Raw genomic sequence first — 57,671 nt, 5'->3', positions numbered from 1 at the left:
CCGCGCTCGGCACGCCGGTCGCGGTGATCGGCACCGGTGGCAGCGGGCTGACCGCGGCTTACGAACTGTTGCGCGTCGGTTGCCGTCCGATCCTGTACGAGGCCGAGACCTCGCCGGACGGACCGGGCGGACGGCGGCTCGGCGGGCGCATGTTCTCCGTCCGGCTGGACCCGCGGGACAGCGCCGTGGTGGAGCTGGGATGCATGCGCGTGCCGGACTCGGCGACCCTGCTGCACCACTACGGCGACCGGTTCGGCCTGCGCTGGCAACCGTTCCGGGACGACTACGCCGCCGGAACCACACCGCGCACGGTGCTCGACGTCGACGGGATCACCCGCACGGTGCGGGAAATCACCGACCTGTACCCGCACGACGAACTGTTCCACCGCGCACATCTCCGGTGGGAAGCCGCGCTGAACCGGGTCGGGCTACCCGAGCTGCGGAGCGCGGTGGCCGAGCGGGACCTGGCCGAAGTGCGCCGGCTGTGGAGCGGGGTGGTGGACCGCTACGAGCGGTGGAGCTTCTACCGGTTCCTGCGCGACCCCGGTGGCGCCGGCCTGACTTGGGAGCAGGCTCGGGTGCTGGGCACCGCCGGCGTCGGCACCGCCGCCTGGGACTGCTTCTTCGACCTTGGTGTGCTGGAGACGTTCCGATTGCTGCTGGCCACCGAAGGCGGAGGCACCCGCCACCCACGGGAGGGCTTCGGTGCGCTGGCCGAAGCGTACTGGGCACACCGCACCACCGGACCGGACGGACAGCTCACGAGCCTGGCCGAGGTCAACGAGGGCGCGCCCCGGCCGGGGGTCACCGAGCTGGAGGTCGGTGAGGATCTCGGCACCGGCGTGGTGGTGCACGATGAGGACGGCCGCGCCGAGCGGTTCCCCGTCGTGGTGTTCACCCCGCAACTGCACGTCCTCGAGACCTCCGTGGTCGTGCGACCGTCCCGTCCCGGGGGCAGCCCGCCGTTCGGGCCGCGGCTGCTGCGTGCGATCCGCAGGCTGAGCTACTGGCAGTCGGCCAAGACCGCGGTGGTGACCGACCCGTTCTGGGAGGGCACCAGCCTGGACGGCGTCACCCTCACCGACCGCCTTCCCCGCGCCACCTACACCCTCGACTACGGCGAACCGCGGGAACCGGGCGGTCGCCGCGGTGTGCTCGTCCTCAGCTTCACCTGGGCCGGTGACGCCATGAAAATCGGGCCTTCCACGCTGCGGGAACGGCTGGACGCGTGCATCCGCGAACTGGCCGCGATCCATCCCCGGCTGGCTGACGAGCTGAGCCAACGTGCCGACCCGGCCTTCGCCCGCACCATCTCCTGGGAGTTGCAACGCAACTTCAGGGGGCTGTGCCGGTTCTCCCGCCCCGGCGACTACGCCTACCAGTGGGACCTGTTCGCCCACTTCATGAAGAACTTCACCGGCACGCCCGCGGTCATGGGCGAGCCGCCCAACCCGCTGTTCCTCGCCGGTGACGACACCTCATGGTCGCCCGGCTGGCTCGACCACGCCCTGGCCTCCGGCCTCAACGCCGCCTGGGGCGTGCTGCGCTACCTCGGCGGCACCACCACACCTGACAATCCAGGCCCCGGCGACCGATGGGCCGATCCGCGCCATCGCCCACTTCGACCGCCCGGCCCCTGAGCCTGTGTCACCTGAGGTTGATGATGGCCCCGAGCCCAAACATCCGCGAGCACCACGGACCCGGGGCACCGCCTCCCGCGTGAGCTGACTACGCCGATGCTTCAGAGCCTCATCGAGGTACTGCGCTCCGACGGCAACGCGCGACGATGTCGTGGTCCGACAGTACGGGTGCGTCGGCGGACCTGCGGGGCGAGGCTGGCATGAACACTGCCTTGGCCACCCCACCGCGAGGGGACGCGGTCGCGATCGGACGATCCGGCGCGCCTCGGGGGATCGCCAAGCTCTTCTTCAAGGCCGAGAATTTCGCCGCACTCTCCGGCCACAGCGCTGATGCGCTGCCCGAGCTTCCCCGCCACGGCAACGGTCTCACCCGAATCGCGTCATCCAGGCCTGCCCCGTCGCAGCCGCCGACACCGCGGCGGCACGGTGAAGGTCCACCCAGCCCACACCAGCACGTCTGTGTCCCGCGCGACATCCGGCTCGGCACGCTCGGACCCGACTCTCCGGGCTGGACCATGAAACCGAGACCCGTCGACGTCAAGCCCACTGCCTGAAATCCGGCTTAAAGCCCGCCATTACCGCCTCATCCGCCGCTACGGCACCAAGGCCACGAGGTCGGCGGTGAGTTGAGCCGCCGGAACCTGGGAACGCTCCGACAACAGCAGCGGGCTCGCCCATCGACAGCGCCTGATATCTGCTCCAGCAAACGACATCCCCTGACCGGCTGGGCCGTCGACCGGCATCCGGAAGCCGTACCCAATCTTCGTCGGCCGCGCACGGGCTCGTCCTGGATGAGTCCCCAGGATGCAGTCCGGTGAGCCGACGTGAATTCTGTCAAAAGAATGGTTGCCCCGACGATTTCACTTGTTCGGATGATGATTTCGGTCGAGGTGAGGGGAGCCCCTCGATATCAGATGGCCCAAAATTATCTCGGACAGGTATGTTGGTCATGACCGACAGTAACATCGGTGCTTGAGCTGCTGCGACGCGAGGCGTACGCCGTTAGTTCGTCTGTTCTCGCTTCTTTCCGGAAAGTGTCGATCTTGAGAAGTTGTGGGACTTCCGACTTGTTTAGACCGAATGATTCCGGCTTTGCTTGTGGCATCGATGTGTGCTCAGATATGACCATCGGAGGGGGGCTAGTTGGATTTCCGTGAATCGACGGTCGGTGAACGTATAGAAGCCTTGCGTCGAAGACGTGGCCTGTCTCGCAAGACTCTCGCCGGGCTCGTCGGCCGAAGTCAGGAGTGGCTCCGGCAGGTGGAGAAGGGCTCACGGCGGATGGACAGCATCGAAGTCCTCGTCCGGATGTCCGAGGTCCTCCGAGTAAGCGATTCGTCCCTGTTGCTGCCGGGATTCGCGTTTTCTGGCGGCCGCTCGGGTGAACGGGTCGGGGGGTCCCTGACAGACCACCTGCGGCGTTCCCTGTTCCTGCTGGACGTCTACCCCGAGAACCTGGCGGAACAGCGGCCGGACGCGCAGTCGGTGTCGACCCTGGCGACGGAAGCCGATTGGCTGTGGGGGGATTGGGTGGCGTCCGGTCGTCGGTTCGATCCGGTCGGGCGCAAGACTTCAGAACTGCTATCGCGGTCGTGGCAGGTGTGCGAAGTGCTGCCCTGCCAGTGCGGTGACGGGCTCAGCCCGGCCTGCCGGGCCCACGTGCGGATGCTCCTGCTCATGGCGTCATTGTTCTCGCGCCTCGCGGAACACGAACTCGCCTACTTCGCGGTCCATCAGGCGGCGCGCCGCGCAGGGCACCACTCGGTCACGTCTCCGGACATCGAATGCGGACCCGCGCTGGCGCACGCGTTGTCGCGGCTGGGTTATTCCACCGAGGCGTTGCCGATCGCCGTGGAGGCGGTCCGCCGTCATCGCGACGGCCCGGCCGGTGTCCTGACCGCATTGCATTTGTCCGTGGCCGAGGTGGCCGCGATGGGCGGTGACCATCGGACGTGTGAAAGATATCTCGCTTCGGCCGAGGAACTGGCCTTGGACCAGGCCGGGCGGTCGGGAGAAGAACGCGTGATCGGGTCCGCGTCGGTATCCGCCCGGAAAGCGTTGTGCATGCTTCGGCTCGGCCAGGCCGATCTCGCCCTTCATGTCGCGGAAGAGGTCCGCGCGGAAGAGGTCCGCGCGGAAGAGGACCATCCGGCGGATGAAGTGGTGGACTTGTACCTGGCACTCGCCCAGGTGTGGGTGGCGCGGCGCGAGGATGTGACAGCACTGCTCACTTTGCTGCGGGTCGAGCGGGTGTCGCCGGACGATCTGTACTACAGCCGATCGGCGGCGAGACTGCTGGACACCCTTCAGCAGTCCGCGCTCCCGACTGTCCGGGCAGAGGCGACCAGTCTGGTGGACCGGATCGTGCCGTCTTCCTGGAAGCCGTCGTGAGGAGCCGTTGACGCACACGGTGCCGGACGTCGTGGCACCACGCCGGTCAGGTGAGCACCACCGCCGCGTTCACCCGGTCGGCCCCAGTTCTTCGAACAGCCAGGAGTTCTGCAGCAATACTGTGTCGTGGCGGAGGATCGCCGTCATCCACCGCCGCAGAGCGGGAGTCGGCTCGACGCCCAGTTCTTCGGCCAGCCGCGAGCGGGCGTGGTGATAGGTTTCCAGCGCGTCCGCCTGCCGCCCCGCGCGGTACAGCGCCACCATGATTTTGGCTTGGAGCCGCTCCCGGAACGGAAACGACAGGGCGAGCTTCCGGGCGTCGGCGATGATCTCCGAGCAGCGGTCGGCGGCCAGCGCGCTTTCGATCAGGATTTCCCACAGGGAAAGCCGCGTCTCTTGCAGGCGAAGCCTGGCCGCCTGCCCCTCCAGGCCCACGTCCAGTCCGGTGAACGGCTCGTCGCGCCACAGTTCGAGAGCTTCCTGCGCCGTTTCCATGATCGCGTGCGGGTTGCCGCGGGGAAGGCGGCCGGTGACCTTCGCCAGCCGTTCGAAGCGAGCCGAATCGACTTCGACCCGGTCGTCCAGCTCGAGACGGTATCCCGGGTACCGCGGCTGGAGAGTGACCAACTCTTTGCCGCACCAGCGGTCGAGATCCCGCCGGAGCCTGCTCACATGGGCGTGGATGGCGCCGATGGCGTCCTCGGGGGGTAGTGGCCACAGCTCACGGATCAACAGGTCCTTGGACACTGTGCTGCCCAGGTTGACCAACAGGGCGACGAGCAGTCTCGATCGCAGTGAACGGTGCGCGACGACATCGCCGGACAAGGTGCGCAACACCAACGGACCGAGGCACAGGATTTGCACGGGCATGTCCTCCTGACGCACGGATAGTGATTCTTCGGATACTCATTGTGCTCGGCGGGGCGACTGGCGTCTCCAACCCGAATTGCGTGCGAAGACACCCGTTTCGCGGGATCTTGGCTGCCAGTCCAGAGGAGTCTCGCGGTCATTCAGGACAACCGGAAGTGCTCGCGCCGGTCCAGCCGCGGTGTCAGCCCGGGTGTCCGCGTCGTTGTCAGCCAAGGTGTCAGCGACGGTGGTTAGCGTCGGAGAAGTCAGCTCGACAGCGCCGAAGTTCGGGGAGAACGTCGTGTCTTCGATGTCCAGCCGTTTACCACCGAGTCCGCTTCACACTGGAGGGCAAGGAAAGTCCCTTCTGCTGCTGCACGGGCTCGGCTCGGCTTGGCGAACCTGGGAGCCCATCCTCCCGATGCTGGAACGAGATTTTTTCGTTGTCGCGCCGACGGTGCCCGGTCACTGGGGAGCGCTTCCGCTTCGTCCGGCGTACCAGGCGACTCCCCAATCCGACGCCGACGAAGTCGAAAACTGGCTGGACCACTTCGGCCTCGACCGGGTGGCGGTGGTCGGCCATTCGCTCGGCGCGTGGACCGCGCTGGAACTGGCCCGCCGTGGACGGTGCGAGACCGTGGTCCTCTTGACGCCGGCCGGTGCGTGGCGCTCACGGGCGGACCTGGTGAAAGTGCTGGTGCGCTCGGCGGCCGGGCATGCCGTGGCCCGCCTCATGGCGCCGTTCGCGCCACAGTTGATGCGGCTGCTTCCCGTCCGCCGGGCCTACTTCGACTTCCTGGTCCGAGACGGACGGCACATCGATGTCCCGGACGCGGTGCTGGAACTGAGAGCTGCCGCCTACTGCTCGGCGATGATCGCCGCCCTGTACGCCTTGGCCAGAGCCGAACTGATGCGGCCGTGGCACGAACACGAGAATCCCGTACACGTCGTGTTGGCACAAAAGGACCGCGTGCTGCCCTTCGAGCAGTTCGAAGCCCCCTTGCTCGAACTCGTCGAACCCGTGGAGTGGTTGATGCTGCCGGATACGGGTCACCTCGTGCATCGGGACGCGCCGCGGCAGGTCGCCGAGATCATCCGCGGCGCCGTGCTCGACGGCCGGATGCCCAAGGTGGATGTGCGGCAAGACGGCCGAGGCCGTCAGCTTCGGTCGGTGTCCGCGGCGGATCTGGGATGAGCCGGGAGGTCGGGCTGGTGTCTGTCCGCGACGAAACGGTGAGGAAGCGGTCCCGGTCGGGCCGGAAGGCCACGGTGTCGGCGGTCCTGGCGCCCATCCTGGCCCGGGAAGCGGTGGCGGCGCTGGCGAAGTCGCTCGACCGGACGGAGCGAGAGGTGCACGGGGAAGTGGCTGCTCACCTCGGCGAGCTCGTGGTGGCGGAACGCCCGTGGGCCGCCGGGGCCCTCCGGCCCCTGCTGTGGCTGCTGGGCTCGCGACCCTGGCTCATCCGCACCGGGTCCGCTGTCCCGCACGGGCCGGAGACCTTGGCCTGCCCGGAGCCGGCGGTGTTCGTCGTGGCCCACCGATCCTATGTGGACGCATTGGTGGTGAACCGGGTCCTGAACCGGTCGGGACTCGCGCCGAGCTACATCTTCACCGGTGACAACCTGCGGTTCTGGCCACTGGGCCCGCTCGGCCGGCGGAGCAACCTCGTGTTCATGCGCCGCCACTTCCCGGACGACGCCTGCTACAAGGTGGCTCTGCGCCTCTACATCTCCCACCTCCTCCGGGAGGGCAAGAACCTGATGTTCGCCATCGAAGGCGGTCGCTCCCGCGACGGCAGCTTGCAACCGCCGCGATTGGGCTTGCTGCGTTACGTCCTGGACGCGATCGATGAGGAAACCGTTCCAGGGGTGTCCCTGGTTCCAGTGGCTCTGACTTACGAGTACTTGTTCGAAGCCACCGCCTTGGTGGGCGAGCAGGCGGGTACGGTGAAACCGGCTGAGGATCTCGGCGCGCTCCTGAGGCTGGCGTGGGCGCACCGGCGCCGGCGAGGCGCCGTCGACGTGCGGTTCGGTGAGCCGCTGCGGCCGGCCCGCCGCCCGGCGCCCGGCTCCCCGGAAGACGACGCCATGGCGACTGCGCTGCGGCTGTGCGCAGGTGTCAACGACGTGACGCCGATCACGCCGATGGCGTTGGTCGCGATGGTTCTGCTGGGGTCGCCCGGCCGGTCATGGACGGTGCCACGGCTGCGCGAACGACTCGCCGGGGTACTGGAATTCGTCCGTCACCGAAAACTGCCCGTGGCGGTGCCGGTGGAGCACGTTCCGACCAACGTCGTACGCGAGTGGCTGGAGCACTTGATCGCGGCGGGCGTGATCGAGCGGGACGGGGCAGGGGCCGCCTACCGGCTGCCTGCCGGGCGCCGTCGACTCGCCGCCTACTACCGGAACATGTCCTGCCACTGGTTCCTGCCGCGGGCGCTCGCCGAAATCGCGTTGCTGCGAGCGGCGGCCGCCGAACCCGAAGACCGTGATTCCTCGGTGGCCCAGGAGATAGAGAGCTTGGCGAAGATCTTCGCGTGCGCTGTGACCGGGTTGTCCCCGGAACACCTCGGTGGTCTCGCCGAGAAGGAGACGGACCTCGTCGTGACGGAATGGCGGGAACTGTCGGCGATGGAGCTTTCGCGACGTCTGCGCGCGGTCCCATGCCTGTTCGCTCCGCTCGTGCTGCGGCACGTGGCGGAGGGGTTTTCCATCGTGGCGGCACGGCTCGCCCTGCAAGCGCCTGCCGTGCCGGTCGACGAGGCGATGCTGATCCGCTACTGCTTGCTCGACAACGACAAACCGCCGGATGGCGACCACCGCGTACTCCCGGAATCCGTTTCACTGCCGTTGTTCTCCCGCGCCGCGACCTTCTTGCGAGCCGAAGGGCTGTTCGCCCGGGACGTGGATCCGGCGTCGCTGCGCGAGCAGCGGCGTGACGCCGAGACCGCACTGACGGCGCTTCGAGACGAGATCGCCGCGTTGACCGTCCGGTCCGATGAGGAAGGGAAGCGATGAACGACGTCGACCAGCGGCTCGAAGAAATCGAACAGGGCGCGAGTGGCCCGCGAACAGCCGCCATGTTCGACTTCGACGGCACGGTGATCCGGGGTTACTCCGTCGAAGCGTTCCTCCGCCGCCGGCTGCGCGCTCTTCCGGTGGATCCGCACCTGCTCGCCGGAGTGGTTTTGTCGAGGCTCCGGACGGACTGGTCCGAGACAGACGTGTCGAAATTCGTGCGTACAGTCGCCAAAGCGCTGGCCGGAATGCCGGAACAGACCGCCGAGAAGATCGCGGGACAAGTGCTCGAACGCGACATCGCCGCTCGGTTGTTCCCCGACGCGTGGCGGCTCATCCTGGCGCACCGGCGCAAGGGACACCTTGTCGCACTGGTCTCCGCCGCGACGAGGTTCCAGGTGGCGCCGATGGCGGCGGAACTCGGTGTCGACCACGTGCTGTGCACGAAATTGGTCACCCGCAACGGTGTGCTCACCGGGACGGTGGATGGCGAGGTGGTCACCGGCTGGGCGAAGGAAGAGGCTCTGCGGAAGTTCGCGGCACGGCACGACGTGGATCTCGCGGCGAGCTACGCCTACGCCGATGACGCCGCTGATGTGCCGTTCCTGGACGCGGTGGGACACCCGTGCGCGGTGAATCCCCAGCCGAGGCTTCATCAGGTCGCCAAGGAACGGCAGTGGTCGATCTGCCGCTTCCGTGTCGCGTCCGGCCCCGGGTTGCCCGGTCTCGCGCGGACGGTGAGCGCCTACGGCGCGACCGGGGCCGCGATGGCTTCCGCCTTGGCCGTCGGCATGGGGGTCAACCGTGACCGGCGGCAGGCCGTCGATCTCGCCCAGGGGACGGTGGCCGACCTCGCGCTGGCCCTGACGGGGGTGACGGTCACCGTGCGCGGTGAACACCACCTGTGGGCCCGCCGGCCCGCGGTTTTCCTGTTCAACCACCGCAGTTCGCTGGACCTGCTGGTGGTACTCAAGGTGCTTCGCCGACATCTCACCTCGCTGGCGAAGAAGGAACTCAAGTGGTTTCCCGGGTTCGGCCAGTTCCTTTGGCTCAGTGACGCCGTCTTCATCGATCGCAGCGGCCCTGGTACGGCGGGGAAGGTGATCACCGAGGCGGTGGAACGGCTTCAGCGAGGAGTGTCGCTGGCCATCGCCCCCGAGGGCAGCCGGTCACTCACGCCCCGGCTCGGCCGGTTCCACCGGGGCCCGTTCGTCATCGCGATGGCCGCCGGGGTGCCCGTGATCCCGCTCGTCATCCGCGACACGGGGACCCTGCTGCCCAAAGGAGCGCACGTTCCTCGTCGTGGGCACGTCGAGGTCGTGGTCGGTGCGCCGGTGGAGACCACGGGCTGGCAGCAGGACGGCCTGGAACGCGGCGCCGCGAGGGTGCGTGACTTCTACCTCGAAGTGCTGGGACAGCAGCCCGCGCCGTGCCCGATCCCGAGAGAGACCGGCTCCGGGCAGGCGCGGGACCTCGACACACCGACGTCGTAGGCAGGAGCAGTCATGTCCAACGGACGACACGATGGTTTCGTCGGCAGTGACGCGTGGGGCGCGGCACGGCGGATGAACGGACTCGACACGGTGATGTGGCGTGCGGAGGTCGATCCTCTGCTGCGTTCCACGGTCATGGCCGTGTACACGTTGGACCGGGTGCCACCGTGGGCGGACGTCGTCGCCGAGCACGAACGGATCGTCGGGCTCGTCCCGCGGCTGGCTCAGCGAGTCAGCGAGACCCGGCTCGGCGTGGGAAACCCGGGCTGGCGACACGATACGAAGCTGGATCTCGATTACCACGTGCGCCGGGTGCGCCTGCCCGAACCCGCCGACCACGGCGCACTCCTGATGCTGGCGCAGACGATGGCCTGCACGCCGTTCGATCGGCGCCGTCCGCTGTGGGAGGCCGTGCTCGCCGAAGGGCTCAACGGGGATCAAGCGGGTTACGTGCTGAAGCTGCACCACAGCAGCATGGACGGCGCCGCGTTGATGTGCCTGGACGCGTTGATGCACCCACCGTACGGAAGCGACCGTCCGCAGCCCGGGCTGTCCCTGGTGAGGAAAGAGGACGACGAAACGGAACGCCGGGCCCGACCGGCCGGTTCGATCGGCGCCCTGGCTGCCGTGGGTGGGAAGCTGCTCGGCCACGCGACCGGCGCGTTGCGGCACCCGTCGCGTGCTGTGCGCGAGGGCAGCAGACTGGCGGAGTCTCTCGTGCACGTGTTTTCCCGGCCCGCGGTGGCGCCGTCCCCGTTGCTCCGGGGAAGGGCTGGTAGTTGGCGGTTCGTCACCGTCGACGCCCCGCTGTCGAGCGTGCGGTCCGCCGCCAAGGCGGCGGGTGTGTCCCTCAACGACGCGGTGGTGTCGGCCGTCCTCGGTGGACTCCGGCGCTATCACGAACACTTCGGCGTGCCGCTGTCCACAGTGGCCGCCGCGATACCGATCGCGGGCGGCCGCCCAGGGCAGATCCGCGGCGGCAACGGGTTTTCCGTTGCGCGGATGGCGATGCCGATGGGCGAGGCAGACCCGGTCCGGCGCATGCGGATGGTGCGGGAACTGATCACCGGAGTGCGTTCAGAGCGTGCGGGCAAGGCCCCGGCGCTGCTGGCTCATTCGATGGGTGTGCTGCCGTCGTTCGTCATCGCCCCCGTGCTCAAACACACCACCCAGGCCCACGACGTGCAGATCAGCACCCTGCGAGGTGCCGAGGCGCCACTGAGCTTGGCCGGGGCGCGCATCCTGCGGCTCTACCCCTTCGGCCCGCTGCCCGCCATCGCGCTGTCGGTCACCATGCACACCTACGACGGAAATTGCTGCTTCGGCGTCAATTTCGACGCCGCCGCGGTCCGTGATCCCGATGTGCTGGTTCGTTGTCTCCAGGACGGAATCGACGAAACCACCACCACCGGCTCCTGACCCGTTCCCGCGCCCCTTTCTCCCGGAAAGCAGGTCGATTGTGCACGCCCACGCTCCGAGCACTTCCGCGCGACAGGACAACCCGGCGGGCGAAGCCCCCGCCTTCGACCCGGTGGGCATCGCCGACTGTGTACGACGGCCCCGCACGGCCCTGCACGTGGTCGACGGCGGCCCTGACCGAGGACACGGCGTGCTCGTCGGCGACCACACCCCGGCGGGCCTGCCGGTGGTGGGCACGTTGCCGCCGCTGTATCCGGAATGGCTGGGCGACCGTTCCTTCTGCACCGACCATGGGGTGCGGTTCCCTTATGTAGCCGGGGAAATGGCCAACGGCATCGCCACGGTGCGGATGGTGACCGCCCTCGCCGAGGCCGATCTGCTCGCCGTGTTCGGTGCCGGCGGGCTCGGTCTGGGCTCGATCGAGCGTGCGGTGGGCGAACTGGGCACCGCACTGGGTGGGCGGGCCAACTGGGGCGTCAACCTGATCCACGCGCCGGGCGAACCGCTGCTGGAGGAGCGCACCGCCGACCTGCTGATCGGGCGGGGCGTGCCGTTGATTTCCGCGTCGGCCTATCTGACGCTGACCCCCGCTGTCGTTCGTTGTGCCGTGGCGGGCTTGCACCGTGATCACACCGGCCGGATCGTGCGAGCGCGGCGGATCCTGGTCAAGCTCTCCCGCCCGGAAGTCGCCAGGCAGTTCCTGTCTCCCGCGCCGAGGGAAGTGCTGCGCGAGCTGATCGGACGCGGCCAGATCACGCAGGAGGAGGCGGAGCTCGCCGCGAGCGTGCCACTGGCCGACGATGTCACGGCCGAGGCGGACAGCGGGGGGCACACGGACAACCGGCCGCTGACGGCGCTGCTGCCGGCCGTGCTCGGCCTGCGCGACGAGCTCACCCGGCAGCACGGCTATCGCCGGGCCATCCGGGTGGGAGCCGCGGGTGGGCTCGGCACCCCGGCCGCGGTCGCCGCGGCCTTCGCCGCGGGCGCCGCCTACGTGGTGACCGGATCGGTCAACCAGGCCTCCGTCGAGGCGGGCTTGTCGGATCAAGCCAAGGCGTTGCTGGCCGAGGCCGATCTCGCCGACGTGGTGATGGCTCCCGCGGCCGACATGTTCGAGATGGGCGTGAAGCTACAAGTCCTGCGCCGGGGAACGATGTTCGCCTCGCGTGCGGGCAAGCTTTACGACGCCTATCGCGACTACCCCTCGCTCGAGGCACTGCCCGCGGAGTTGCGTGCCAAGTTCGAACGCGACGTCTTCCGGCTGCCGGTGGACGAAGTCTGGCGGCAGACCCGGCGGTTCTGGCAAGACCGAGATCCCGCCCAGCTCTCCCGGGCCGAAAACGATCCGCGGCACCGGATGGCCCTGGTCTTCCGCTGGTATCTGGGCCAGTCCAGCCGGTGGGCGATCAGCGGTGAACCGAGCCGGACCGCCGACTACCAGATCTGGTGCGGCCCCGCGATGGGTGCCTTCAACCGGTGGGTCGCGGGCAGCTTCCTCGCCGCGCCGCGCAATCGGACGGTCGCGCAGATCGCCCTCAACCTGCTCGAAGGCGCCACCGTGCTCACCCGCGCACACCAACTGCGCACCTTCGGCGTGCCGGTTCCGCCGGAAGCGTCGGTGTTCGTGCCCCAACCGCTCTCCTGACCGCCACGAGAGCCAACGGACCACAGTGAAGGAGAAGGCCATGACCGAGTTCTCCCGGGAGCGGCAGGTGCCCGTCGCGATCGTCGGCGTCGGCGCCCTGCTGCCCGGAGCGACCGACACCGGCCGGTTCTGGCGGGTGGTGGTGTCCGGCCGCGACACCATCACCGACGTACCGCCCAGTCGCTGGCTGACCGAAGACTTCTACGACCCCGACCCGTCCCTGCCCGACAAGACCTACGCGCGGCGCGGCGCGTTCTTGCCCAAGGTCCCCTTCGACCCGGTGGCCTACGGTGTCCCGCCCACCAACCTGGCCGCCACCGACAGCGCACAGCTACTCGCCCTCATGGTGGCCGAGCAGACCCTCGGCGACCTCGCGGGAACGCTGGACGCCGAGGCGCGGGAACGGGTCAGCGTGGTGCTGGGAGCGTCCGTCCTGCCGCTGTACGGCCAGATGGCCCACCGGCTCGAACGTCCGGTGTGGCTCAAGGCCCTGCGCGAAGAGGGAATCGAGGAGCCGAGGGCGCAAGCGATCTGTGACACGCTGTCGCGGCACTACGTGCCCTGGCAGGAGGCGACCTTCCCAGGTGTCCTGACGAACGTGGTCGCCGGGCGGATCGCGAACCGGTTCGACCTGCACGGCATGAACTACACCACCGACGCGGCGTGCGCGAGTTCGCTGTCGGCGGTCTCCGCCGGGGTTGCGGACCTCGCCCTGGGGCGGTCGGATCTGGTGCTCGCCGGCGGGGCCGACACCCAGAACGGCGTCGAGATGTTCATGTGCTTCAGCAAGACGCCGGCGCTGTCGCCCACCGGTGACTGCCGCCCCTTCTCGGCCGACGCCGACGGCACGATGCTGGGCGAAGGCGTGGTGATGCTCGCCCTGAAGCGGTTGAGCGACGCGGAGCGGGACGGGGACAACATCTACGCGGTGATCCGCGGGATCGGCTCGTCGTCGGACGGGCGCAGCACCGCGGTCTACGCACCGTTGCCCGAAGGACAGGCACGTGCCCTGCGCCGCGCCTACGAGGAGGCCGGGTACGGACCGGAGACCGTGGAGCTGGTCGAAGCCCATGGCACCGGTACGAAGGCAGGAGACCGCGCCGAGTTCACCGCCCTGCGCTCGGTGTTCGACGACTCCGGCCGGCCGGACCGGCAGTGGTGCGCCTTGGGCTCGGTGAAGTCGCAGCTGGGCCACACCAAGTGCACCGCGGGCGCGACCGGTCTGCTCAAAGCCGCGCTGGCCCTGCACCACAAGGTGCTGCCGCCGACGATCAAGGTAGACCGGCCCAACCCCGCGCTCGAACTGCCCGCCAGTCCGTTCTACCTCAACACCCGCGCGCGGCCCTGGATCAGCGCGGACGACAAGCCCCGTCGCGCCTCGGTTTCGAGTTTCGGCTTCGGCGGCAGCAACTTCCACGTGGCTCTCGAGGAGTACGTGCCCCCGCCTGGCACAGCCACCCGGCGGCCCCGGAACCACTCCGCCGCCGCCACCGAACTCCTGCTGCTCGGGGCAGGCACGGCGGAGGCGCTGATCGCCCGGACCCGGGAACTGGCGGCGGCCGCGCGCGAGAGCGGCGAGGAACTCGCCACGTTGGCCCGGCGTACCCAATGCGAGTTCTCGGCGGCGGACGAGGCCCGGCTCGCGGTGATCGCCGCCGACCCGGGCGATCTGGCGACCAGGCTCGACCAGGCCGCCGAGTCGATCGCGCGAAATCCGGCCGAACCGATCTCGCTGCCGACCGGTACGTACTACCGCCTCGGCGAGGCGACGCAAGGCCGCGTCGGTTTCCTGTTCCCCGGCCAAGGTTCCCAGTACGTCGACATGGGTGCGGACGTTGCGGTGCACGTCCTGGCGGCCCGCGCCGCGTGGGACCGAGCCGCCGCCACCGACCTGGACGGACCGCCGGTGCACCGCGTCGTGTTCCCCCCGCCCGCCTTCGGCGAGGAGGAGAGCGCCGAGCAGACCCGGCTGCTGAACGCCACCGAGTGGGCGCAGCCCGCCCTGGCCGCGCACAGCGTCGCCCTGCTCGCGGTGCTGCGGGAGCTCGGGCTCACCGCCGACTGCGCGGCGGGCCACAGCTTCGGCGAACTGATCGCCTTGCACCACGCGGGTGCCTTCGACGCGGAGACGCTCTTGCGGCTGGGACGGCGGCGTGGCCTGCTCATGCGGGAGGCGGCGCAGCACACCCCCGGCGCCATGCTCGCCGTCGCCGCGACGGCCGAAGACGTCCAGCGCGCGATCGACGAACTGGGTGATCCGGGCGTCCTGGTGATCGCCAACCACAACGCTCCCCAGCAGGTCACTGTCTCGGGCGACCGCGCTTCCGTCGAGAAACTCGCGCGAATGCTGGGCGAGCGCAAGGTGACCAGCCAGGAATTGGCCACTTCCGGGGCTTTTCACAGCCCGCTGGTGGCCGATGCGGTGCCGAAGCTGACCGCGTTCCTCGACGACCTGGACGTCTCCGCACCCCGGATTCCGGTCTACGGGAAGGCCGGGGGAGCGATCTACCCCGCGCAACCCGGCGCGGTCCGCCGCGGCATCGCCGAACACGTGGTGTCGCCGGTGCACTTCACCGACACCGTGGAGGCGATGTACGCCGACGGCGTGCGCACGTTCGTGGAGGTCGGCGCGGGCGCCACGCTCACCCGCCTGGTCGGCCGGATCCTGGACGGCCGACCGCACTCGGCCGTGGCGCTCGATCGCCCGCGCCGCAACGGACTCACCTGCCTGCAGGACGGACTCGCCCGGCTGGCCGTCGACGGCGTCGACCTCACGTTCGAGGCTCTCTGGGAACCATACGGTCCCGCACACCAGGAAACCCCCGATTCGGAGGCGCGGCCCAGCCGCCCCGCGATGGCGGTACCGATCGACGGCGGCAACCACGGGCGGCGCTATCCGCCGCCGGGCGGGCATCGGGAACTGCCGCCGCCCAACTCGTCCCGGCCGCCCGGTCCTTCCGTCACCTCGTCCACCACCCCGGTGCCCGCCGCGCCGCAAGCCGCCGATCCCGAGCAGAACGGAAACCGCCTCGTGCCGACGACCACCCCGCCGAATGAACCGAATGACCTCCCGCCCGCGTTGAAGCCCCTGCCCGACCTGGCGGGCCTTCTCGATGACGACTGGCTCACGGTGCTCCAAACCACCCAGCAGCAGACCGCCGACGCCCACGCGGCCTACCAGAAGATGGTGACCGACGCCCACCTCGCGTTCCTGCGCCTCTCCGAGACCTCCCTCAACGGTCTGCTGGGACAACGGGAAGGGGCGAGCGGCGAGTACGCCACCACGCCGGTCAACGGCCATGGCGACAGCGGCGCGGGTCTGCGGTGGTCGACGACGCGGCAGGCCGTTACCGCTGAACCCACGGCGCCCGCTGAAACTCACGAGCACACCCAGCCGGTCGCCGAGCCTCCGGCGCGGCCCGCGGCGCCCGAACCGGTTCCCGCTCCGCGGGTGCCGATGCGTGAACCGATGCGCGAACCGGCCCCGGCCCTCGAGCCCGCCGCCGCGGCGGCGGGGCACCGGAACGCCGCGACGGCCGTCATCGAAGCCCCTGTTTCCGAGCCCGGCTCCGAGCCGGGTGTGGATTTGACGGATTCGTTGTTGTCGGTGGTGTCGGAGTTGACGGGTTATCCGGTGGAGATTTTGGGTTTGGATATGGAGTTGGAGGGTGATCTGGGGGTTGATTCGATCAAGCGGGTGCAGATTTTGGCGGCTTTGCGTGAGCGGGTGGGGGGTTTGCCGGAGCAGGATGTCGCGGGGCTGGCGGAATTGCGGACGTTACGCGAAGTCGTCGAAAGCGCCGGTGGTCGTGTCACCGCTTCGCCGCGGGAATCCGAAACCCGCGCGGCCGAGCCCGTCTCGGTCGACGAACCCACGCCCAGGCCCGAACCGGAGCCACCACCGGTGTGGCGCCGGGTGGTGCGGGCCGTACCGGCGCCGCCCCGAGGGATGGCTATTCCCGGCCTGGGCGATCACCCGGTGGTGGTGACCCAGGACGGGACGGGGGTGGCCGAGGCCGTGGCCGACCTGCTCGCCGGACGGGGGATCCAGGCCGAGGTCGCCGACTCGGTGCCACCGGGGGCCCGCGCGGTGCTCTTCCTCGGCGGCCTGCGGCCCGCTCCGACCCGCGCCGAGGGGATGGCGGTGCTCCGCGAAGGGTTCGAGGCCGCTCAGGCACTGGCGCCGGTCCGTTCCGCGGACGGTGGCCTTTTCGTCACCGTGCAGGACACCGGGGGTGACTTCGGGCTCGGCGGCCGCCACGAGGGCCGTGCCTGGCTCGGGGGCCTCGCCGGACTGGCCAGGACCGCCGCGCTGGAGTGGCCGGGCGCCGCGGTCAAGGTTATCGACTGCGAACGCGGCGACCGGTCCGCCGGGGCGGTGGCCGAAGCGGTGGTGGCCGAACTGGTCGCCGGTGGTCCCGCCAGGGACGTCGGGTTGCGGGCGGACGGGACCCGGCTGGTGCCGCGGGCCGAGCCCGCCGCACTCCCGCCCTCCAGCGGAGGGCCGCGCATCGGTCCCGGTTCGGTCGTCGTGGTCAGCGGCGGCGCGCGGGGGGTCACCGCCGCCGCCGTGCGCGCGCTCGCCCGCGAGCACCGGCCCCGGTTCGTCCTGCTCGGCCGCACCCCGCTGACCGAAGAACCCGCCGGGTGGGCAGGCCTGACCGACGAGGCCGGGCTGACCAGGGCGATCGCGGCTGAGGGCACGTCCACCCCGGCGGAGATCACCGCCCTGGCGCGGCAGGTGCTGGCCACTCGCGAGATCCGGGCGACCCTCGACGCGCTGGCCGGGTACGGGAGCGAGGCCGAATACCTGCCGATCGACGTCCGTGACGGGACCGCGCTCACCGACGCGCTGACCCGGATCCGGCGGGAATGGGGCCTGATCACCGGTCTCGTCCACGGGGCGGGTGTGCTCGCCGACCACCGCATCGAGGACAAGACCGCCGAACAGTGGGACCGGGTCGTCGGCGTCAAGGTCGACGGTCTCGGCGAACTGCTCGAGGCAACCGCGGACGATCCACTGGAGATGATCGTCGTGTTCTCGTCGGTGGCCGGGGTCTTCGGCAACGCCGGCCAGGCCGATTACTCGGCGGCCAACGCGGTGCTCGACCTGGTGGCCTCCGAGCAGCGGGTCCGGCGGCCGGAGTGCCTCGTCCGGGCACTGGCCTGGGGACCGTGGCGGGGCGGGATGGTGTCGGCCGGACTCGCCGAGCACTTCGATCGGGCGGGGGTGTCCCTGCTCGACCCCGGCAGCGCGGCCGACGCGTTCGTCGCGGAGCTCTCGGACGCCCCCGGCGGCGACACCCGTGTGGTGCTCACCGCGGGCGAAGACGGTCCGGGTGACCGGCTCAACGCCGCTTCGATCCGGGTCGACGCGGCCAGCCACCCGTATCTGCTCGATCACCAGCCCGCGGACGTGCCGGTCCTGCCGATGGCCTCGGCTCTGGACTGGCTCGCGGGCGCGGCCCGTGACTGGCGGCCGCGACCGGGCACGCTGGTCCTGCGCGACGTCCGCGTCCTGCGCACAGCCGACTTGTCCAGGTTGGAGAACGACGGTCACCGGTTCGTGGTCGAAGGACGGCAGGCGGAATCCGGCGGAAAGGCCGTGGCGCTCGAACTCCGCGATGGCGACCGGGCCACCACGTTCTACCGGGCCACGCTGGTGCCGGACCGGCCGCCCTGTGCGGAGTGGACGGTGCCCGCCGAGCTGGTTCCCCCGGTGATCGACGTGTTCTACGGCGGTCCCCGACACTTCCACGGTCCGGCCTTCCAGGTCCTGCTGTCGACGGAAAGCCTGTCCCGGGAAGGCGCCTTGGGCGTGGTGGAAGGCCTGTCGGCACGCGGATGGCCCGGTAGCGGCTGGACCACCGATGTGGCGGCCGTGGACGGTGCGTTCCAGTTGGCCGTGCTGTGGGCGGAGTTCGTGCTGGACGCCGGTGCGCTGCCGATGGGCGTCGGTGAGTTCCGGCTGCACCGCGACGGCCTGCTGCCCGGCGAAGGCCGGTGTGTGGTCCGGGCCGGATCCGTGCGGGACACCAGGGTCACCTGTGACGTGGCCCTGCTCGATCCCGACGGGGAACCGCGGTTCGAGCTGCTCGCCGTGGAACTCGTCCGACGCCCGGACTGACCCGCCGATCCCGACCGAACAGGACCCGTCATGCCCGCTGAACCGATCGCCGTCGTCGGCCGGGGGTGTGTCCTCCCGGACGCGCTCACCCCGGCCTCCCTCTGGACCAACATCCGTGTCGGGCTGTCGAGCCTGGACACGGTCCCGCCCGGACGCTGGGCCCTGCCGCCGGAAGAGGAACCGGCGCGGGGAACGGGAGGATTCGTCACCGGGTTCGAAGCGGTGTTCGACAACGGCGGATTCCGGGTACCGCCGACGGACATCGAGCCGCTGGACCCGGTTTTCCGCTGGCTGTTGCACGCCGGACGGGAGGCGCTGCGCGAAAGCGGGGCGGGCGAGTCCTTTTTGGACCGGGCGGCCCTGGTCGTCGGCAACCTTTCCTATCCGACCCCCGAGGCGGTGCGCTGGGCAGCGGACGTCTGGAAGATCCCGATCGGGTCCGCCCACCCCGCCCGGCCCGACCCCCGGAACAGGTTCTTCTCCGGACTTCCCGCGCAGTTCGCCGCCAAGGCGCTCGGTCTCGGCCTCGGTGGCTTCGCGCTCGACGCCGCCTGCGCTTCGTCGCTGTACGCGATCAAACTGGCCTGTGACCGGCTGCGGCGAGGAGAGGCCGATCTGATGCTCGCCGGCGGCGTCAACCACGCCGACAGCATGTTCGTCCACCACGGTTTCCGGGCACTGTCCGCACTCAGCCCGACCGGCCGCAGCCGCCCCTTCCACCGCGACGCCGACGGGCTGGTGCCTGCCGAGGGAGCGGGGACCGTCGCACTGACGCGCCTGGCGGACGCCCGCTCGGCGGGGATGCCGGTGCTGGGCGTGATCCGGGGGATCGGCCTGTCCAACGACGGCGCCGAGGGCGGCTTGCTCGGGCCCGCGAGGAGCGGTCAGGAGCGGGCGATGGAACAGGCGTACGAGGACGCGGGGGTCGCGCCGGACACGGTGTCGCTGGTGGAGTGCCACGCGACAGGCACGCCGGTCGGGGACGCGGTGGAGGCGCGCGCGATGGCACAGGTCTTCCGTGACCGGTCCGATCTTCCCATCGGCTCGGTCAAGTCGAACCTGGGCCACACCCTGACAACCGCGGGGATCGCCGGGCTGCTCAAAATCCTCGGGGCGTTCGAGGCGGGCACGCGGCCCCCCACCCTGCACGCCGACCGGCACATCGACGCCCTGGACGGCACGGTGCTGCGGCTCCTGCACGAGGCCGAGGAATGGCCCTCGCCCCGGCGGGCGGCCGTCAGCGGGTTCGGGTTCGGCGGTGCCAACGCGCATCTGGTCGTCGACGAAGGAGACGTGGCCGGTGATGCCGGGTGGGCACCCCTGCCCACGGCCACGGGTTTCCGGCGGGACGACGAGGCCAGCCGGGTGGAGATCGCTGTAGTGGGGCTGGCCGTGCGGGTGGGTGACCGCCCGGACACCGAGGCGTTCCGCCGGGCGGTGATCGAGGGCGAACCGGCGGACGGCCCGTGCGCCGCCGTCGCGGTCGACCTGCCGGGCCTGCGGTTCCCCCCGGCGGATCTGGAGCACGCCCTCGGACAGCAGGTGCTGATGCTGGAGACGGCCCGGGAAGCAGTGGTGGGGCAGGACCTGCCGGAGGAACGGACCGCTGTGGTGGTCGGCCTGAGCGGTGACCTGGAAACGGCAAGGCACAGCGTGCGCTGGCGGATGAGCGAGCGGCGGCAGGGCCCGGCCGAGGGGATCGGCGCCCCCGGTGTGGCAGGTGGAACGCTCACCAAGGCGCAGACGACCGGCGCGATGCCCAACCTGATCGCCAGCCGGCTCAACGTCCAGCTCGACCTGCGCGGCCCCGGTTACACCGTCTCCGCCGAGGAAGCCTCCGGGCTGGTGGCCCTCGACCTGGCCGCGGCCGCACTGCGGAACGGCGAGGTGGACGCGGCCGTCGTCGGGGCGGCGGACCTCGCCCACGAGCCCGGTCACCGTGCCGCGGACGTCAGACTGGGCCGCCCGGACCGGCCCGGTGACGCGGCGGTCGTCGTGGTGCTCAAGCGACTGGCCGACGCCCGTCGTGACGGGTCCGTGGTGCTCGCCGTGCTGGGAAACGACGGCGACCGCCCGGACCTTGTGGTGGGCGACTTGCCCGAACCCGGCGCGCCCCATTTCGATCCGGTGGAGCTGTTCGGCAGGGCGCACGCGGCCACTGGACTGCTGGCTCTGGCGGCCGCCGTCACCGCCTTGCGTCACCGGGTGATCCCCGGCCGCGGCCGCCGGGGGCTTCCGCGCCCGGACCTGCGGACCGCGCGGATCACCGTCGCCCCGCTGGGCGCGCCGCCCCGGACGGTCACGGTGCGAGCGGGCTCACCCGGTGCGTGGTCGGCCCTGGCCGCGCCCCGGTTGCTGGTGTTCTCCGGCCGGGACCGCGCCGACGTGTCGGCGGCGGCCCGGGCCGGGATCGAATCGGACAGCGGACCGGCCCGGCTTGCCGTGGTGGTCCACGACGACACCCGCGAAGCCGTCCTCCGACGCGCTTGCGACTGGCTCGACAACGGCGGTCTGCGGCCCCCGGCGACCGCTTATCGCGACGCGCCTTTGGGGGGCGAAGTCGGTTTCGTCTACACCAACGGTTCCGCGGCCTATGACGGTATGGGCCGGGAGCTGGCCTTGGCGCTGCCCGGCGAGGTGGACCGGATCTTCCGGCGGAAGGGGGTCTTCCCGGTCAGCGAGTCCGCGCCCGGACCGACACGCGCCATCGACCAGATCGTCACGGTCTCCCGGCTGGCGCTGCTGCACACCGAAGTCAGCACCGGGCTGCTGGGACTCACGCCGGACGTAGTGCTCGGCTACTCGTCCGGCGAATCCACCGCGCTGATCGCCCAGGGAGTGTGGCCGGACGCCGCCCGCGTGCACCGGGACGTGCTGGCGGCCGACCTGTTCACCCGCGAGGTTTCGGGTGAATTCCGCGGTGTGCGGCGGTTCTGGGCCCGTCATGGCATCACGGGGACGCGTTGGGTCAACCACCTCGTGCACGCCCCCGCCGGAGCGGTCCGGGCGGCACTGACCGGTGAACGGGCTGTGCACCTGATGGCCGTGAACGCGCCCGACGTCTGCGTCGTGGGCGGTGAAGAAGACGCTTGCGAGGCATGGCTGTCGCGCTTCGGCGCGAGAGTGGCCGTGCGCATCGGTTACGACCTCGCCGCTCACGCCCCGGAAGTGGCCGAGGTGGCGCAGCAGTGGTGGGACTTCCACCACCGCCCGGCCGGACCGGTGTCCGGCGTGCGGTTCTACAACGGTGTCACCACCGAGCCGTACACGCCGACTACCGAGCACGCGGCCAAGGCGATGATGGATCAGGCCACCCAGCTGGTGGACTTCGCCGGAACCGTGGAGCGGGCGTACGCGGACGGCGTCCGGGTCTTCGTCGAACACGGCCCGCGCGGACTGTGCACCGGGTGGATCCGGCGCACCCTCGGTGAACTCGATCACCTGGCGGTCGCGCTCGACGCCCCGAACGGCTCCGCCCTGCGGCAGCTGTGCTCCGCGGTGGCGGAACTGGCCGCGGCCGGTGTCTCCGTCGAGCACGATGCGCTCTTCTCCGCCCTCGCGGACGCGGCACCGGTGGCCCGGAGTGCGGGGCCCGCCGTGACGTTGCCCGCGCACCCTCCGCCGGTCCACCCGCCTCGAAACCCTGAGCCCATGGTCCTGAGCCGCGCCCCCCAGCTGCCCCCGGTCCCCGTCCCGGCGCCGGAAGCACTTCCGCGCACCACACCGGCGCGGCCGGCGGAAGTGCCGGTTCCGGCACGGGGGCGTGCCCTGGTCGCCGCCGCGCACCGCAACCGGGTGAGCGTCGGCCACCGGCACTTCCTGGAGCAGCTGGGCGCGGCGCACACGGCGTTCCTGCTGACCCGGCAGCGCATCCAGACACTGATCACTTCACCGCCGTCCGCGGCCTTGCCTGCCCGATCCGTGCCCGCGCCGACGGCCCCCGAGCCCCGCTCCCAGCCGCACTTCGGGCGGGACGAGCTGGAGTACCTGGCCACCGGCCGGGTTTCGGAGCTGTTCGGGCCACGGTTCGCGGCGCAGGACGGCAAACGGAGACAGACCAGGCTGCCCGCGCCGCCCATGCTGCTGGTGGACCGGGTCACCGCGATCGACGCCCAGCAGGCGGTGCTGGGCTGCGGCGTCATCCACACCGAGACCGACGTCACCCTCGGCAGCTGGTATCTCGACCCGGCCGGCCGGATGCCTGCCGGTGTACTGGTCGAAGCCGGGCAGGCGGACCTGCTGCTGATCAGCTGGATGGGTGTCGACCTCGAGGTCGGGGAGGACCGGGTCTACCGGTTGCTCGGCTGCGAACTGACCTACCACGGCGAACCACCTCGACCGGGTGAGACGCTGCGTTACGAAATCCACGTCGACGGGCACGCCGAACACAACGGCGTCCGTCTCATGTTCTTCCACTACGACTGCCATGTCGGCGACGAGCTCCGGCTGACCGTGCGCGGAGGGCAAGCAGGCTTCTTCACCGACCGCGAACTCGCGGCCAGCGCCGGGGTGCGATGGGATCCCGTCGCACAACCGCCGGAGGACGCGCCGGTGGAGCCTCCGGTGATCACCGGAGCGCCGGCCTCCTTCGACACGGACGCCGTCCGGGCGTTCGCCACCGGCCGTCCGGCGGCGTGCTTCGGCCCCGGCTGGCGCGCCACCCGCAGCCACGTGCGAACCCCGCGCGTCGTCGACGACGGCTTGCTGCTCCTGGACGAAGTCACGGAATTCGCTCCCGGGGGAGGCCCGTGGGGGCGGGGCTACCTGCGTGCCCGGACGGCGATCACCGGGGACGAGTGGTTCTTCGCGGGGCACTTCCACAACGACCCCTGCATGCCCGGCACCCTCATGCTGGAGGGCGGTATCCAGGCGATGGCGTTCTACCTCACCGCTCTCGGCCATACCGTGGATCGGGACGGCTGGCGGTTCGAGCCGGTGACGGGACAGCCGAGCCCGATGCTGTGCCGAGGACAAGCGACGCCGGAGTCGCATCTGCTCACCTACGAGGTGTTCGTCGTCTCGGTGGTGTCCGGCCCCGAGCCCACCCTGATCGCCGATCTGCTGTGTACCGTCGACGGTGTCCCGGCCTTCCATGCCGCCCGGGTCGGGCTCCGGCTGGTCCCCGACTGGCCGTTGGAGCATTGGCGCCACCTGGGGCCGCACCGCGAGCAAATCACCGGTGACCCGCTACCACTGTCGGCTCTCGGTGGCCTGACCGGACAGGACGACACCCGTCCGGTGGCGCTGGTCGACGGCGTCCGCGCCGATCTCGGCTCGATGCTGGCCTCCGCCTGGGGCCGTCCCTCGGCGGCCTTCGGGCCGCAGTTCGCCGCGTTCGACGGGGTCTGCCGCTGCCCGCGCCTGCCCGGCCCGCCGTACCACTTCATCAGCAGGGTGATCTCGATCGACGGGACCTTCGGCTCGGCGCGCCCGGGCGCCCGGATGACCGCGGAGTACGACGTGCCCGCCGAGGCGTGGTACTTCGAGCAGAACAGCACGCCGACGATGCCCTTCGCCGCGTTGATGGAGGTCGCCCTGCAACCCTGCGGCTGGCTGGCGACCTACACCGGCGGCACCGGGCACAGCGCCGACGACCTGCTGTTCCGCAACCTCGACGGGGAAGGCACCGTGCTCGGCGAAGTCGGGCCCGGCCCGCGGGTGCTGCGCACGGAGGTGGAACTGCTCTCGGTGGCCGAGCACAACGGGATCATCATCGAGCAGTTCGCGGTCGAATGCACCGTCGACGGCGTTCCCCTGTTCACCCTTCGGACCACGTTCGGCTTCTTCCCCCCGGCGGCCTTCGTCGACCAGGTCGGGCTGCCGCCCTCGGCGGAGGAACGCGCCCGGCTGGCCGCTCCCGGTGGTGACGTGCTGGACCTCCGGGCGGCGGAAAAGACGGACCGCGCCGCTCTCGATCCGCCAGGGCGGATGCTGCGGATGCTGGACCGGATCACCGGGTACTGGCCGGACGGTGGCGCGGCGGGACTCGGGCGGCTTCGCGGGGAAAAGGACGTCGATCCCGGCGAGTGGTACTTCCGGGCGCACTTCTTCCAGGACCCGGTGCAGCCCGGGTCGCTGGGCGTGGAAGCCGTCTGCCAGCTGTTGCAGCACTACCTGGTGGTGTCCGGGCGAACCGCTCATCTGCCCGGCGCTCGCTTCGAACCGGTCATGACCGGCAGCCCGCTCAGCTGGAAGTACCGCGGCCAGGTGGTCCCGGTGGACGGCCTCGTCACCATCGAACTCGAAATCACCGAGGCCGGTGACGACGAGCGTGGCGTGCACGCGATCGGATCGGCGTGGCTGTGGGTCGACGGCCGCCGTATCTACCACCTGCCGCGGATCGGGATGCGGGCCGTGGCCGCCGTGGAAGACGCCGTGCCCGAGAAGGTCCTCGACCCGGCCATCGACCACTGGCTCGGTGACCACCGCCCCTGGGGGACGGTCCCGGTGCTGCCGATGATGTCGATGGTCGACTTGCTCGCCGAGGTCACGGCGGAACAGACGGGCCTGCCGGTGAGTCTGCTACGTGACGTCCGGCTGAGCCGGTGGTTGACCTTCGACGGGCCGGTGCGGATGCGGGTCGAAACGGCGCCGGGGAAACGACGGCGCGAGCAGGTGGTCACCCTGTCCGCCTGGCGGAACTCCGGCGTAGCGGAACTTTCCCGGTTCGAGACGGTGGCCACGGCGCTGGTCCGCGTGGGGGAACGTCCCTTCAGCCGTCCTCGGCAGTTCGATCCCCTGCCCGACGCCGTGGCCGAGGACCCCTATCTCTCGGACGGTCTTTTCCACGGCGAGGCTTTCCACTACCTCGTCGAATACGAGGTCGGCACAACCGGCGCGTCGGGTTCCCTTGACGCGGGCGCGGGCACGGTGCCGCCGGGCCTGCTGCACCAAGGGCTGCTCGACGGGGCACTGCACGTCATCCCGCACCACCGACTCCGGCGCTGGTCGCCCCTGATCGGCGAGGATCAGGTCTCGTTCCCTCACCGTGTCGACGAATTGCTGTTGTTCGAACCGCTGCCCCGATCCGGGACGGTCCGGGTCGAAGCGCGGTTCGCCGGATTCGCCGACGAGGACCACCGCTTGCCGAAGGCGGATCTGCAGCTCATCGTCGACGACCGCGTCGCTGTGTCCATGCGCCTGGTCCTGGTGATGGTGTCGATCGGGCGCCTGGGTGCGCTTTCTCCGCGACAGCGGCGGACCTTCATCCACGAGCGGCGCTTCTGCCCGGACGCAGGGCTGTCGGTCACGGAATCGGGAGTCACTTCGCTGACCGCCGCCGACGTCACCGAAGTCGAAGAACTTCCCGGTTTAGTGACCCGTCTCTACGCGCTGCCTGGGGGTTCACGTCCTTCGGAGCATCTGGCGGAAATCGCGGTCAAGGACCACGTCGGCCGTCGGACGCGGACGCACCCCTCCGCAGTGGTCGTCGCCGAGGACACGCGTAGCGCCTTTCCTCGCGACCGGCCCGGCCAGCGGCACTTCATCCGGGTCGATGCGCACGGCGACACCGTCACGGTGCGCACGCGGGATCGCCGGAGCCGCGGGTGAAGCGTGCCGGAACTCCAGAACCGACCGGTCTCCCGCACGACCAATTCAAACCACCAAGAAGGCAGGAGAAGAACATGAAGCGCTCGGAAGCAAGGGGAAGAACGCGATGGGTACGGTTCGCCGGAGTGCTCGGGGGAGCGTTCGCCATGGCGGCACTCCTGATCACCGGACTGTCGCAGGGCGCCCTGGCGGCGTCGTTCACTGTGTCCGGCGGCGCGTTCCAGGTCAGCGCGGACAAGCTGGTGGGTGAAGGGTTCGTCCAGTACGGCGACGTCGACCGGGGCGCCACCGATGCCCATGTGGTGGCCATCGGCGCCTTCCGGAAGGCGACCCTCGACAACTTCTGCCAGTCGGTGTTCCTGCCGAAGATCCCGTTGGTCGGTGACACCACCCTGGTGCTCACCTCCGGTGGACCCGGCGGGATGGCCGCCACCGACATCATCATCGGCATCGCCTCGCTCACCGGTGACCTCACGCTGACCAACACCCAGATCGGCATCGACGCCTCCCAGCTCTCCAAAGGCCCGGAAGCCGCCAAAGGCCGACCAGGGGCATTCGGACTGCAGGCCGACACCGCGACCATCGGCAGTCTCCGGCAGATCGCCTGGAGCACCAACGCACAAACCCTGCGGCTCAAGAACCTCTCACTGTCTTTGAGGAGCGGTAAGAATGAATGTTTCTGAGCCAGGCACGCCTCCGTTGCCGTATCGACGCGGGCACGCCTGATGACGGGCGGCGTGCCTGGCAGGCTCAAGAGGAGATGGCGGGCTTTCCGCGGCTGGCGGCGGCAGCGACCCTTCGCGGCCGGTCTGTTCCTGATACTGGCTTGTGTCGCGATCGGACTTCCGCCGTTCGCCTCTTTCCGCCTGGGTGACTTCGTGCTCTCGATCAGGACCATCGGCGGGATGTCGGGGTTGCTGATCGCCGCCCTGCTCCTGATCTGCACGGGATCGCTGTGGAGCAGGCCACAGTACCGGGTGGCCGCCGGGGTTACGGCGATCCTCGTGTCCCTGGTCGCTTTGGTCAGCACTAACCTCGGTGGCTTCCTGGTGGGCACCGTACTGGGGCTCGTGGGCGGGGCACTGGCGCTTTCGTGGGCACCTCCGGCCCGCCCGGCCACGACTGACGAGCCGGACCATGAACAGGACGGCGGAACGGGCCCGCCACCACCACGGTTTCGGGCCGCGGGCACGGCGCTGGTCGTCCTCAGCACGTTCACCGCGGTTTCGGCGGCTCCTGCTCCGGCCGAACCAGGGGAGCGAGCCGTTCGGGCTTCGGCCGCCGCTGTCACGCACGGGCCGCCTTCCGGCCGGGTGTGGGTGCTGAAGGCTTCTGTGCTGCGGCTGGCGGGACTGAGCTATCTGGGCGTGGGGACGACCGAAGTGGGCGGCGCGACGGTCGAGGTACTCAGGTTCACCGCCAACCGTGTCGAGATCACCAGCCTCGAACAGTCCAGCGAACTGGTGGACGGCCGCATCAGCACCATCAGCGCACCACCCGGAAGCGTCTCGGTCGCCACCGGCAAGCCAGTCGAACTGTTCACCCTGCGAATCACCGGCACCCTCAGCTTACTGGGGCTCATCGGGATCCCGGTCGACTTCACCCCGGCTCATCCTCCGCCGCTGGTGCTGCCCTATATCACGCTGACCAACGTGACCGTCGTCAACACCGACCTCAAGCATGCCCGGCTGAGCGTTCCCCACGCGAAGCTCACCATCACCTGAACACGTCTGAATCCGAAGATGAGGAGCCGTGGCTCAGTTTTTCAGGAAAACAGTGTCAGGGGCAGTGGGACGGCGATGATATCGGCGCCGGAGATACCGATCCTGGCTCAGTCCCGGGTGGCAGCTTCCGGCTCAATTCGCCTGGCCGCCGCTGCGGATTCGAAGTGCGTAGCCGTGATCGAAATCCTTCACGCAGTCCTCATTGCTTCCGGGCCAAAGCGTCCAGGTTTTCCAGCGAGATCCGGATGTTCCTGCGGTTGTACCGAGGCGCCCCGATGAGTTCGAACAGTCGTGGGCTACGAGTCGTACGGTAATCGAAAACTTCTTCAACGTCGGTGCAGCACGCCGCCACCTCGTGTAGCTGCCATCGCCAGATATGGCCACCCCAATTCCGCCAGGCGATCAGGGCGTTCTCGGTGTACTCGACAACCTCGTTGTTGATCCAGTACGGAATCCCAAACCACATTCTCGTACGGAAGACGGCACCTTGGTACAACCGATCCGGGGCGTCGATATCCTGTTCTCGAACACTGTGGTTTCCAGCGATGACAGGGTGCTTTCGAGGGTCTGCGAGCAGAGCGAAAACCTGCGCACGTGACGCAGCGATGGTCCTGGTCCCGGAAACGATTCTTCTCATCTGTGACCACCTCGACAAGTCCACGCCGGCTAGGCAGGCCAATGAATCAAGCGTGAATGCATGGTATCCGGGTCCTGGGCTGTTGGGAATGCGAAGACCGCAACTGTCGGTCGATGTGTCAGCGGCATGTGCTGGACTGAGTACGACACTTCGATGACGGATCTTCCGGATAGGCAGGTTCCTGACATGTGGGTCGCCGTGGCTGTGACGGATCAACTGGGCACGCGTCCGATCAGGGCACATTATTGGGGTTCGCCCGTGGTGGTGTTCCGGACCGATGACGGTGGTGTCGCCGCGCTGGCGGATCGATGCGCGCATCGGGGCGTCCCGTTGTCGGAAGGCACGGTGCGAGACGGCACGATCCGGTGCGACTTCCACCATTTCAGGTTCGATGCGACGGGCAGCTGTGTCGAGGTGCCCAGTGAGTTCGAGGTCGATGAGAATTTCCGACAACGATGCACCGTTCGCCGGTACTTCGCTCGTGAATCGGTCGGGCTGATCTGGGTGTCGGCCGAGGACGAACCCGAGGCGCCTTTTCCGGTGGACCACCGGCTACTGCCGGAGCGCTATGTACTGCAAACCGGACATTTCGAGGTCGCGGGCGACCTCCGCGTGTGGATGGACCATTTCCTCGACATACCACACTGTGTATGGGCACACGCGGAAACCGTTTACGGAGGATCGCAGAACGCTCCTGCCGACCTGCTCGACCACAAGATCGACATCGATACCGACAGCACCTACCCGGTGCGACCCGCGGTCGCGATGAAGTTCGGCGTTCCCGACCGGGATCCTGTCGCCTCCTACGACCTGCTCACTTTGGCGTATACCACCGCGATTCGACTGGCACGCAGATTGCACCTGCCGGTCAAGCACGCTCGGCCCTTCACCCAGGGTCTCGAGGTGCACTTGGTCACCCCGCTCTGTCAGGAAACCCACGGCCGGATCGGCAGGATGAGCCTCCCCTTCATCGGCTGGAGTGGTCTTGCGCCGATCGACGAGAACAGGCACCAGTTCTTCTATAGCGGGATCGTGCCGTGGAATGGGGAAGGGCGGCTGCGCCGAGCTCTCTTCCGTACCGCTGTGAAGCATTTCGCAGAACGGCACCTCGGTCACGAGGACAATAGGTTCCTGGCCGCGGCGGCCTACGTCGAAGGCGAGGAATTTCATGACACTCCCATGGACACCACCGTGCGCGCCATGAGGTCCTTGTTCGCCGACTATCAAAAACGCAAGGCCCATCTCTACTCCTCGGACTCGTTGCTGCCACAACTGGACTACCACGACGAGAAGACGTCCTGAGCGTCGACGGCTTCACCGCGGCGGATGTGTTCCTGCTCGCGTTGGGGCAACTGCCGACGTCAGCAGTGTGCCGGTTCAGCCCATAGGCCTGCCTGGAGATCCCCAGCACCCAGCACGTCACGGCGTCCGGCGCCCTGGTCGGGGCGCCGGACGCGGCCAGTTCACCGACGAGCGGGAAGACTGTTTTCCCGGCAGGTTCTCCTGCTCGAGCAGCGGTTGCGGTTACCGTCCTCGATATCGGAGTTCCCGAAGTCCCTCGCGACCTGCCGCAACGGGACCCGGCCCTGACGGGCGACCGCGACGACGTCGTCACGGAACTCACGAGGACAGGGCTTGGACACCGGGTGACATCCTTCCAAGCGAGCCGAAGCCTCACAGATCAGGTGTCAACCAAACCTGGGCAGTCCTGAAAGGCATCGCGAGGATTTACGACCAGGTGACTCAGCTGATCCGCCGTCGGATCCCGCAAGCACTCGAGATCCGGTGGATCGGGTCGCTGGTCGCCTCTACCCGAGTGAGCGGACGAAGCTGGGGGTGGTTCCCGCACCTGCACGCCACGTTCCGTGACGGGCAGATGGAGACCGCTCCGAGGGCCATCGCCATTTCATCGCCATTGAACGGCTGAAGCCCTGCCCCTCCGAGGAGGGGCAGGGCTTCAGTCCTGCGAACACAGATGGTGCGCGATACTGGGATTGAACCAGTGACCTCTTCCGTGTCAGGGAAGCGCTCTCCCGCTGAGCTAATCGCGCGAGGTGGAGACGGGATTCGAACCCGTGTACACGGCTTTGCAGGCCGTTGCCTCGCCTCTCGGCCACTCCACCGTGTCAGGCCCGAGAAGGCCTTCCGAGCGGATGACGGGATTCGAACCCGCGACCCTCACCTTGGCAAGGTGATGCGCTACCAGCTGCGCTACATCCGCACATCCTCGGTCCGGACGGGAGGTCAGAACCTCGCGGCTCTGTCCCTCACCCCGTCGCCGTGGTGTGTGTGAACACTATCCGACCCGAAAACGGCCCCGCAACCGGGGTGCCACTTGCTGTTCGCAAGCCCGTCATCAGGCCAGATCGTGGGGGATGAGGTGGGTCAGGGCGTCGTCGACGTCGACCCACAGGTGCTCGTTGCCGGGCAGCACGACGTCGTACGTCCGGTCGAGGAAGTCGGCCAGCTCCTGAGCGGACGCCTCGAACATGGCGTGCCCGGAGGGCGAGTTCAGTTCGATGAGGACGGACTCGGGGTCTTCGACGGAGGGGCGGATGCGTACGTCACCGTCGCCGGCGTCGGCAAGGAGGCCGTCGGCGAGGAGATCGCGGGCGTACACCCACTCGACCCAGCCGGCGCGGCCGGTGCGGAAGGCGGCGACGACCGCGTAAGGGTCGCGTGTGTCGTATCGCAGTTCCACCTTGACCGGAACCGCGGGCGTCCGCGGTGCCAGGAGGTCGAACACCGCCGTCGAGCGGAGCGTCACGTGATCGTTGCGCATCGTCCTACCCTTCGTCTCCTTCCCGGCCCGGTCGAACCGAGTGGCGATGATGTGACGTGTCGACCGGCCGATCGGAACGCGGTTTCGCCGCAGATCACCCGGACGGGGTCACCGGACCCCGGATCCATACTCCGTCACCCCATCATCACCCGCGCGACGCGCAGCCCTACATGCGCCCTGCAGGCAGTCCACAGGTACATACTGCGCGGTTTACTCGTCACGCGATAGCACCGTCGCACGAATGTCGAAACGCGTCGCAGGCGCCCCCTGGCCTCGACAACCCCGGCTAGCTCGTGGTTGTTCGCTCCGTATTTGCTGGTGAGCGGAGTGTGGTCAGGGCGAACCACCCGTTTGCAGGCGCTCTAAAGTCGTGAGGTAGTGTCTGCCGGACACCGCGAGCGGGCGATTAGCTCAGCGGGAGAGCGCTTCGTTCACACCGAAGAGGTCACTGGTTCGATCCCAGTATCGCCCACCGGATGAAGGCCCTGGACCACTCGGTCCGGGGCCTTGATTCATTCTCGGACAGTAGTGGCGGAGAGCCGTCCGGCGCTCTTCGATCCCCAGGTCGGGCGTGGGTTATATGGGGGCGGTACTTCTACCGTCGCGGGCAGGCCGGACGGTGCGGCTGAATTCGCCCGGTGCGCGGGGAGCCGCCGGCTCCGGCGACTCCGTAGGCGGTGGGTCCGGCCGGTGTGGACATTCGCCACAGGCCTGGTGTCGCGCGAGGAAAGTGTCGCACAAGGAGGCCGTCGAGACGACATTGTGATCCTCGGCACGAAATGTCCTCGTGGGAGGTCTAGACCATGACGGACGTGATGTGGAGCACGGCCGGGCGGCTCACCCGTACGGCTCCGTCGACGGGGTCGCCGTGACGCTGACGTGATGTGACGAAACGCCGCCCTCGTGACCGATTGACAAGGTAGGTCGATGCGCGGTGAGCGCGCTTCGGTGGCCGTGGTGCTCCCGGTGGGTGAAATCCACAGTGGACCGGCCGGAGATCGACTGCGCCAGACCGTCCATTATGGAGTTTTCGGGGCTGTTCGGCCGTTCGGGCGCGCAGTGCTCCAAGTGGCCGGGAAAGCCGGGATTTTCGTGACTACTTTGCGTAGTTGTTCGGCGGATACGGCCTATTACGCATCGTCATCATCTTGTTATCAACAAGCCATTCATTTGCCGGAAGCTCCTGCGGGGTGTGGCTGGAAATCGTTGTAACGATGGCCGGAGAGTGGCCGATACCTTGGCGTGTGTCGCCCCATCGGCCGCTGCGGGACCTTGAGAATCGATCACTCTTCGAAATCGTTCTCATTTACTCAGCGTGTTGGTCCGGCGTTCGGGAATCCCCACTCCGGGAGGTCTGATGGAAGAGTCGGTGCGGCCGTCGTCCACCGTCAACGGGACGCCGCAGCACATCGACCTTCAGTCGATCCCGCTCCCCCCGCAAAGGGGTGCGGGCATCGCCGCGACGGTCGACACGACGTCGGCGCGGCCGCCGTACGCGGCTTGGGAATCGCGCTACCGTGCCTGGGTCATCGGTAGTGACGTTTTCACCGCCTTCGCGCTCATCGTGATGAGTGCTTTCTTGATCGATCGATCCGATCCGCACGACATGCACGCGCTCGGTACCGCCGCGGCCTTCCTGTTCGGGTTGTCGGTCTGTCGCGCCTGGAGTCCGCGCGTGCTGGGCGAAGGCGCGGAGGAATATCGGACGCTGGGGCGAGGCCTGGTGGCCACCGCTGTTCTCGTCGCGCTCGGAGGTCTGCTTTTCGGCGCGCTCGCCGTGCAGCCGTGGGTTTTCATCGTCGTCCCGATGATCTCGGTCTTCATGTTCCTCCAGCGGTACGTGCTGAGACAGGTGCTGCACCGGCGCAGACGGCTCGGTGAATGCCTGCTGCCGGTGCTCGCGGCCGGCAGCGCCGAGACGGTCGCCGATCTCATCGCCCGCACCAAGGCCGACCCTCACGTCGGCTGGCGGGTGGAAGCGGTCTGCACGTACTCCGGGGCCGGCGCGGAGCGGGGGAGCGGTGAGGTGGAAGGCGTTCCGGTCGTCGGGAAGCTCGACGAACTCGCGGGCCATGTCCGCCGTGGCGGCTACCGCGTGGTCGCGGTGACCGCGGACCAGCACTGGAACCCGAAGCGCCTTCAGCGGCTCGCCTGGGACCTCGAAGGGACCTCTGCCGAGATGGTGGTCGCCCCGATGCTGATGGAGGTGGCCGGTCCGCGGCTGAACGTCTCCGGTGTGCTCGGCATGCCGCTGCTGCGCGTCAGCGCGCCGATGTTCACCGGTGGCCGACGTCTGGTCAAGGAAGTGCTCGACAGGTTCGGCTCCGTCCTGCTCCTCACTCTCGTTTCCCCGCTGCTGCTGGCGATCGCGGTCGCGATCAAGCTCGACGACCGCGGTCCGGTGATCTACCGGCAGCGTCGCGTCGGCCGCGACGGCCACACCTTCACGATGGTGAAGTTCCGCACCATGGTCACCGATGCCGACAAGCTCAAGCAGGAACTCCGGTCGGACAACGAAGGCGCGGGACCGTTGTTCAAAATGCGCAAGGATCCGCGGATCACGCGGGTCGGCGGCATGCTTCGCCGGTACTCGCTCGACGAACTGCCGCAGTTGCTCAACGTCGTGAGCGGGCGCATGTCCCTCGTCGGCCCTCGTCCGCCGTTGCCGGAGGAGACCGCGAAGTACGCCCCCGACGCGCGCCGCCGCCTGCTGGTGAAGCCGGGGCTGACCGGGCTCTGGCAGGTCAGTGGTCGCAGCGACCTCAGTTGGGCCGAGAGCATCCGCCTCGACCTGCGCTACGTCGAGGACTGGTCGCTCGCGCTGGACCTGGTGATCCTCTGGAAGACCTTCCGTGCCGTGGTGCAGGGGCGAGGGGCCTACTGACGAATTTTGTGACCGGACCCACACCCTTTGATAGTTGAACGAGAAATAGTTTAGCGCTCAACTAGGTTGGCACGGGTACTGGAAGCGTACGGAAGGAAGATCCACCCATGACCACCAGCGTTGAGCCGGCCGAAACCCTGAACCTCCCGCAGGACGTGCAGGATCTGCTGTTCCGCGAGGCCCGCACCGCGAACAACTTCAGCGACGAGCCGGTGACCGACGAGCAGATCCGCGCGATCTACGAACTGGTCAAGTGGGCCCCGACTTCGATGAACAACCAGCCGCTGCGCGCGCTGGTGATCCGCACCGAAGAGGGCAAGAAGCGCCTCTCCCCGCTGATGTCCGAGGGCAACCGCGCCAAGACCGAGGCCGCTCCCGTGACCGTCGTGCTGGCCGCCGACACCGAGTTTCACGAGAACCTCCCGCGCGTGTTCCCGCACTTTCCCGGCGCGAAGGACCTGTTCGCCGACGAGGCGGGCCGCATCGAGGTCGCCAAGCTGAACGCGCTGCTGCAGGTCGGCTACTTCATCATCGGCGTCCGCGCCGCCGGGCTGGCCGCCGGCCCGATGACCGGCTTCGACCGCGAAGGCATCGACAAGGAGTTCTTCGCGGACAAGCCGTGGAAGTCCCTTGTCGTGATCAACGTCGGCAAGCCGGGCGAGAACCCCTGGTTCGACCGCCTGCCGCGGCTGGACTTCGACGAGGTCGTCGAGACCGTCTGACCTCGTCGCTCCACGCGCGAAGGCCTCCTTCCAACGGGAAGGAGGCCTTCGTCGTGTTAGGGGTAATGCGCGTGAGCCGTGCCGCAAGTGACGACTAACATCACGGGAACCATCCGCTTTCACCGCGAGGAGTCCATCGTGTCCCAGCCGTCGTCAGTAGCAGCCGCAACCGCCTCGCGCGTGGTGGTACCGGCGGGCACTACGGCGGGCACCGCGGTCCGAGAGGCGGGGCTGCCGACCAAGGGGCCGGACACGATCGTCGTCGTGCGCGACGCCGAGGGGAACCTCCGCGATCTGGCCTGGGCGCCGGAGTCCGAGGTCGAGGTCGAGGCCGTCGCCGCCGGCACCGAGGACGGCCGCAGCGTCATCCGTCACTCGGCCGCCCACGTGCTCGCCCAGGCCGTGCAGCAGCAGTTCCCGCAGGCCAAGCTCGGCATCGGCCCGCCGGTCAAGGACGGTTTCTACTACGACTTCGCCGTCGACACCCCGTTCACCCCGGAGGACCTGCAAGCGCTGGAAAAGCGCATGAAGCAGATCGTCAAGGGTTCGCAGCAGTTCTCCCGTCGTGTCTTCGACTCGGTCGACGAGGCCAAGAAGGAACTGGCCGACGAGCCGTTCAAGCTCGAACTGGTCGACCTCAAGTCCGAAGACTCCACAGTGGACACCTCCGAGGTGATGGAGGTCGGCGGCGGCGAGCTGACCATCTACGACAACCTCGATCCGCGCACCAAGGAGCGCGTGTGGAGCGACCTCTGCCGCGGCCCGCACGTGCCGACCACCAAGTTCATCCCGGCGTTCAAGCTCACCCGCGTCGCGGCCGCGTACTGGCGTGGTGACGACAAGAACCCGCAGCTGCAGCGGATCTACGGCACCGCTTGGGAATCCGCCGAGGCGCAAGACGTCTACCTGGAGCGCCTGGCCGAGGCGGAACGCCGCGACCACCGCAAGCTCGGTGTCGAACTGGACCTGTTCTCCTTCCCCGACGAGATCGGCTCGGGGCTGCCGGTGTTCCACCCCAAGGGGGGGATCATCCGGCAGGAGATGGAGAACTACTCGCGTCAGCGGCACGTCGAGGCCGGGTACGACTTCGTCTACTCGCCGCACATCACCAAGGGCGCGCTCTTCGAGACCTCCGGCCACCTCGACTGGTACCGCGACGGCATGTACCCGGCGATGCACCTCGACGCCGAGCACAACGAGGACGGTTCGGTCCGGAAGCCGGGCCAGGACTACTACCTCAAGCCGATGAACTGCCCGTTCCACGACCTGATCTTCCGCTCGCGCGGGCGTTCCTACCGGGAACTGCCGCTGCGGATGTTCGAGTTCGGTTCGGTGTACCGCTACGAGAAGTCCGGCGTGATCCACGGGCTCACCCGTGTCCGGGGCATGACGCAGGACGACGCGCACATCTTCTGCACCCTGGAGCAGGTTCCCGGTGAGCTGAAGTCCCTTTTGGACTTCGTGCTGAACCTGTTGCGCGACTACGGTCTCGACGACTTCTACCTCGAACTGTCCACTCGGAACGAAGAGAAGTACATCGGCTCCGAAGAGGTGTGGGCCGAGGCGACCGAGGTACTGCGCACCGCCGCCGTGGACTCCGGCCTCGAACTGGTGCCGGACCCGGGCGGCGCGGCGTTCTACGGTCCGAAGATCTCCGTGCAGGCCAAGGACGCGCTGGGCCGCACGTGGCAGATGTCGACCATCCAGCTGGACTTCATGCTGCCCGAGAAGTTCGAGCTGGAGTACACCGCGGGTGACGGCAGCCGTCAGCGTCCGGTGATGATCCACCGCGCGCTGTTCGGCTCGATCGAGCGATTCTTCGGCGTGCTGACCGAGCACTACGCGGGCGCGTTCCCGGCGTGGCTGTCGCCGGTCCAGGTGGTCGGCATCCCGATCACCGAGGACCAGGTCGAGCACCTGCGCGGGGTCGAGAAGGCGCTGCGGGCCAAGGGGATCCGGGTCAACGTCGACGCGAGCGACGACCGGATGCAGAAGAAGATCCGCACCCACACCACGCAGAAGGTGCCCTTCATGCTCCTGGCGGGCGCGAAGGACGTCGAGGCGGGCGCGGTGTCCTTCCGGTTCCGCGACGGCGGCCAGATCAACGGCGTCCCGGTGGCCGACGCGGTCGAGGCGATCGCCGGCTGGGTCCAGCGTCGCGAGAACTCCTCGCCGACGGTGGCGGGTTTGGAGACGGTCCTCCGGTGACGGGCCCCGATGGCCCTGAAGTCGTCGGACAGGACGGAGTGGGGGTCCCGGACGCTTTGCAGCGCCTGTGGACCCCGCACCGACTCGCCTACGTGCAAGGCTCGAAGAAGCCCGACGAGGGCTGTCCGTTCTGCCGTCTTCCGGAGAAGAACGACGAGGACGCGCTGATCCTCGCGCGGGGGAAGACGGTGTACGCGGTGCTGAACCTGTACCCGTACAACCCCGGCCACCTGATGGCCGTGCCGTACCGCCACGTCGCGGACTATCCGGATCTCACGCCGGAGGAGACCGTCGAGGTGGCCGAGTTCACCCAGCACGCGATGCGGGTGATCCGGGAGGTTTCTTCGGCGCACGGGTTCAACATCGGGATGAACCAGGGCGTGATCGCCGGTGCGGGGATCGCCGCGCACCTGCACCAGCACGTGGTGCCGCGGTGGGGCGGCGACGCGAACTTCATGCCGGTGATCGGGCATACGAAGGTGCTGCCGCAGCTGCTGGGGGAGACGCGGCAGCTGCTGGCGGACGCCTGGTAGGTCGGCCATCCCACCACCCGAACGCAAGTAGTCCTCTAGATGCGGTCGGTGGCGTGAGTGAGAGAGCGCCACCTTGAACCGTTGACTGAAGATGGCCTTCATGACACCCGCGACAGGCATGCCCGGCCCGGCCCGCCCCGCTCGGTGCCCTGGGCGCCTGAAGTACGTGAAGGACCCCTTCACTGCGTCTAGCGCAATGAAGGGGTCCTTCACGTACTTGGGGAAAGTTTCCCCGGCTGAGCCGAGAAGGGGGCCTTGAAGACCCAACCGGCCGAAGCGCGGGGCTCAGGCGTTGAGCGCGGCCTGGAGCTCGATGTCGATCTTGACCTTCTCCGACAGGAAGGCGTTGCCCTCCGGGCCGATGCCGAAGTCGCGGCGGTTCACGGTGGCGGTGGCCGAGACGCCGAGGGTGGTGGCGTTGTCGTTGGCCGGGTTGGTGCCGATGCCGTTGAACTCGGCTTCGAGCGAGACCGGAACGCTCTTGCCGCGCCAGGTGAGCTCACCGTCGATGACGTAGTCGCCGCCGTCCTCGCGGATGCCGGTCGAGCGGAAGGTGATGACCGGGTGCTCTTCGACGTGGAAGAAGTCCTCGGACTTGAGGTGCGTGTCACGCCCGTCGACGCCGCTGGCGACCGACGAGGCGTCGATCTCGACGGTGACCGAGGAGTCGAGGATGTTGTCGGCGGTGACGACCTCGCCGGTGAAGGCGGTGAAGTTGCCGCGGGACTTCGCCAGGCCGAGGTGCTTCACGGTGTAGGCGATGTCCGAGTGCGCGGTGTCGACCGTCCACTTGCCTGCGACGTAGCCGGGGATTTGGGTGGTGGTCATGAAGTCGATCTCCAAAAGTCTGTGGTCTGCCGGTGGTGAACCCTCAGCTGGTTGAGCGCTCAACCACGACTGTAGCGCAGTTTGGTTGAGCGTTCAACCAGGGGTAGTATGGACTGCATGTCCGAACCCCGATGGCTCTCCGACGAGGAGCAAGAAGTCTGGCGCGCCTTCTCCGCCGCCACGCAGATGCTGCAAGCGCATCTGGAGGGTCAGCTCCAGCACGAGGCGGGCATGCCCCACACCTATTACGAAGTACTCGTCGCCCTGTCGGAGGCGCCGGGCCGTCAGCTGCGGATGAGTGAACTCGCCAGCGCGCGCAAGGCGTCGCGCAGCAGGCTTTCGCACGCGGTCGCGCGGCTGGAGGCGAACGGCTGGGTACGCCGTGAGTCCTGCCCCACCGACAAACGCGGTTCCTGGGCGGTGCTCACCGCCGAAGGTTTCGCCGCGCTGGAGAAGGCCGCGCCAGGCCATGTCGAGGCCGTCCGGGAGAGCCTCTTCGACCCGCTGACCCCCGATCAGGTGAAGGCGCTCGGGGAGATCAGCGCGGCCGTGCTGGAGCGGCTGTCGCCGAAATGCGCCGCCGCGGAGGCGGAACTCGCCTTGCGGGAAGACGCTCTCGCCGACATCGAAGAGTCGGCCGAACTGGCCAAAGCGGACTGAGCGGAAGCCGGTCCAGGGGCGGGCGCGACGACGGGTGTCGGTGCGGGTGGATAGGCTTCGGGCACCATCCGACCCTGCTGCTTAGGTGCACCTGAAGAACCGATGCTCAACATTTTCGCGCGCGCCTCCGTTTCCCGCGTCACCGACCCGATGGGGAAGGTGCTCGTCCGCGCCGGTCTGACCCCGAACGCGATGACCGTCATCGGCACGGCCGGGGCGGTGCTCTGCGCGCTCGCGTTCTTCCCCAACGACATGCTGCTGTGGGGCACCTTCACCGTCTGGGGCTTCGCGATGCTGGACCTGCTCGACGGCGCGATGGCCCGCGCCCGCGGGTACGGCACGGCGTTCGGAGCCGTCCTCGACGCGACTTGCGACAGACTGGTCGACGGCGCGTTGTTCGCCGCGATCGCGTGGTGGTGCTTCGTCCACGACGACAACCGTCCCGCCGCGGCCGCCGCGCTGATCTGCCTGGTGCTCGCGCAGGTCATCTCGTACGTCAAGGCCCGCGCCGAGGCTTCCGGACTGGAGGCGGACGGCGGGCTCGTCGAACGTGCGGAACGGCTGATCATCGCCCTGGTGGGAACCGGACTGCACGGTCTGGGCGTTCCGTACACCGTGGACATCACCCTCTGGCTGCTCGCGGTGCTTTCGATAATCACCCTCCTGCAGCGGACCGCCGCGGTGGCCAAGGCGGCGAGGGCCGCCAAGGCGGCCGGGCCACCCGCCACGGAAGGCGGGTCATGAGCGGGTTCTCCCAGCGGCTCGGCGACTTCGGTTACGCGGCGGGCTGGCGGCTCGCGCGCTGGCTGCCGGAGCAGGTCGGCTCGATGACCTTCGGGCTCGGCGCCGATCTCGCGGTCCGGCGGGACGGCGGCGGGGTGCGCCAGCTCCGGAGCAATCTCGCCAGGGTCGTGCCGCAGGCCGACGGTGTCGAACTCGACGAACTGACCCGCCGCGCGATGCGGTCCTACGCCCGGTACTGGCACGAGATGTTCCGGCTGCCTTCGATGGACCACAAGGAGGTCAGCCGCAAGGTCGCCCAGTCGATCACCGGCGTCGAGAACCTCGACGCCGCCCTCGCCGAGGGCAACGGTGCCGTGATGGCGCTGCCGCACAGCGGGAACTGGGACGCGGCGGGTGTCTGGCTCGCGGACTACCTCGGCGGCTTCACCACGGTCGCGGAGCGGCTGAAGCCCGAATCGCTGTACCAGCGGTTCGTGTCCTATCGGGAATCCCTCGGTTTCGAGATCGTGCCGCTGACCGGGGACAGTTCCGCGATGCGCGTGCTGCTCAAGCGGCTGCGGGAGAACAAGGCGATCTGCCTGGTGGGGGACAGGGACCTGACGAAGTCCGGGGTACCGGTCAAATTCTTCGGCGAGCAGACCCGGATGCCCGGCGGCCCGGCCCGGCTGGCCGCCACCACCGGTGCCGCGCTGATCCCGGCGGGCTGCTGGTTCACCGAGGACGGCTGGCAAATCCGGCTGCACCCGCGGATCAGGGTCACGAACCGGTCCGAGGTCCCGGCGGCCACCCAGGCGCTGGCGGACATCTTCGCCGGTGACATCGCCGCGCATCCGGCGGACTGGCACATGCTGCAGAAGTTCTGGCTCTCCGATTTCGACGCCGGGGAACAGGCCGAACTCGGCGAAACGAGTTGAGCCGATGGCTCAGGCGCGGGTCATGAAGATCGGGATCGTCTGCCCGTACTCGTTCGACGTGCCGGGCGGTGTGCAGGGGCATGTCATCGATCTCGCGAAGGCGCTCCTCGCGCGCGGACACGAGGTCTCGGTGCTCGCGCCCGCGGACGAGGACTCCGACGTCCCGGACTTCGTCGTCCCCGCCGGGAAGGCGCTCGGCATCCCGTACAACGGCTCGGTCGCGCGGCTCCAGTTCGGCCCGGTGTCCTATGCCAGGGTGCGGCGGTGGATCCGCGACGGCGAGTTCGACGTCCTGCACCTGCACGAACCCGCCGCGCCGAGTCTTTCCCTGCTGGCGCTGAAGGTCGCGGACGGCCCGATCGTGGCGACCTTCCACACCGCGACCACGCGTTCGCGCACCCTGGCGGCGTTCCAGCCGGTGCTGCGGCCGCTGCTGGAGAAGATCACCGCGCGGATCGCGGTGTCGGCGCTGGCCCGCCGGGTCCAGGTCGAACACGCCGGCGGTGACGCGGTCGAGGTGCCCAACGGCGTCGACGTCGACTTCTTCTCCCGCGCGCTCCCACTGGACGGCTACCCGCGGGCGGGCGGCACGGTCGGGTTCGTCGGGCGGTACACCGAGCCCCGCAAGGGGATGGGCGTGCTGCTGGAGGCGTTGCGGATCCTGCTGCCGGAGTTCGAGGACCTGCGGATGCTGGTCGTCGGCCGCGGCGACGCCGACCAGCTCCGGCGCGACGCCGGGCCGGAACTGGCGTCGCATGTCGACCTGCTCGGTCAGGTCGACGACGAGACGAAGGCGCGGGTGCTGCGCAGCGTCGACGTCTACTGCGCGCCCAACACCGGCGGTGAGAGTTTCGGGATGATCCTCACCGAGGCGATGGCGGCGGGCACCCCGGTGCTGGCGAGCGGACTGGATTCGTTCCGCCGGGTCCTCGACGACGGCAAGGCCGGGATGCTGACCGAAACCGGCGACGCGGGGGCGCTGGCCGACGGGTTGCGTGAGCTGCTCGGCGATCCGGCCCGGCGGGCGTCGCTGGCGGCGGCCGCCGGGGAGCGGGTCGCGATGTTCGACTGGTCCGTCGTCACCACACAGGTCCTGCGGGTGTACGAGACGGCGATCGCCGCCGATCCCCGGCGGGTCGGCGCGGGCGAACGCGAGTTCAGCCGATGACGACCTGGGTGTGGATCGGCGGCCTGCTGGCCGCGATCGTGGTGCTCGGCGGGCTGTTCCTCCTCGCGACGGCGAACCGGCTGGACCGGCTGCACGTCCGCACGGACGCGGGCTGGGCGGCTCTCGACGCCGCACTCGCCCGCCGCGCCGTCGTCGCCAGGGCGGCCGCGGTGATCCTGGCGGACGAAGCACTGCGCGCGCTGGCCGAACGGGCCGAACACGCCGAGCGCCCGGATCGCGAAGCCGAGGAGAGTGAACTGACGTTGCGGCTGGCGCAGATCGACCGGACGGCGTTGCCGCGCCCCTTGGCCGAGGAACTGAACGATGCCGAGCACCGCGTCGTCATCGCGCGGCGCGTGCACAACGACGCCGTCCGTGACACGCTGCATCTGCGCCGTCGCCGAAAGGTCCGGTATTTCGGCCTCGCCGGTACCGCCCGGCTTCCGGAGTACTTCGAAATCGCCGAGCCCGACCTATAGGAGGACGAAATTCATGAGCGAGCGGATGCTGGTCGCGGTGTTCGCGACGCCGGTCGCGTCGTTCCTTCTGCGCTACGGCAAGGATCTCGGCTACACGACGGTGTTGGTCGAGCCGGACGGCGCGCGGGCGACAGACGTCGAAAACGGCATCGAGGCCGTCTCGACGGTGCCGGGACTCGGAGCGGACGCCGACGTGGTCGTCACCGATCACGACCGGCTCGAACTCGGCGAGGTGCTCAAGGCCGTGCTGGACCGCCCGGCCCGGTGGGTCGGCGTGCTGGGCAATCCGCGCCACGCCGGTCCGCATGTCGTCGCGCTCAAGGCGCTGGACGTTCCGGACGCCGAGATCGCGCGGGTGCATCGCCCGGTCGGGCTGAACATCGGCTCACGCACGCCGCCGGAGATCGCCATCGCCACGCTGGCCGGTCTGCTGGCCGACCGGAACGGGCGCCCAGGCGGCTTCGAGTTCTAGGCGGTTGCTTCCGGGAAAATCATGTAAAGCTCTGTGACCGTCTGTGGAGGACGCTTTTCGAATCGTCCTGTTGGCGGCCGTACGTCAAGGCCCGTCCAGGTTCTGTCGCTGTCCTCCTGAGCGCCTGTCCGACCAGGGCAAACACGCGTCCGAGACGGATCGTCGCGCGATCGCACTTCACACGATCTCCACGGAATCACTCATCTAGAGTGCGACCGCTCCTTCCGGCATCGGTTCGAACCGGGCGTGCTTGCGCGTGAACGTCGCCGTGCCCGACGTCAGCGAACGCAGGTCGATCGCGTAGCGCAGTAGTTCCGCGGCGGGCACTTCGGCGCGGATCACCGTGCGGCCGCCTTCACCCGATTCGGTGCCCAGAACGCGGCCACGCCGGGACGAGAGATCACCCAGGACGGTGCCCAGGTGCTCGTCCGGAAGCCGCACCGCCACCTCTTCGAGTGGTTCGAGCAAGGCGATCTTCCCCGCCCCGGCCGCCTCCTTCAGCGCCAGCGCGCCCGCGGTCTGGAACGCGGCGTCCGACGAGTCGACGCTGTGCGCCTTGCCGTCGACGAGGGTCACCCGGATGTCGATCAGTGGATGGCCGTCGACCAGCCCTCGCTGGGCTTGGGCCCGCACGCCCTTTTCGACACTCGGGATGAACTGGTGCGGCACCGAACCGCCGACGACCTTGTCCACGAACTCGAACCCCGAACCCCTCGGCAGCGGCTGGACCTCGATGTCGCAGACGGCGAACTGGCCGTGCCCGCCGGATTGCTTGACGTGCCGCCCGTGACCGCGGCCCGGCCCGGCGAAGGTCGACCGCAGGCTGATGCGGACGGGTTCGGTGTCCACGTCGGCGCCTCCCGCGCGCAGCCGCGACAGCACGACGTCGGCGTGCGCCTCGCCCATGCACCACAGCACGAGCTGGTTGGTCTCGGCGTTGCGGTCCAGCCGCAGCGTCGGGTCGCCGGCGACAAGCCGGGAAAGGTTGCGCGCCAGCGTGTCCTCGTCGCTGCGGGTCTTCGCGATGACGGCGACCGGCAGCAGCGGTTCCGGCATCGTCCACGGTTTCATGATCAGCGGGTCTTCGGGCGAGGAGACGGTGTCGCCCGTTTCCGCCGAGCCCACCTTGGTGAGCGCGCAGAGATCACCCGCGACGCAGTACGGGACTTCGCGCAGGTTCGCGCCGAGCGGCGAGTACAGATGCGCGACCCGCTCGTCGGCGTCGTGATCCTCGTGCCCGCGTTCGGCGAGGCCGTGACCCGAGACGTGCACCGGGCGTTCCGGGCGAAGCGTCCCGGAGAACACCCGCACCAGCGACACCCGGCCGACGTAGGAATCGACCGCGGTCCGGACCACCTCGGCCGCCAGGGGGCCGTCGGGATCGGCGTGGAGACGCGTGTGCGGCTCACCGGTGGGTGAGGTGACCTCCGGCGGGACGTGCTCCAGTGGCGACGGGAAGGCGCGCACGATCCCGTCGAGGACCTCGGCCAGCCCGACACCGGTCGTCGCGCACACCGGGATCACCGGATGGAAGGAGCCGCGGGCGACGGCGGTCTCGAGATCGGCGATCAGGGTGTCCTCGGGGATCTCCTCACCGGCGAGGTACCGGTCCATCAGGGACTCGTCCTCGCTCTCGGCGATGACCCCTTCGATCAGTTCGTTGCGGGCCTCGGTCATCCGGGCGAGTTCGTCCCCGTCCGGCTCGCCGACGGCGGGAGGGAAACCCGCCGAATAGTCGAAGTAGCGGCGGGTGATGAGCCCGACGAGCCCGTCGCGAGCGGGCAGGTAGAGCGGCAGGACGCCGGTGCCGAAAGCCGCCTGGCAGGCCGCGATCTCGCCTGCGGGATCGGCGCGGTGGTGGTCGAGCCGGGAGACGACGACCGCCCTCGGCATCCCGACGGCCGCGCATTCCTCCCAGACCGCGATCGTGGCCGCGTCGACGCCCTCCGCCGCGCAGACCACGAACAGCGCCGCGTCCGCGGCACGGAGCCCGGCCCGAAGTTCGCCGACGAAATCGGCGTACCCGGGGGTGTCGATGAGGTTGATCTTGTGGTCCTGGTGCAGCACCGGCGCGACCGAGAGGCCGACCGACCGCTGTTGCCGGACGGCGGCGGGGTCGTGGTCGCACACCGTGGTGCCGTCCACGACGGAGCCCGCGCGCGTCACCGTGCCGGACGCGGCGAGCAGTGCCTCGGCGAGCGTCGTCTTGCCGGAACCGGACGGGCCGACCAGGACGACATTGCGCACTTTCGCCGGGTCGGCCACAGCGACGGCGGCCCCGGAGTCTCCGTTCTTGCTCTGTTTGTCGGCCATGCCGGTCTCCTCACCACACGACGCCGCGAACAGGTGTGTCCTCGATCACACACCCGCGACGGCCGTCGCGGCAAGGCGACCGGCGAGGGACCCCCCGAATGTCGACCCGCCGCTATGCTCGATGGCGGACCCCCGGAGGCGATTCCGACGGTGAGGGATGAGCGATGGAGCTCGACAGGCGGACGATTCTGCGACTGGCGGGCGCGGTTCCGGCGCTGGCCGCGGCACCGGTGGCGATTCCCGGGGGTGGCGGCTCATGGGAGCGGCTGCGCGCGCACCTGGCGGGTGAACTGTTCCGGCCCGGTGACCCCGGCTACGACGAAGCGCGGCTCGGGTTTTTCAGCCTTTACGACCATCGGATGCCCGACGGTGTCGCAATATGTGCGAACGAGGACGACGTCCGGCGTTGCGTCGAGTTCGCGGCAAGGCACCGGATCCCGATCGCGGCCCGCTCCGGCGGGCACAGCTACGCCGGGTACTCCATTGTGGACAAAGGGCTCGTCGTCGACCTTTCCCGGCTGAGCACCGTCGAGATCCTGCCTGGCGGCCGGGCGGCGATCGGGGCGGGAGCGATGCTGCGCCAGGTGTACGAGGCCTTGGCGGCGGCGGGCCGCGCACTGCCGGCGGGCAGCTGTCCGACGGTCGGCATCGCCGGGCTGGCACTCGGTGGCGGCATCGGCGTCCTGGGCCGCAAGTACGGCCTGACCTGCGACAGAATCGAGTCCGTGCGCTTCGTCGGCGCGGATGGGGAGCCGCGCTTGGTGTCGGCGGAGACCGCGCCGGACCTGCTGTGGGCGTTGCGCGGCGGTGGCGGCGGCAACTTCGGCATCGTCACGTCGTTCACCTTCACGACGGAGGCCGCGCGCACGTTGGCGAACTTCGAGCTGACCTTCCCGCCCGCGGTGCTCGCCGACCTCGTCGCGGCTTGGCAGGAATGGCTGCCCGCGATGCCGGACGAACTGTGGTCCGGGATGGGCCTCGGGTCGCAGGCCGCGAACTGCGGCGGCTGTTTCGTGGGGTCCGCCGCGCAGGTGAACCCACTGCTCGACGACCTCGTCCGCCGGGTCGGCACCCAGCCGACCAAGCGCGTGGTGACCGAACAGGGGCACCTCGCCACCATGCGCGCCCTCGCCGAAGAGGTGAATTTCCCCGCCGCGGTGGCCGTCCGGGGCGAGTACGTCTCGACGTCGAGGATGCTGACCCGTCCGGTGCGCGATCCCGGCGCGCTGGCGTCGTTGCTGACCAGCGACCCTCGGCTGTACTCGATCGTCGACGCGTACGGCGGCGCGATCGCGAGGGTGCCGTCGAGCGCGTCGTGCTTCCCGCACCGGTCCGCGCTGGGCAGCATCCAGATCACCCGTGGGCTGGACGGCGGCGAGGCGGTCGCACGACAGTCGATCGGCCGGGTCAGGGACGAACTCGGCCGGGAATTCGGGCAGGCCGGGTATGTCAACTACATCGACCCGGAGATGCCGGACTGGGCGAAGGCGTACTACGGCGACAGCCTGCCGCGGCTTCGCCGGGTGGCGCGGAAGTACGACCCGGACGGCCTGTTCGCCTTCGATCAAGGCCTGGCGCGCTAGGCCCCCTTCGCGTTTCGTCCTCTGGTTGCGGTAGTTGCACGTGCAACTACCGCAACCAGAGGACGAGTTGCGGGCTAGATCACTTAGTGGACTGCTGAAATCGCCGCGAACTGGCCTGCTTGAGAGGTCCAAAAGCGGCCTACGCTCGGAAGCGTCATACCACCTCGTGCGCTTTCCGAAAGGTCCAGCAGTGTCTGACGACTCCACGAACACGGCCACCACCTCGCTCACCGGCACCGCCCGGGTCAAACGCGGGATGGCGGAGATGCTCAAGGGCGGTGTGATCATGGACGTGGTCACCGCCGAGCAGGCGAAGATCGCCGAAGACGCCGGTGCCGTCGCGGTGATGGCGCTCGAGCGGGTCCCCGCGGACATCCGCGCGCAGGGCGGCGTCGCCAGGATGAGCGACCCGGATCTGATCGACGGCATCATCGAGACCGTCTCGATCCCGGTGATGGCGAAGGCCCGCATCGGCCACTTCGTCGAGGCCCAGCTGCTGCAGTCGCTCGGCGTCGACTACATCGACGAGTCCGAGGTGCTGACCCCGGCCGACTACGAGAACCACATCGACAAGTGGGCCTTCACCGTGCCGTTCGTCTGCGGTGCGACCAACCTCGGCGAGGCACTGCGCCGCATCAACGAAGGCGCGGCGATGATCCGCTCCAAGGGCGAGGCCGGCACCGGCGACGTCTCGAACGCGACCACGCACATGCGCAAGATCCGCGCGGAGCTGCGTCGCCTCTCCTCGCTGCCCGAGGACGAGCTTTACGTTGCGGCGAAGGAACTCCAGGCGCCGTACGACCTCGTCAAGGAGGTCGCGGAGAAGGGCAAGCTCCCCGTCGTGCTGTTCACCGCGGGCGGTATCGCGACCCCGGCCGACGCCGCGATGATGATGCAGCTCGGCGCCGAAGGCGTGTTCGTCGGCTCCGGCATCTTCAAGTCCGGCAACCCGGCGCAGCGCGCCGAGGCGATCGTCAAGGCCACCACGTTCTACGACGACCCGGACGTCATCGCGAAGGTTTCGCGCGGCCTCGGCGAGGCGATGGTCGGCATCAACGTCGACGACGTCCCCGAGCCTCACCGTCTTTCCGAGCGCGGCTGGTAAGGCCGGCTCCGTTGCTCGAGAGGCCCCGTGGATGTGGCTGTCTGTCCGCGGGGCCTCTCGTATGTGCTGTCAAGCCTTCTTCAGTGCTCGGGCGAAGACCCGTACGTCGTCGATGAAGAGGTCCGGCTCTTCCATCGCGGGGTAGTGCCCGCCGCGGTCGTACTCGGTCCAGTGGATGATCGACGGGAAGTCGCGTTCGGCGAAGCGGCGGATGGCCACGAAGGCGGCGTGGGGGAACACCGCCACTCCGAGCGGGACGGGCACCGGCGGGAAACGGCCGACCTGCGCGTTGATCGGAAGCTGCTCGACGCTTTCGTAGTACGTCTGGGCCGACGAGCCCGCGGTCGCCGTCAGCCAGTAGATCGTGACGATGGTCAGCAACAGGTCCTTGTCGACCGCGTCCTCGGGCACTTCCGCCGAATCGGTCCAGTCCTTGAACTTCTCGGCGATGTAGGCGAGTTGCCCGACAGGCGAGTCGGTCAGGGCGTAGGAGACGGTGTTCGGCCGCGTCGAGTGGAGCTTCATCGTTCCCGACAGGTCGTCGTAGAAACGTCGAGACTGTGCCAGGCGGGCCTGGTCGCGTTCGTTGAGGCCGTCGAGTTCCCCCGGTTCCCCGCTGGGGGTGGTGGGGAGCATGTTGACGTGGACTCCGGCGACGTGCTCGGCGTCCATCATGCCGGTCATGAGTGAGATCGGGACACCGAAGTCGCCGCCTTGCGCGACGTACCGCTCGTACCCGAGCCGTCGCATCAACTCGACCCACGCACCCGCGATCCGGGGGAGGCCCCAGCCCGTGCCCGGTGTCGAGCCGGAGAACCCGTAGCCGGGAATGGACGGGATGACCAGGTGGAAGGCGTCGGCGGGGTCGCCGCCGTTGGCCCGCGGATCGGTCAGTGGCTCGATGACGTCGAGGAACTCGGCGACGGAGCCGGGCCAGCCGTGGGTGACGAGCAGCGGTGTCGCGTCGGGCTCGGGCGATCGCACGTGCAGGAAGTGCACGTTCGCTCCGTCGATCTCGGTGATGTACTGCGGGAATCGGTTCAGCCGCGCTTCCGCGGCGCGCCAGTCGTATGAGGTGCGCCAGTATTCGGCCAGCTCCTTGAGATAGGCCGTCGGCACACCCCGGGTCCAGCCTTCACCTGGCAGGTTCTCCGGCCAGCGTGTGGTGCTGATCCGGCGGTTCAGGTCGTCCAGGTCCGCCTGTGGGATTTCGACGCGGAAAGGTTTCATATCGGCTCCATGTCGCTGATGCCCTGAAAAGAAAAAGACGTCGCGGTCCATTCATCTTCTCATCGAGGTGGCTGGGCATGCATATCAAGAAATGCCGGGATTCGCCGTCCTATTTTATGACGACAGGGTTGATCGGCGACCCTATGGCGTGCGTGATCTTGAGCGGCGGAGCCGCGAAGAAGAAGTCCCATACCCCGTCGCGGTGACAGTCCTCGGCGAGTTCCTCGAAATCGAGGATTTCCCCGAGAGACATACCCATGTCGCGGATCAGGATCAGGTGCACGGGGAGGAACGCGTCCGGTGACTCTCCCGGCAGCACCTCTATCGCCCAGTTGTCCGAACCGACGGCCGCCACCTCACGCTCGTGCAGCCAAGCGCAGCACGCTTGCCCGAGACCGGGTTCGCCGGCCATGAAGGCCGCCGGATCGCCTTCGCTGAGGAACTTCCGGCGCCAGCCGGTGCGGACCAGGAGGATGTCGCCCGTGCCGACTTCGACGCCGCCTTGTCTCTCGCACGCCTCGTCGAGGTCTTCCGGCTCGATGACGGTTCCCGCTTCCAGCCAGTCGACGCCTTTGAGCGCGGCGATGTCGAGAAGTACGCCGCGTCCGGCGATCCCTTTGGCCTGCTTGTCGATGGAGCAGTGCTCGGCGCCCTTCGTGGTGATTCCGTCGGCGGGAAAGCCGTTGTACAGCAGGCCGTCGTAGTGAACGTGGGCCAGGGCGTCCCACTGTGAGGCGCATTGCAGTGGCATGAGGACGTAGTCGTCCGCGAACTTGAAGCCACCGGGGAAGTCCTGTCCGGCACCGGTTTCCGACATCATGTGCAGGGGGTTGCTCCGGAAGGCCCCATCCTGTGGGCCGCTCTTGTCGAACGGGATGCCGAGGTCGAAGATCGCTCCCCGGCAGATGAGGCGTCCGGCGGCCACCAGCCGCTCCGGGGTGATGAAGTTAATGGTGCCCCGTTCGTCTTCGGGGCCCCAGCGTCCCCAGTTTCGGAGCCGCTCACCGACGACCCTGAAGTCTTCGAGTCGTGTGTGCTGTCGCGTCATTGCCGCCTCCGGCTGGGATTCAGGTACTGGTCGGTTTCCGGGGTCAAGGGAAAGCCGGCGTCGGAACGTGCCAGTCGCTGCAACGCAAGGCTAAGTCATGTGCCGTTGCCGCTCAAGCAATTGTCCGGGGAATAGCGCCGCGATGGGCAAATGGGCATTTTGTAAGGAGGCGGGGGTCATTTTGGTGAGTACTGTCCGTATCGACTGCTTCGGACGCCGGCCGCTCGGAAGCGCGGCGCGTGCGAGGGGCGGCTCACGCGATCCCCGGATCGCTGACCGAGACGAATCGGCCGGGAGGGTGGCTCATGATCACGGTGGGTGACCTGAGCGAGGTGTCCGGCCCCCGTCGAGGTGACATCCGGCGGATCCGGCGAAATAATCGGCCGGGGATGTCCTCCCGGGCGGGTTCCGTTCGTCGTAGTGGTGAGATGTTCCCGAAGAACGGAGAGACTGTGAAGTACATGCTCCTTATCTGTGTCGGTGACGAGGTAGACGTGCCCCCGGACACGCCGAACATCGAGCAGTGGCTGGAGAAGGTGGGCAGCCGTCGTCTGCACGGGTCGGAGATGCGGCCGATCAGCGACGCGACGACCGTCCGGACCCGCGGTGGTGACGTCCTGCTCTCCAGCGGGCCGTTCGCCGAGACCGCCGAGCACATCGCCGGCTACGACCTGATCGAGTGCGCGGACCTGGACGAAGCGACCGAGATCGCGGCCGCGCATCCTGTCGCCCACTTCGGGTCGGTCGAGGTACGGCCGCTTCACGAGTGAGTTTCGAAGCTGAGATCGCCGCTGTCTTCCGTGCGGAGCGGGGTCGCATCGTGGCGACCTTGATCCGGCTGACCGGTGACTGGGATCTGGCCGAGGAGTGTGTGCAGGACGCCTTCGCGCGGGCGCTCGAGCGCTGGCCGCGCGAAGGCGTCCCGCGCCGCCCCGGGGCCTGGCTCACCACGGTCGCGCGGAACGGTGCGTTCGATCGGTTGCGGCGCAAGGCCAATGAAGCCACGGTGGTGCGAGAGGCGGCGATTCGTTCCTTGTTCGACGAACCGATGGATCTCGACGACAGTGGTATCCAGGACGACCAGCTGCGGCTGATCTTCACCTGCTGCCATCCGGCGTTGCCGCCGGAGGCCAGGGTCGCACTCACTCTTCGCGTCATCACCGGCCTGACCACCGCCGAGATCGCGAGTGCGTTCATGGTGAGTGAAGCGACGATGACCAAACGGCTCGTCCGCGCCAAGCAGAAGATCCGCAACGCGGGGATTCCCTACCGGGTCCCGCCCGCGCATCTGTTGCCGGAACGCACCGGCGCGGTCCTCGCCGTGCTGTATCTGCTGTTCAGTGAAGGCTACGCCGCGTCGGCGGGTGCGGAACTGATCCGGCAGCAACTCTGCGCCGACGCGATCGACCTGGCCACGACGCTCAGCCAGCTGATGCCCGACGAACCGGAGGCTCTCGGCCTGCTCGCGCTCATGCTGCTGCACGACGCGCGGCGGGAAGGTCGCGTGGACGACTCCGGTGAGCTGGTGCCGTTGGAACAGCAGGACCGGACCCGGTGGGACACCGGGAAGATAGCCCGCGGCGTCGAACTCCTCGAGACCGTCCTGCGCAGGGGAAGTCCCGGTCCCTACCAGATCCAGGCGGCGATCGCCGCCTGCCACGCCACCGCCGCGGAGACGGCGGCCATCGACTGGGCGCAGATCGCGCAGCTCTACGGTCAGCTGGTGACCATGAACCGTTCGGCGGTGGTCGAGCTGAACCGTGCCGTGGCGGTGGCCATGGCCGACGGACCGGCCGAAGGGCTCGCGCTGGTGGACGCGCTGACGGAGGCGGGGGAGCTGGACGGCTACCACCTCCTGCCCGCCACCCGCGCCGATCTGCTCCGGCGGATGGACCGGCGCGGCGAGGCCGCGGCCGCGTACCACCAGGCTCTCGTGCTGGCGCCGACGGACACCGAACGGCGCTACCTCGCCAAGCGACTCAGCGAGGTCACGGTCTGAACATGGCTGTCCCGCGGTGATGGGCGGCAGGCCCGCCCATCACCCGGAACGCTGCTACGGCACCCCGATCGGCCTGCTCGAAGGCAGGAATTCCTGACCGTCGAATGAGGACTCCGGCCGCTGCAACCGCCGCAGCCACACCGGCAGGGTCACCAATCCCAGTACGATCACCCCCAGCAGACCACCGAGGGACGCGACCAGGTTTCCGGACGGGGTGGTCTGCACGGCCACGTCTCCCTGCATCCGCTGCACGGCGTCGTACAACGCGAGAGCCGAATGCGCCACCACGGCGACCGCGATCACCCTCGGTAAAAGTCTCCCGGTGCGCCAGGTCGCGAAAGTCAGCCACACCAAGGCCGGCACCAGCCAGATGGCGTGATGCGGCCAGGTCACCGGCGAGACCAGCAAGGCCGTGAACCCCACCACCAGCATGCCCACCATGGCCTGCCCCCGCCGTGCCGCCCAGATCGCGGCCGCCAGACCCAGCAGACCGACAGGCACCGTGGCCAACGGTACCCAGCCCAGCACGGCCGAAGTCCCGGACAGCCGGGAGAACAATCCGGACAGCGAGTGATTCACCAAGGCCGGGAAGTCGGACACCAGACGCTCGGAACTGGCGAATATTTCGTCGAACCAGTATCGCCGGGAATCCCCGGGCAACACCGCGAACGCGACGGCGATCGTGAATATCGTCCCCAGTACGGCTCGTAGCGCGTCCCGCCGTCGGCCGATGCAGATCAGGTACACCATGAAAATCAACGGCGTGAGCTTGATCCCGGCCGCGACGCCTATCGCGAAACCGCGCCATCGGTCGGGCATCGACCGCGAGAAGTCGGCGAGGACCAGCGCCACCAGCACCATGTTGATCTGCCCGAGATCGAAATTCACCAGTACCGGGTCGAGCAGGAAGTAGGACGGCACCATCGTCGCCACCACCAGCATCGTGCGCAATTTCCGGTTCACCACGTCGACCATGCCGAAGGACATCCACAGGATGGCGCCGAGCAGCAACGCCGTCACGAAATTCCAGAGCACCTCGGCGACGGCGCGGTCGAACAGGGAGAAAGGCACGATGAGCAGTCCCGCGAACGTCGGATAGGCGAACTGGGAGTCCGCGACGATGCCGGCATGCGCCTTGATGTCGTACATCGAAAGACCGTTCAGCACCGCCTCCCCGGCGGCGTGGTAGACCGCGAAGTCGTTCATCCACCATGGTCTCAGTGGTTTGATCAGCGTCGCCAGCATCACGGTCATCGCCGCGGACACAGCTACTATGGCACTTAGGGTGAGAAGGCGATTCCGCGACTTCTCGCGCCCCTTCCCGAAAGCGTGACCGGCGACCTCGTGCTCCGGCATGACCAACCCCAATCCATGAAAGGCGTCGCGCGAGTGATGGCGCAGTCGCCGTGGCGACGCTCTGAGGTCTTTTGCGGGATCGGCCCCAGGCTGCCGGAAAGGTTAACAAGGTCGTTGTTCTCGCGTCAACAAATGGCGTTTCGGGAACAGGGCACATCAAAAGGTGGCACCGTCCGCGTGGTGGTGCACACTAAAAAGAGCGGCGGCCTGGTCGGAAATCAGCGTTATTCGCGGGTGGTCGAAAAATGTGTTCTGCCGCTTTCAATGGCGAGTGTCAACGTACGACATCGGATCGAAAGGCGTATCAATGACTCACGTCGACACCGGATTCACAGGTGCTCCGCCCGAGCCGCTGGACGCCGCGATGATCGAGCGATATCGCCGCGACGGCTTTCTGCTGCTCCCGCCGGAATACCTGACACAGACCGTTTTCGACACGATCACCGCCGCGGTGCCACACCTGCTGGCGGAGGACAGCCCCCGGCGGATCATGGAGCGCGACGAGACCACGGTGCGCTCCGTCTACGGGGTGCACCAGACCGATTCGATCATGGCCGAGGTGCCGAGGATGCCCGCGCTGCTCGGCGCCGCACGGCAGATCCTGGGCGACGACGTGTACGTCCACCAGTCGAAGATCAATCTGAAGGCGCCTTTCGCCGGTGATCAGTGGGAATGGCATCAGGACTACATCTACTGGTTGCAGAGCGATGGGTTGCGCAAGCCCGATCTGGTCAACGTCGCGATCTTCCTCGACGAGGTGACCGAGTTCAACGGGCCGCTCACCTTCGTCAAGGCCTCGCACCGGAGCGGTCTGCTCACCAGGATCGGGGCCGACGGCATGCCGCTCGGATACGAAGACGCGCCTGCCTGGGTGGCCACGTTGACAGCCGACGAGAAGTTCCAGGTGGGCACCTCGGTCGTGGAGGAGATGGCCCGTGCCAACGGGCTCGTCAGCCCGAAGGGACCGGCAGGCTCGATGTTGTTCTTCGACCCGAACATCCTGCACGCGTCGGCTCCCAACATCTCGCCGTTCCGGCGAGCCATGTTGATGTACGTGTTCAACGGTGTCCGCAATGTCCCCCGTGACGTGTCGGACCCGAGGCCGCCCTTCCTGGCCGAACCGGACACGACACCGCTTCAGCCGCTGTTCTCCGTCTCCGACTCGAAATAGGGGTGTTGGCAATGCCGGGAGTGATCGAACTAATTATCCCGAATCAGGCCGAGTACTTTCTGCGAAATCCCGCGCTACACCTCACCGGGGAACAACGCGAAGAGGTGATCCGGTTCGGGGGCACCTACGAATGCGAGCATTCGGTGTTCTGGAGCTCGAATCCGCGGGTCCTGCTTCTCCCCGCGGGCTATGACGCCGAGTGGTTCGACGACGTCCACGCCGCGCTCGGCCTGCAACCGCCGCCGGTGGTGTCCCCGGACGCGCGGTCGGGGCTGCTCGTGCGGGATCTGCTCCAGGACGGCGCCGCGCAGGCCGTACTGCGCAAGCACCTGTCCGGATGCGTCCAGGTCAACTTGACGATGACCGGCCCCACCCCCGACGTCTACCTGCTGGCCGCGATGCTGCGGGGCTGGGGTCTGACGGTCGAACTCGACGGGGTGACCGAAGAGCACTACTGGAGCAGCCTGTACCTCGACTCCAAGGTGAGCTGTCTGGACCTCGCGCGGCAGCTGCCGGGAGTCCTGGTGTCGGACGGGTTGATCGTCGACAACTGGACGGAGCTGGAGGGGGCCGTGGGCGTGATGACGGCGCGCTATGGCCGGGCCATCGTCCGGAGCCTCCACGGTGTCGCGGGGAACGGAACCCTCGTCGTCAAGGGCGGCGGCTCGCTGGACACCGTGGCCAAGGACTCGTTCTTCACCTTCCCGCTCGTCGTCCAGGAGTTCATCGAGCACGCCGGGGACGTCGGCTGCCCCGCCGTCGACGTGCTGGTCGGCGAAGACGGCGTCGAGGACGTCGTGCTTTGCTCGCTGACGGTCGAGGACGGACACCTGTTCCGCAGTGTCAACGTCGGCCAGGACGCGTTGCCCGCCGTGTGGGCCCAGCGTGTCGACCAGGTCGCTCACGAACTGGGCACGGCGGCCCGCGATCTGGGCTACCGGGGCTGGATGTGCGTGGACTGCGTCGCGGGAGCCGACGAAAAGCTGTACGTGACGGAGATCAACGCGAGGCGAAGCGGGTCCACCCACGCCGGCGGCCTGCTCCGGCAGTGGGGTGCCGAGCGGGATCTCACCCTGTCCGCGCACTTCATGGTGCCGGTCCCGGAAGGGACGACCTACCGCGAGCACATCAAGCCCGTCTTCGAGCGGTTGTGGGCTTCCGGAGTGCGTGCGTACCCGACCACCGTGCGGGGTGTCGGCTGGCCCGACCCGATCATCGCGGTGATCGCGGCCGCCCCCACCGCGGAGGAGGCGGAACGCATCGTCGCCGGCATCAGGGAGGCGGTCAGCCCGGCCGCCGCTCCGGGGAACGCGTCCTAGCCGCGAAGACGAATCTCTTGAGAGGAAAGGCATGTGAACGGATCCCCTGACGTGTTCGACGCGTTGCGAGCCGAGGGCGACGCGGTGGACGGGATGGTCGCCGGGCTCGACGCGGAGCAGTGGCGGTCACCCACTCCCGCTCCCGGCTGGACGATCGCGCACCAGATCGCCCATCTGACGGCGACCTTCCGGATGGCAGGCCTGGCGGGGTCGGCCCCCGACCGGTTCGTGGCGGTCATGTCCGAGCTCGACGACGACTTCACGAAGAACGTGGCGAACGCGCTCGCCGAGTACCTGGCGGAACCCGCGGACGTGCTGCTCGAACGCTGGCGGCTCGAACGCGAAAGCTCGGCGAAAGCACTCGAGGCGGTACCGGCCGGCACGCTCGTCCCGTGGCTGGTGAACCCGTTGCCCGCCCAGGTGCTGGCGAGTGCCGGGATCATGGAGTTGTTCGCCCACGGGCAGGACATCGCCGACGCGCTCGGGGTCGACCGTGCACACGATGACCTGCTGCTCGGTCACCTGACCGCGTTCGGCGCGCGGACCTGGACCTTCGGCTACCTCTCCCGCGGTCTGCCGGTGCCGGAGACCGAGTTCAGGTTCGAGCTGACCAGCCCGTCCGGGACGACCTGGGGGTACGGGCCGGAGGACGCGCCGCAGCGAATCACCGGTCAGGCGAGGGACTTCTGTCTCCTGGTGACCCGGCGCAGGCATCGTGACGACCTCGCGGTCACCGCGAGCGGTGACGTGGCCGAGCATTGGCTGGACATCGCGCAGGCCTACCGCGGCCCGGCGGGAGAAGGGCGCGAACCGGGGCAACACCGGCGAGGTCGTCGCCCGAACCGGAAGGCGTGACGGTCATCGTCTCCAGCGACGAAACCGATTCAGCCGCGGCATTCTCGGCTGAACGCTCCTCGTTCGCCGCACTCCCGCTCGCGGCCTCGGTGCCTCCCGGTACCGAGGCCGCGGGCGGGATCGCGTGGCGGGCTTCCGGTGACCGCGGTGGATCCCGGCTCCGGGAACACGTCCGGAACAGACGGATCCGCTGCTTCCCCGGCAGCGGCGATAAGACCATTGTGGACGGTGCCGCCGTCCGTGACCCGAGCCGGGGAAGCCGATGCCGGAACAAGAGAACGACACAGGCGAGACGCAAGCCGGCCTCGGCCCGATGGTCGAGGCCGGTGACACGACAGCCGCTGTCGCCTTCCACGCCGAACCCGGCCACCGCCCCGCCATCGCTTCCACCGGCTCCCCCGTTCTCGACGTCGTCATCCCGGTCTACAACGAGGAAACCGACCTCGAGCCGTGCATCCGGCGACTGCACGACCACCTCGTGGAGCAGTTCCCGTACCCTTTTCGGATCACGATCGCCGACAACGGCAGTACCGACGGCACGCTGGGCGTCGCCGAACGGTTGAGCCGCGAGTTCGACGACGTCGAAGTCCTTCACCTCGATGAAAAGGGGAAAGGCCGCGCGCTTCGCGCTGTTTGGTCCACTTCGGACGCTCCGGTGCTGGCCTACATGGACGTCGACCTCTCGACCGATCTGGCCGCACTCGGTCCCCTCGTCGCACCACTGCTGTCCGGGCATTCCGACCTCGCCATCGGCAGCAGACTCGCCCGCGGCGCGCGGGTGGTGCGCGGACCGAAACGGGAACT

At 68.7% G+C, this 57,671-nt stretch carries 39 protein-coding genes and 4 tRNA genes (1 of these 43 cut by a window edge); 31 read left to right on the top strand and 12 right to left on the bottom strand.

The annotated features are described in order from the left end of the window. Together BS329_RS17010 and BS329_RS17005 are read left to right on the top strand one after the other, a co-directional pair. Nucleotides 1-1,640: the 3' portion of a flavin monoamine oxidase family protein gene (locus BS329_RS17010; protein ID WP_076161835.1), read on the top strand. The gene continues 100 nt to the left of window position 1, outside the view; only the last 1,640 of its 1,740 coding nucleotides appear in the window; its start codon lies off the left edge, out of view; it ends in the stop codon at nucleotides 1,638-1,640. 1,143 nt (nucleotides 1,641-2,783) lie between these two features. Beyond that, on the top strand, nucleotides 2,784-4,031 hold the full coding sequence (locus tag BS329_RS17005; RefSeq protein ID WP_076161833.1) for a helix-turn-helix domain-containing protein: 1,248 nt from the start codon (nucleotides 2,784-2,786) through the stop codon (nucleotides 4,029-4,031). Between the two features lie 69 nt (nucleotides 4,032-4,100). Here BS329_RS17005 and BS329_RS17000 read toward each other — a convergent pair whose 3' ends face one another. Then, complete coding sequence (locus BS329_RS17000) at nucleotides 4,101-4,901, bottom strand: AfsR/SARP family transcriptional regulator (protein ID WP_084749852.1); 801 nt, start codon at nucleotides 4,899-4,901, stop codon at nucleotides 4,101-4,103. Nucleotides 4,902-5,190: 289 nt separating this feature from the next. On the opposite strand from BS329_RS17000, the gene BS329_RS16995 reads away from it, so the two are divergent. The 9 genes from BS329_RS16995 (at nucleotide 5,191) to BS329_RS16955 (ending at nucleotide 27,857) form a co-directional block, all read left to right on the top strand. Continuing rightward, nucleotides 5,191-6,075 carry an alpha/beta fold hydrolase gene (locus BS329_RS16995; protein WP_076161832.1) on the top strand — a complete coding sequence of 295 codons (885 nt, stop codon included), beginning with the start codon at nucleotides 5,191-5,193 and terminating at the stop codon, nucleotides 6,073-6,075. Beyond that, nucleotides 6,072-7,898, top strand: a complete 1,827-nt coding sequence (locus tag BS329_RS16990) for a 1-acyl-sn-glycerol-3-phosphate acyltransferase (RefSeq protein WP_076161830.1) — start codon at nucleotides 6,072-6,074, stop codon at nucleotides 7,896-7,898. The genes BS329_RS16995 and BS329_RS16990 overlap by 4 nt, the downstream gene beginning before the upstream one ends. Continuing rightward, entirely contained in the window at nucleotides 7,895-9,391 is a 1,497-nt protein-coding gene (locus tag BS329_RS16985) for an HAD-IB family hydrolase (protein WP_076161828.1), read from the top strand. Before BS329_RS16990 ends, BS329_RS16985 begins: the two co-directional genes overlap by 4 nt. 12 nt (nucleotides 9,392-9,403) lie before the next feature. Then, complete coding sequence (locus BS329_RS16980; protein ID WP_076161826.1) at nucleotides 9,404-10,810, top strand: wax ester/triacylglycerol synthase domain-containing protein; 1,407 nt, start codon at nucleotides 9,404-9,406, stop codon at nucleotides 10,808-10,810. Nucleotides 10,811-10,850: 40 nt separating this feature from the next. Further along, nucleotides 10,851-12,455, top strand: coding sequence for a PfaD family polyunsaturated fatty acid/polyketide biosynthesis protein (locus BS329_RS16975; RefSeq protein ID WP_076161824.1), 1,605 nt, complete (start codon nucleotides 10,851-10,853; stop codon nucleotides 12,453-12,455). Nucleotides 12,456-12,495: 40 nt separating this feature from the next. After that, nucleotides 12,496-18,582 carry a type I polyketide synthase gene (locus BS329_RS16970; RefSeq protein WP_076161900.1) on the top strand — a complete coding sequence of 2,029 codons (6,087 nt, stop codon included), beginning with the start codon at nucleotides 12,496-12,498 and terminating at the stop codon, nucleotides 18,580-18,582. Between the two features lie 30 nt (nucleotides 18,583-18,612). Then, a complete protein-coding gene (locus BS329_RS16965; RefSeq protein WP_076161822.1) occupies nucleotides 18,613-26,133 on the top strand; it encodes a beta-ketoacyl synthase N-terminal-like domain-containing protein in 7,521 nt (2,506 codons plus the stop codon). A 74-nt stretch (nucleotides 26,134-26,207) separates the two neighbouring features. Further along, nucleotides 26,208-26,816 carry a DUF6230 family protein gene (locus BS329_RS16960; RefSeq protein ID WP_076161820.1) on the top strand — a complete coding sequence of 203 codons (609 nt, stop codon included), beginning with the start codon at nucleotides 26,208-26,210 and terminating at the stop codon, nucleotides 26,814-26,816. 42 nt (nucleotides 26,817-26,858) lie between these two features. Further along, on the top strand, nucleotides 26,859-27,857 hold the full coding sequence (locus BS329_RS16955; RefSeq protein ID WP_076161818.1) for a DUF6114 domain-containing protein: 999 nt from the start codon (nucleotides 26,859-26,861) through the stop codon (nucleotides 27,855-27,857). A 199-nt stretch (nucleotides 27,858-28,056) separates the two neighbouring features. Here the strand turns inward: BS329_RS16955 and BS329_RS43400 are convergent, their stop codons facing one another. Next, on the bottom strand, nucleotides 28,057-28,494 hold the full coding sequence (locus tag BS329_RS43400; RefSeq protein ID WP_076161816.1) for an SRPBCC family protein: 438 nt from the start codon (nucleotides 28,492-28,494) through the stop codon (nucleotides 28,057-28,059). A gap of 153 nt (nucleotides 28,495-28,647) precedes the next feature. Here BS329_RS43400 and BS329_RS16945 point away from each other — a divergent pair, with 153 nt between their 5' ends. Next, nucleotides 28,648-29,796, top strand: coding sequence for a Rieske (2Fe-2S) protein (locus BS329_RS16945; RefSeq protein WP_158075800.1), 1,149 nt, complete (start codon nucleotides 28,648-28,650; stop codon nucleotides 29,794-29,796). A 161-nt stretch (nucleotides 29,797-29,957) separates the two neighbouring features. Here the strand turns inward: BS329_RS16945 and BS329_RS42620 are convergent, their stop codons facing one another. The 5 genes from BS329_RS42620 to BS329_RS16915 form a co-directional block, all read right to left on the bottom strand. Next, nucleotides 29,958-30,137, bottom strand: a complete 180-nt coding sequence (locus BS329_RS42620) for a hypothetical protein (RefSeq protein WP_143253077.1) — start codon at nucleotides 30,135-30,137, stop codon at nucleotides 29,958-29,960. Between the two features lie 333 nt (nucleotides 30,138-30,470). Next, nucleotides 30,471-30,545: transfer RNA gene (locus tag BS329_RS16930), tRNA-Val, on the bottom strand. Between the two features lies 1 nt (nucleotide 30,546). Continuing rightward, nucleotides 30,547-30,617 (bottom strand) — tRNA-Cys (locus BS329_RS16925). Nucleotides 30,618-30,642: 25 nt separating this feature from the next. Beyond that, nucleotides 30,643-30,715, bottom strand: a tRNA-Gly gene (locus BS329_RS16920). A 135-nt stretch (nucleotides 30,716-30,850) separates the two neighbouring features. After that, nucleotides 30,851-31,276 (bottom strand): SsgA family sporulation/cell division regulator, encoded by a 426-nt coding sequence (locus BS329_RS16915; protein ID WP_033293569.1) that lies wholly within the window; start codon nucleotides 31,274-31,276, stop codon nucleotides 30,851-30,853. Between the two features lie 400 nt (nucleotides 31,277-31,676). Here BS329_RS16915 and BS329_RS16910 point away from each other — a divergent pair. From BS329_RS16910 to BS329_RS16885, 5 genes are all read left to right on the top strand, one after another. Then, nucleotides 31,677-31,748: transfer RNA gene (locus BS329_RS16910), tRNA-Val, on the top strand. A gap of 885 nt (nucleotides 31,749-32,633) precedes the next feature. After that, nucleotides 32,634-34,160 (top strand): sugar transferase, encoded by a 1,527-nt coding sequence (locus BS329_RS16900; RefSeq protein WP_076161810.1) that lies wholly within the window; start codon nucleotides 32,634-32,636, stop codon nucleotides 34,158-34,160. A gap of 107 nt (nucleotides 34,161-34,267) precedes the next feature. Continuing rightward, on the top strand, nucleotides 34,268-34,882 hold the full coding sequence (locus BS329_RS16895) for a malonic semialdehyde reductase (RefSeq protein WP_076161809.1): 615 nt from the start codon (nucleotides 34,268-34,270) through the stop codon (nucleotides 34,880-34,882). 180 nt (nucleotides 34,883-35,062) lie between these two features. Then, the gene (thrS, locus tag BS329_RS16890) at nucleotides 35,063-37,090 is read left to right on the top strand and encodes a threonine--tRNA ligase (RefSeq protein ID WP_244197187.1); all 2,028 of its coding nucleotides are present in this window, start codon (nucleotides 35,063-35,065) and stop codon (nucleotides 37,088-37,090) included. Beyond that, on the top strand, nucleotides 37,087-37,623 hold the full coding sequence (locus tag BS329_RS16885) for an HIT family protein (protein ID WP_076161807.1): 537 nt from the start codon (nucleotides 37,087-37,089) through the stop codon (nucleotides 37,621-37,623). Before thrS ends, BS329_RS16885 begins: the two co-directional genes overlap by 4 nt. 285 nt (nucleotides 37,624-37,908) lie before the next feature. Here BS329_RS16885 and BS329_RS16880 read toward each other — a convergent pair whose 3' ends face one another. After that, a complete protein-coding gene (locus BS329_RS16880; RefSeq protein WP_076161898.1) occupies nucleotides 37,909-38,451 on the bottom strand; it encodes a YceI family protein in 543 nt (180 codons plus the stop codon). A gap of 117 nt (nucleotides 38,452-38,568) precedes the next feature. Here BS329_RS16880 and BS329_RS16875 point away from each other — a divergent pair, with 117 nt between their 5' ends. From BS329_RS16875 to BS329_RS16850, 6 genes are all read left to right on the top strand, one after another. After that, entirely contained in the window at nucleotides 38,569-39,111 is a 543-nt protein-coding gene (locus tag BS329_RS16875) for a MarR family winged helix-turn-helix transcriptional regulator (protein ID WP_076161805.1), read from the top strand. A 102-nt stretch (nucleotides 39,112-39,213) separates the two neighbouring features. Next, nucleotides 39,214-39,855: a phosphatidylinositol phosphate synthase gene (pgsA, locus tag BS329_RS16870; RefSeq protein WP_076161803.1), complete on the top strand. Its 642-nt coding sequence runs from the start codon at nucleotides 39,214-39,216 to the stop codon at nucleotides 39,853-39,855. Further along, nucleotides 39,852-40,769 (top strand): phosphatidylinositol mannoside acyltransferase, encoded by a 918-nt coding sequence (locus BS329_RS16865; protein ID WP_076161801.1) that lies wholly within the window; start codon nucleotides 39,852-39,854, stop codon nucleotides 40,767-40,769. Before pgsA ends, BS329_RS16865 begins: the two co-directional genes overlap by 4 nt. Nucleotides 40,770-40,791: 22 nt before the next feature. Beyond that, the gene (locus BS329_RS16860; protein ID WP_076161896.1) at nucleotides 40,792-41,937 is read left to right on the top strand and encodes a glycosyltransferase family 4 protein; all 1,146 of its coding nucleotides are present in this window, start codon (nucleotides 40,792-40,794) and stop codon (nucleotides 41,935-41,937) included. After that, nucleotides 41,934-42,416 carry an NUDIX hydrolase gene (locus BS329_RS16855; protein WP_076161799.1) on the top strand — a complete coding sequence of 161 codons (483 nt, stop codon included), beginning with the start codon at nucleotides 41,934-41,936 and terminating at the stop codon, nucleotides 42,414-42,416. The genes BS329_RS16860 and BS329_RS16855 overlap by 4 nt, the downstream gene beginning before the upstream one ends. A 13-nt stretch (nucleotides 42,417-42,429) precedes the next feature. Beyond that, nucleotides 42,430-42,888 carry an XdhC family protein gene (locus BS329_RS16850; protein WP_076161797.1) on the top strand — a complete coding sequence of 153 codons (459 nt, stop codon included), beginning with the start codon at nucleotides 42,430-42,432 and terminating at the stop codon, nucleotides 42,886-42,888. 204 nt (nucleotides 42,889-43,092) lie between these two features. Here the strand turns inward: BS329_RS16850 and BS329_RS16845 are convergent, their stop codons facing one another. Next, a complete protein-coding gene (locus BS329_RS16845; RefSeq protein ID WP_076161795.1) occupies nucleotides 43,093-45,201 on the bottom strand; it encodes an elongation factor G-like protein EF-G2 in 2,109 nt (702 codons plus the stop codon). 164 nt (nucleotides 45,202-45,365) lie between these two features. On the opposite strand from BS329_RS16845, the gene BS329_RS16840 reads away from it, so the two are divergent. Beyond that, nucleotides 45,366-46,784: an FAD-binding oxidoreductase gene (locus BS329_RS16840; protein WP_076161793.1), complete on the top strand. Its 1,419-nt coding sequence runs from the start codon at nucleotides 45,366-45,368 to the stop codon at nucleotides 46,782-46,784. Nucleotides 46,785-46,974: 190 nt separating this feature from the next. After that, nucleotides 46,975-47,889 carry a pyridoxal 5'-phosphate synthase lyase subunit PdxS gene (pdxS, locus tag BS329_RS16835; protein WP_076161791.1) on the top strand — a complete coding sequence of 305 codons (915 nt, stop codon included), beginning with the start codon at nucleotides 46,975-46,977 and terminating at the stop codon, nucleotides 47,887-47,889. Between the two features lie 69 nt (nucleotides 47,890-47,958). Here the strand turns inward: pdxS and BS329_RS16830 are convergent, their stop codons facing one another. Continuing rightward, nucleotides 47,959-49,119 carry an epoxide hydrolase family protein gene (locus BS329_RS16830; RefSeq protein WP_076161789.1) on the bottom strand — a complete coding sequence of 387 codons (1,161 nt, stop codon included), beginning with the start codon at nucleotides 49,117-49,119 and terminating at the stop codon, nucleotides 47,959-47,961. 109 nt (nucleotides 49,120-49,228) lie between these two features. Beyond that, on the bottom strand, nucleotides 49,229-50,167 hold the full coding sequence (locus tag BS329_RS16825) for a cyclase family protein (protein WP_076161787.1): 939 nt from the start codon (nucleotides 50,165-50,167) through the stop codon (nucleotides 49,229-49,231). A 461-nt stretch (nucleotides 50,168-50,628) separates the two neighbouring features. Here BS329_RS16825 and BS329_RS16820 point away from each other — a divergent pair, with 461 nt between their 5' ends. Both BS329_RS16820 and BS329_RS16815 read left to right on the top strand, forming a co-directional pair. Next, entirely contained in the window at nucleotides 50,629-50,937 is a 309-nt protein-coding gene (locus BS329_RS16820) for a YciI family protein (protein WP_143253076.1), read from the top strand. After that, nucleotides 50,934-52,166, top strand: coding sequence for an RNA polymerase sigma factor (locus tag BS329_RS16815; protein ID WP_076161785.1), 1,233 nt, complete (start codon nucleotides 50,934-50,936; stop codon nucleotides 52,164-52,166). The genes BS329_RS16820 and BS329_RS16815 overlap by 4 nt, the downstream gene beginning before the upstream one ends. Nucleotides 52,167-52,220: 54 nt before the next feature. Here the strand turns inward: BS329_RS16815 and BS329_RS16810 are convergent, their stop codons facing one another. After that, the gene (locus BS329_RS16810) at nucleotides 52,221-53,432 is read right to left on the bottom strand and encodes a glycosyltransferase 87 family protein (protein ID WP_076161783.1); all 1,212 of its coding nucleotides are present in this window, start codon (nucleotides 53,430-53,432) and stop codon (nucleotides 52,221-52,223) included. 397 nt (nucleotides 53,433-53,829) lie between these two features. Here BS329_RS16810 and BS329_RS16805 point away from each other — a divergent pair, with 397 nt between their 5' ends. The 4 genes from BS329_RS16805 to BS329_RS44615 form a co-directional block, all read left to right on the top strand. After that, entirely contained in the window at nucleotides 53,830-54,693 is an 864-nt protein-coding gene (locus tag BS329_RS16805) for a phytanoyl-CoA dioxygenase family protein (protein WP_084749840.1), read from the top strand. 11 nt (nucleotides 54,694-54,704) lie between these two features. Then, nucleotides 54,705-56,012: an ATP-grasp domain-containing protein gene (locus BS329_RS16800; protein WP_143253075.1), complete on the top strand. Its 1,308-nt coding sequence runs from the start codon at nucleotides 54,705-54,707 to the stop codon at nucleotides 56,010-56,012. Between the two features lie 33 nt (nucleotides 56,013-56,045). Further along, the gene (locus tag BS329_RS16795; protein ID WP_076161780.1) at nucleotides 56,046-56,867 is read left to right on the top strand and encodes a TIGR03084 family metal-binding protein; all 822 of its coding nucleotides are present in this window, start codon (nucleotides 56,046-56,048) and stop codon (nucleotides 56,865-56,867) included. A gap of 313 nt (nucleotides 56,868-57,180) precedes the next feature. After that, on the top strand, nucleotides 57,181-57,671 hold a 491-nt coding region (locus BS329_RS44615; protein ID WP_244197197.1), incomplete at its 3' end, for a glycosyltransferase.

It is taken from the genome of Amycolatopsis coloradensis (assembly GCF_001953865.1).
Taxonomy (GTDB): domain Bacteria; phylum Actinomycetota; class Actinomycetes; order Mycobacteriales; family Pseudonocardiaceae; genus Amycolatopsis; species Amycolatopsis coloradensis.
The sequence above is the reverse complement of the archived record's forward strand: the minus strand, read 5'-3'. Positions and strand labels throughout refer to the sequence as shown.

Bases quoted from the DNA above. Each gene is read 5' to 3' on its own strand.
- BS329_RS16900 (WP_076161810.1), top strand. From the start codon at position 32,634: ATGGAAGAGTCGGTGCGGCCGTCGTCCACCGTCAACGGGACGCCGCAG.
- BS329_RS16830 (WP_076161789.1), bottom strand. From the start codon at position 49,119: ATGAAACCTTTCCGCGTCGAAATCCCACAGGCGGACCTGGACGACCTG.
- BS329_RS16970 (WP_076161900.1), top strand. From the start codon at position 12,496: ATGACCGAGTTCTCCCGGGAGCGGCAGGTGCCCGTCGCGATCGTCGGC.
- BS329_RS16960 (WP_076161820.1), top strand. From the start codon at position 26,208: ATGAAGCGCTCGGAAGCAAGGGGAAGAACGCGATGGGTACGGTTCGCC.
- BS329_RS16880 (WP_076161898.1), bottom strand. From the start codon at position 38,451: ATGACCACCACCCAAATCCCCGGCTACGTCGCAGGCAAGTGGACGGTC.
- BS329_RS17000 (WP_084749852.1), bottom strand. From the start codon at position 4,901: ATGCCCGTGCAAATCCTGTGCCTCGGTCCGTTGGTGTTGCGCACCTTG.
- BS329_RS16820 (WP_143253076.1), top strand. From the start codon at position 50,629: ATGCTCCTTATCTGTGTCGGTGACGAGGTAGACGTGCCCCCGGACACG.
- BS329_RS16850 (WP_076161797.1), top strand. From the start codon at position 42,430: ATGAGCGAGCGGATGCTGGTCGCGGTGTTCGCGACGCCGGTCGCGTCG.
- BS329_RS16980 (WP_076161826.1), top strand. From the start codon at position 9,404: ATGTCCAACGGACGACACGATGGTTTCGTCGGCAGTGACGCGTGGGGC.
- BS329_RS16915 (WP_033293569.1), bottom strand. From the start codon at position 31,276: ATGCGCAACGATCACGTGACGCTCCGCTCGACGGCGGTGTTCGACCTC.
- BS329_RS16865 (WP_076161801.1), top strand. From the start codon at position 39,852: ATGAGCGGGTTCTCCCAGCGGCTCGGCGACTTCGGTTACGCGGCGGGC.
- BS329_RS16945 (WP_158075800.1), top strand. From the start codon at position 28,648: ATGACGGATCTTCCGGATAGGCAGGTTCCTGACATGTGGGTCGCCGTG.
- BS329_RS16955 (WP_076161818.1), top strand. From the start codon at position 26,859: ATGACGGGCGGCGTGCCTGGCAGGCTCAAGAGGAGATGGCGGGCTTTC.
- BS329_RS16845 (WP_076161795.1), bottom strand. From the start codon at position 45,201: ATGGCCGACAAACAGAGCAAGAACGGAGACTCCGGGGCCGCCGTCGCT.
- BS329_RS16840 (WP_076161793.1), top strand. From the start codon at position 45,366: ATGGAGCTCGACAGGCGGACGATTCTGCGACTGGCGGGCGCGGTTCCG.
- pgsA (WP_076161803.1), top strand. From the start codon at position 39,214: ATGCTCAACATTTTCGCGCGCGCCTCCGTTTCCCGCGTCACCGACCCG.
- BS329_RS16825 (WP_076161787.1), bottom strand. From the start codon at position 50,167: ATGACGCGACAGCACACACGACTCGAAGACTTCAGGGTCGTCGGTGAG.
- BS329_RS16965 (WP_076161822.1), top strand. From the start codon at position 18,613: ATGCCCGCTGAACCGATCGCCGTCGTCGGCCGGGGGTGTGTCCTCCCG.
- BS329_RS43400 (WP_076161816.1), bottom strand. From the start codon at position 28,494: ATGAGAAGAATCGTTTCCGGGACCAGGACCATCGCTGCGTCACGTGCG.
- BS329_RS16855 (WP_076161799.1), top strand. From the start codon at position 41,934: ATGACGACCTGGGTGTGGATCGGCGGCCTGCTGGCCGCGATCGTGGTG.
- BS329_RS16875 (WP_076161805.1), top strand. From the start codon at position 38,569: ATGTCCGAACCCCGATGGCTCTCCGACGAGGAGCAAGAAGTCTGGCGC.
- BS329_RS16990 (WP_076161830.1), top strand. From the start codon at position 6,072: ATGAGCCGGGAGGTCGGGCTGGTGTCTGTCCGCGACGAAACGGTGAGG.
- BS329_RS16805 (WP_084749840.1), top strand. From the start codon at position 53,830: ATGACTCACGTCGACACCGGATTCACAGGTGCTCCGCCCGAGCCGCTG.
- BS329_RS16800 (WP_143253075.1), top strand. From the start codon at position 54,705: ATGCCGGGAGTGATCGAACTAATTATCCCGAATCAGGCCGAGTACTTT.
- BS329_RS16995 (WP_076161832.1), top strand. From the start codon at position 5,191: ATGTCCAGCCGTTTACCACCGAGTCCGCTTCACACTGGAGGGCAAGGA.
- BS329_RS16860 (WP_076161896.1), top strand. From the start codon at position 40,792: ATGAAGATCGGGATCGTCTGCCCGTACTCGTTCGACGTGCCGGGCGGT.
- BS329_RS16895 (WP_076161809.1), top strand. From the start codon at position 34,268: ATGACCACCAGCGTTGAGCCGGCCGAAACCCTGAACCTCCCGCAGGAC.
- BS329_RS16985 (WP_076161828.1), top strand. From the start codon at position 7,895: ATGAACGACGTCGACCAGCGGCTCGAAGAAATCGAACAGGGCGCGAGT.